Origin of the sequence: Bacillus cereus (assembly GCF_002567495.1) — a bacterium.
GTDB lineage: Bacteria > Bacillota > Bacilli > Bacillales > Bacillaceae_G > Bacillus_A > Bacillus_A cereus_AQ.
On record NZ_NVAP01000041.1, the window covers coordinates 1 to 57259 of the forward strand.

Consider the following 57259-nt stretch of genomic DNA (forward strand, 5'->3'; position numbering starts at 1 on the left):
GTTTTCAAAGAACTACTTGGCCGCTCATTTGCGACTTCCTTATGTTAACATCTTCGTTTTTCGATGTCAACTAAGTTTTTCAATTTCTTTTTTGTCGTTTTCTGCGTTTCTGCATCAGCGACGTTTATTAATTTACCATATACAAACTATTAACGTCAACACTTTTTAATAAAAAGTTCTTTTTCTTACATAACGAATACATTCTTCTGCATTAGCGACTCTCCGAAATAAACAAAAAATGATTTTATATCTTTCTTCCATCGCTTTTTTTACAACTTCATGAATACGCTCATCTTCAAAATCAAATAAAAGTTCCTCTAACTCTCTCTTTAATATGTATTCCATCTCTTTTCTCTCTTCTTTCGTCAACATCAGCCCAAGCAAATGATCACCTCAATAATTCCTTACGTAACAATAAACGTTCCGCTCATTTTCACTTATCACAATCCTACCATTCATTATATCCACTGCTTACGATGTTAATCCTTTGTTCTCTTTTTTATATTTACAGCATATATGTAACTGAAAAGGATTGGACAAAGGGGCGTAATATTATGTTTTTCTTTTTTATTACGAGTAAGAGAAATTTTAAACAGATTAGCTTAATAGTGATACTTTCCTTATTTACAGCATGGCTACTCTTTTTAAAAACATATTCACATGAATCTGCTTTTTCAACTGCTACAGGTCCTAAAGTAATTTACAAAGGAGATACCGCTAAAAAGCAAGTTGCATTTACGTTTGATATTAGTTGGGGAGACAAAAAAGCAATTCCAATCCTTGATACTCTTAAAGAAAGAGAAATTAAGAATGCAACCTTCTTCCTTTCCGCTGCATGGGCCGAAAGACACCCTGATATTGTCGAGCGCATCCTGAAAGATGGACATGAAATCGGTAGTATGGGCTACAACTACACATCCTATACTTCTTTAGAGACGAATGAAATAAGACGAGACCTTTTACGAGCGCAAGATGTTTTTACAAAACTTGGTGTAAAACAAGTCAAGCTGTTACGTCCACCTAGTGGTGAATTTAACAAAGCAACCCTTAAAATCGCAGAATCACTTGGATACACCGTCGTGCATTGGAGTAATAATTCAAACGATTGGAAAAATCCAGGTGTAAATAACATCGTTTCTAACGTCTCTAATAATTTAAAAGGTGGAGATATCGTCTTATTACACGCATCTGATTCTGCCCTTCAAACAAATAGAGCTTTACCGCTGCTCCTACAAAAATTAAAAAGTGATGGATATGAACAAATATCCGTATCACAACTTATTTCCAACACAAGTACGAAAAGTGAAGATGTAAAGTAGTTCCTTCCCTACTATTCTTCACGCATAAAAAGCTCTACTACCTTTCAATAAGGTGGTGGAGCTTTTTTAATTACACCATTTCCAGCAGTATAGCTGCTGTTTTATAAAACCTCTCTATTAAGCAGATTTACTCGTTTTTCCGATTAAACGATGTAATACAAGTAATTGATATGCATTACATAATAAGAGCGGTATAACCATTAAATATAACCAATCTGTATCATTAATCCGAAGCGCTGGTACCCATTCAAGAATCGTTACAACAACCATAAAGAACAGAGCTGGCACAAATGCTTTTTTATTTGTTTCTTTACTTTTCACATAAGCAACAATTGCTCCAAACACAAATAATATTCCAGCAACAAGTATGTTATTCCCTAATGAGACTTCCCCATTTGCAATAAGTACAGATCTTAAATACACGAAATCAAATAATACGAATGCAATAAAGAAGAGCTGGACTGCATTCCATAAAGAAGATGAGCGAAACATCCCTAATCCAAAACGGTGGATTGTTAAATATGCAAAGAACCCCATTTGACTTATAACGCTAAAAATAAAGCCTACACCCATCAACCAGAAAGATACCGCTAAAATCTCCTTGCCGTCGAAATTTTGAAAAAATTTATTATACTTGTCCCACTCCAAAACAAAGCCAATAATAACTGTGCTAATCCCACCAAGAAACAACGTCGTTAAAAATAGTCGTACCCACTTGCGGCTATTCACAACACATCCCCCATTATCCTTATATTTCTAATTAAATTGTATCAATGACAATTTCAAAAAGCTAGCCATGTTCATGTATAAATTCCTTAAAGATATTTATATTAAAAAGAGAGAACTGTGCTGAAAGGAGTTCCAACTTATGAAACGGATGCTATTCATTTTCGTTTCTTCTTTTCTGCTTATTGCACTTGCAGCATGCGCACAAGGAAAAGAAACGAAATCCGAACTAGATTACGATCAAACAAAGAAAATGATTGTTGATATTTTAAAAACAGATCAAGGTAAGAAAGCTATTCAAGATGTATTAACTGATGAAAAAATGAAACAAGCACTCATACTAGATGAAACGGTAGTAAAGAAAACGATTGAAGATGCAATGGTATCCGATAAAGGGCAACAATTCTGGGAAAAGCTCTTTAAAGATCCTGAGTTCTCATCGAAGTTTGCTAAAAGTATGGGAAAAGAACAAACTCAATTAATGAAAACCTTATTAAAAGACCCTGAATACCAAGCAGGCGTTATAGAAATCATGAAAAATCCTGAAGTAGAAAAAATGATGTTACAAACAATGAAGAGTAAAGAATACCGTCAATATCTACAACAAGTACTAACAGAAACTGCTGAAAGTCCACTCTTCCAAGCCAAGATGATTGATATCATTAGTAAAGGTGTACAAAAAGCTGAAAAAGGCGGATCTGATAAGAAAGAAGCAGGCGGTGAAGGTGGCTCTCAAGGCAAGAAGAAGGAAGAACAGTAAAAATAATAACTATAATAACGAGTGGACAATTTATACATTGTTCACTCGTTATTACTTTATCTTGCTATTAACAGACAAAATGACTCCCTCTAGTTAAACGAAAGGTTCACTTTATTTTTGTGTAACAGCTGTTTTATCGATTACCGTTTCAGCTATTTTACTATAAATAATGCCCGTTGTATGTGTATCTTCATATACTGAAGGAGCAAAGTCTTCTTTATTCCAATCAGGTTGTTGCAGCGGAATGCGTCCAAGAACGTTTGTTTGTAGTTCGGTAGCTAACTTATCTCCCCCACCTTTTCCAAATACATATTCTTTCTCACCAGTTACCTTACTTTCAAAATATGCCATATTCTCAACAACACCAAGAATACTATGTTCAGTGCGCAATGCCATCGCTCCAGCACGTGCTGCTACAAACGCAGCCGTTGGATGAGGCGTCGTTACAATAATCTCTTTGCAAGATGGCAACATTGAGTGCACATCTAACGCAACATCACCTGTGCCTGGTGGCAAATCTAGTACTAAATAATCTAAATCGCCCCATTCTACTTCTGTGAAGAAGTGGTTTAACATTTTCCCAAGCATAGGTCCTCTCCAAATAACTGGTGCATTATCCTCTACAAAGAAGCCCATTGAGATTACCTTTACCCCAAGTCGTTCCACCGGAATTATCTTGTCACCTCTTACGATAGGACGTTTTTCTATCCCCATCATGTCTGGCACACTAAAACCGTAAATGTCCGCATCAATAATACCAACTTTTTTTCCTAAACGAGCTAAAGCAACTGCAAGGTTAACGGAAACTGTTGATTTTCCCACGCCACCTTTTCCACTCGCTACTGCTAAAAATGTTGTTTTTGAATTAGGTGATAATAAAGATTCAGTTTGCTCTTCTTCTTGCTCCGGTGCAAACTGAGCTAATTCCTCTTCTGTAAATTCTGCAAAACGAAGTCCAACTGTTGCTGCCCCAAGTTCTTTTACTAACTTTACAATTCCGGACTGCAACTGCATTTGCTCCGCTGTACCGGTTTTTACGATTGCAATTTTGACACTCACATGTTCCTTCTCAGGCTTGACTGTTACCTCTTTAATTGCGCTTGTTTCTTTTAATGTTTTATGTAAAAACGGATCTACAATCCCTTCTAACGCTTCAACCACTTGCTCTTTCGTTACCATAATTAGCCCAGCCCCCTGTATAAAAAATAACGTAATGTTAATTGAATTTATCTCTGCTTATTCTTGAAATAAATGCGTTTACATTTCCAGTATAACATATTTTCCGAAAACTTCGTTAACGAGAGAAACTCAAAAAAACCCTCCTTATTCTGGAGGATTTCCTTTTTCCGTAAAATAACGTAATATACCACGGTATATTGCAGCTGCTACCTTTTGCTGATATTTCTCCGAATTTAACATATACCTTTCGTTCACATTCGATAAAAATCCGGCTTCAATTAAAGCACCTGGTGTTTTCGCATACTTCAATAAGTATACGTGAGAGATCGTTTTAGCAGAACGATTCGTATTTTCTAAACTTGTTCTCAATTCAGCCTGTATAAATTTCGCAGCACGTTCATTTTCAATTGAAGAGCGGTAGTAGAACGTTTGTGCGCCTTTCGATCCACTACTAGTTAAAGCATTTAAATGAATACTTGCAAAAAAGTCTATATCAGGTTTATTGATAATTTCTACACGTTTTTTTAAATCCTCAGCTTTACGTCTACTATATGACTTTGTATCTTTGTTAGCTAAATCATAATCTCCCTCACGCGTTAAAATAACTAGTGCACCTTGTTCTTGTAAATAGTCTTGTACCTTTTTTGTAATTTCAAGCGTAATATCCTTTTCTATAATATCCTTTCCACCAACAGCCCCTCCATCTGGTCCACCATGCCCAGCATCTAATACGATTACTTTCCCTGATAAGGGTAAATTCCAAGCTCGCCACGATTTTGTAATTTGAAATTCTTGTTTGACTAAAAAAAACAATACAACCGCAGCGAGTGCAAAAGAGATAATTCGAATTCTCTTCATACCTTTCCTCCTCCAGCTAGTCCCTCTAATTACTTATATGGGACAAGAGGAAAGTTTATGCTTGTCTTAATGAAGCTTTAATCGATATCTTCTTTCACCTTTTTCATATCCTTCTTGCCACCACAATCCTATAAACTGCTGACAAGATTCAAAAAGTAATTCCTCATCTTTCAACTTTATCTCTCGCATAGTCATACTCGTTAAAAATTGAAATAGCGTTTCCGTTAATTGTTGTTCTTCTTCTAAAGCTCTATATTTCACATCAAAGAAAGATTCACCATAATAACCAAATTTACTATATCTCGCTCCTAATAAATATGATTCTATCCCTAATTCAATACAGTAATCTTCATACTGACGATGAAGCTCTTGCATTTGAAAGGCATCACGAATATTTGAACGCAATGTTTTTAATGATAATTCCCGCAACATCTTCCGCTCGTATTTTAACTGCTTTTCTTTTTGTTTTTCTTGTAAGCTGACAATGACATTCATAGTACTTATAAACCTCCCTAATACGTATTAGTCTAAACTTCTAAAGAAGAAGCATACGCGCGGCGGTAGTACTAAAATATTCCAAGCTATAAAAATCACAAAAGAGGAATGAAACATAAAAAAACCCCAACCAAAATGGTTGGGGTTTGTAGTTCGCAAAAATTAACGTTTTGAGAACTGAGGTGCACGACGTGCGCCTTTAAGACCGTATTTTTTACGCTCTTTCATACGTGCGTCACGAGTTAATAGACCTGCACGTTTTAGTGTTAGACGGTATTCTGGATCAGCTTTTAATAAAGCGCGAGAAATACCGTGACGAATAGCACCAGCTTGACCAGTGTATCCACCACCATTTACGTTTACAAGTACATCGTAGTTACCTAAAGTTTCTGTTGCAACTAGAGGTTGTTTCACTACTTCACGTAATGCAGCAAATGGGATATAGTTTTCAAAATCACGACCGTTAATGATAACGCGTCCTTCGCCTGGAACTAGGCGTACGCGCGCTACTGAACTCTTACGACGTCCAGTGCCATAGTATTGAACCTGTGCCAAAGTAAGCCCTCCTTTAATTAATTATCCGCGAAGTTCGTAAACTTCTGGTTTTTGTGCTTGGTGTGGATGCTCTGCTCCAGCATACACGTTTAGTTTCTTAGAAACTTGGCGGCCTAAGCGTCCTTTTGGAAGCATGCCTTTAATTGCAAGCTCTAACATTTGTACAGGGTAGTTTGTACGCATTTCTAGAGCTGTTCTTTGTTTAAGTCCACCTGGGTGGTTAGTGTGACGGTAGTAAATTTTATCGTTTAATTTATTACCTGTTAAATGAATTTTCTCAGCGTTAATAATAATTACATGATCACCCGTGTCAACGTGTGGTGTAAATGTAGGTTTGTTTTTACCGCGTAAAATAGATGCTACTTCCGTAGATAGGCGACCTAAAGTTTGACCTTCAGCATCAACCACATACCATTTACGCTCAACTTCGTTAGCTTTTGCCATAAAAGTCGTACGCATGTGTTTCCCTCCTCGTTATCTTTTCCATAGAAAAAATCTATTGTTTATCTTAAACACGATTTCCTTCCGGGGCTAATCGTGGTTTTAGAAACAATACCATATGTTATGATATACTTTTGAGTTTCTAATGTCAAGCAAATGTTACACCAGGATTAGTTGTTATAGTTTACCTGCCATAAGTAAAGCCCATGACCTGGAGCCATCTTTCCAGCAAACTGGCGATTTTGTTTCGCTAGAATCTCTGGAATGCTATCAGGATCAAGCTTTCCTTGCCCTACGTTAAGTAACGTACCAACAATAATTCTGACCATATTATATAAAAATCCATTACCTACAAAACGAAAAATTAATTCATCGTCTTGCTCAATTAGCTCAATTTCATAAATTGTTCTCACTTTATCTTTTTTGTCAGTTTTTGCCGAACAAAAAGAAGTAAAATCATGCGTTCCAATAAAATACGGGATCGCTTTTCTTATAGAGTTGATTTCGAGCGGATATGGATATTGATATACGTAATTTCTACGGAATACATCCGCAGTCTTTGATAATAATACACGATAACGATATTCTTTTCTCTCAACACCGTAACGCGCATGAAATTCTTCTGTTTTTTTCTCTACCTGTCTGATAACAATATCATCTGGCAACATTGTGTTTAATGCATTACTCCATTGCCACTCTTCAAGAGACAACGGTGTATCAAAGTGTATCACTTGTCCTTTAGCATGAACGGTAGAATCCGTCCTGCCTGATGCCTGAACGCGAACAAGTTCTCCTTTATGCAATTTCTGTAAAGCTTTCTCGATTTCTTGTTGAACAGTACGATGCTGCGGCTGAATTTGATAACCACAAAAATGCATGCCATCATATGCAACCGTACATTTTATTCTATCCATTTCTCTATTCTCCATTACGATCGCACCCATGCTAAAATACAAGCTAAGCAAAATAAGCTTACAATCGTTACTGTATCGCTTGTTTTCCAGCGTAGTTGCCTAAATTTAGTACGTCCTTCACCACTTTGATATCCACGAGCTTCCATCGCAATCGCTAAGTCCTCTGCACGCTTAAAAGCACTGATAAACAGAGGAACGAGCAGCGAGATAATAGCTTTCATTCTATCTTTTATCGGTCCCCCAGCGAAATCAATACCACGTGATGCTTGTGCTTTCATTATTTTACTCGTTTCATCCATTAATGTCGGGATAAAACGAAGAGAAATTGACATCATTAATGCGATTTCATGAACAGGAACCTTTATACGCTTCAAAGGCTTTAATAACGTCTCCAAACCATCTGTAATTTCAATAGGTGTCGTCGTTAACGTTAATAATGTCGTCATTAAAATAATAACGAAGAATCGTACAGAAATGTATATCCCTTGCTCTAATCCTTTTTCATGTATCGAAAACCAACCAAGCTGGAATAGTACATCCCCCTCTTTATTTGTAAAAATATGCAGGAAAAATGTAAAAAGAAAAATCCATAAAATTGGTTTTAAGCCCGAAAGTACATAACGAATCGGCACTTTTGCAAAAAATAAAGCAATGAGTGCATATAAAAACAAAAATCCATATGAAATCGCATTATTTGCTAAGAAAACAACAAATACATATAAAAAGACAATCAGCAGCTTCGTACGTGGATCAAGTTGATGAATAAGTGAATTCCCTGGGATATATCTCCCAATAATCAACTGCTGCATGATTCATGACCACCTTTTCGTAACACCTGCACAACTTCATGAGTAAGATCCTCTAAAGATAAGGTAGCCTTTGGAATTGAAATACCAAACTTCTCTTCAATTGCACGTTTATACTTTAAAGACATAGGAAGATCCACACCAATTTTCTCTAGTTCATCAACATGTGAAAATACTTCCTCTGCACTTCCTTGCAAAAAGACCGTTCCTTTATGCATAACTACAATCTGCTCCGCATACTGAGCAGCATCTTCCATATTATGCGTTACAAGGATAACTGTAAGACCCTTCTCCTTATGCAACTTATAAAACATCTCCATAAGTTCGTTCTGCCCTTTTGGATCTAGTCCTGCTGTAGGTTCATCTAATACAAGCACTTCAGGTTCCATCGCCAGTACACCCGCTATAGCAACACGTCTCATTTGTCCACCACTTAATTCGAACGGAGAACGTGTTAACAGTTCCGGTTCTAGCCCTACAAGTTCTATTGCCTCTCTAGCCTTTTGCTTCGCTTCGTCTACAGATACCCCAAAATTAGTAGGTCCAAAACAAATATCTTTCTCCACAGTCTCTTCAAACAACTGATGTTCTGGGAATTGAAAGACGACCCCTACTTTTTTACGTAGTGGCTTTAACTTTTTTTCTTTCTTTCCTGCCGAAATCAAATGTTCACCAATTTGAACTGTACCATTTGTCGGCTGCAATAAACCATTTAAATGTTGAATCATCGTCGACTTTCCTGAACCAGTATGACCGATAATGGCATAATAGCCCCCACTTGGAAACGACACGTCTACATCATAAAGTGCGCGTCTTTCAAATGGAGTTTTATATTGATAACGATGTTCTACTTTTTGGAATGTAATCTCCAAAGTTCGTTCACCAAGCTTTCCATTGTAAGATGCGTATTTTGCAAGAGAATTTCATTTCTTTTTAATAATTCTGCTATTTTAACCGAAAACGGTACATCTAAGCCAATTTCTTGGAGCATATGAGAGGACTTAAAAATTTTCTCTGGAGTCCCTTCCTCTAATATTTCTCCCTTATTTAAAATAATGACACGATCTGACTGTGCCGCTTCTTCTAAATCGTGCGTAATTGATAACACGGTAATACCTTTTTCATTAACAAGTTGTCTAACCGTTTCTACTACCTCACGTCTTCCTTGAGGATCTAACATTGAAGTTGCTTCATCTAATATTAAAATAGATGGCTGAAGTGCTAAAACGCCCGCTATTGCGACTCGCTGTTTTTGTCCACCAGATAACGAATGGGGTTCATCATTAAGAAACTCTTCCATACGGACCAGTTGAAGGGCTTGTTCTAGTCTTTCTATCATCTGCTCTCTTGGCATTCCGATATTTTCTAGACCAAATACAACGTCATCTTGTACTGTCGTTCCAACAAATTGATTATCTGGATTTTGAAATACCATCCCAATTTGTTTTCGAACGTCCCACACCGTTTCCTCTGATAAAACCACTGTATCATTTATAGTAATGGTCCCTGATTCTGGTAAAAACAAACCATTCAATAATTTTGCAAGTGTAGATTTACCTGAACCATTTTGTCCAATAACAGATACCCACTCTCCTTCATATAAGGAAAATGAAACATCTTTTAATGCATAAGAGGCTGCCCCAGGATATTGAAATGATATATTTTCTGTCCGAAGTTTCTCTTTTTTCAATAGAAGGCACCCTTTCCTTCGCCAAGTTAGCCTATTTTTTTATATTTAAAAAAAAAGGGCCATGACCAGTTACTTGAAAAGAACTGTCCTGCCCTTTTAATCAGCATTATACTAACTCGATAATTACCATTGGTGCTGCGTCTCCGCGACGTGGACCAATTTTTGCAATACGAGTGTATCCGCCTTGGCGCTCAGCATAGCGTGGAGCTACATCAGCGAATAATTTTTGAAGTGCATCTTGACCAGTCTCAGCGTTAGCAACTTCATTGCGAATGAAAGCTGCTGCTTGACGACGAGCATGAAGATCTCCGCGTTTACCTAAAGTGATCATTTTTTCCACTACAGAACGAAGTTCTTTTGCACGAGTTTCTGTCGTTTGGATGCGCTCGTTGATAATTAAATCAGTAGCTAAATCACGTAACATAGCTTTACGTTGCGCACTTGTACGGCCTAATTTTCTGTATGCCATTCGTAGTTCCCTCCTTTGTTGATGGGTTTAAATCCTCAGTCGTCTTTACGTAAACCTAAACCTAATTCCTCAAGTTTATGTTTAACTTCTTCTAAGGATTTACGTCCTAAGTTACGAACTTTCATCATATCTTCTTCTGTTTTGTTCGCAAGCTCTTGTACAGTATTAATTCCTGCACGTTTTAGGCAATTATAAGAACGAACAGAAAGATCTAGTTCTTCGATAGTCATCTCAAGAACTTTCTCTTTTTGATCTTCTTCCTTCTCGACCATAATCTCAGCATTTTGTGCTTCATCAGTTAAACCAACAAAGATATTTAAATGCTCAGTTAAGATTTTGGCACCTAAAGAGATAGCTTCTTTTGGCCCGATGCTTCCATCCGTCCATACATCAAGCGTAAGCTTATCATAATTAGCCACTTGTCCGACACGTGTCTTTTCCACTTGGTAAGTTACACGTGATACTGGAGTATAAATAGAATCAATAGGAATTACTCCTATTGGTTGATCTTCGCTTTTATTTGCATCAGCTGGCGTATACCCACGGCCACGCTTTGCAGTTAAACGCATGCGGAAATGCGCATTTTTTGCTAACGTTGCAATGTGTAAATCTGGATTTAAGATTTCTACATCACTATCGTGAGTAATATCAGCAGCTGTGACAATACCTTCGCCCTGTACATCAATTTCCAACGTCTTCTCTTCTTCAGAGTAGATTTTAAGAGCTAACTTTTTCAAGTTTAAGATGATCGTCGTAACGTCTTCTACTACGCCCTCAACTGTTGAAAATTCATGCAATACGCCATCGATTTGGATAGCAGTAACAGCGGCACCAGGGAGTGAGGATAAAAGAATACGACGTAAGGAGTTACCCAAAGTAGTACCATATCCACGCTCAAGCGGTTCAATTACGAATTTACCATATTTAGCATCTTCGTTAAGTTCAACCGTTTCGATTTTCGGCTTTTCGATTTCAATCATTAACTAAACCCTCCTTCAAAACGTCGAAACCCCGGTTAAACAAAGGTATAACCCCTGTCTAACCGAAAGTCCCCCTTAGGCAGTTCCCGATTGTGCACAACAAGCGATGTTTCTGTACGAAATTTCTCGATAATGCATCATATCCATTATAGACAAAAGGGAAAATTCTATACAGAAAAATTACACACGACGACGTTTTGGCGGACGACATCCATTATGAGGAACTGGAGTAACATCTCTAATTGCTGTTACTTCTAGACCTGCAGCTTGAAGAGCACGAATTGCAGCTTCACGACCAGCACCAGGACCTTTAACAGTAACCTCTAAAGTTTTTAAACCGTGCTCCATTGCAACTTTAGCAGCAGCTTCAGCAGCCATTTGCGCAGCGAATGGAGTAGATTTACGAGATCCACGGAAACCAAGTGCACCAGCACTAGACCAAGAAAGTGCGTTACCGTGAGTATCTGTAAGTGTTACGATTGTGTTGTTGAAAGTAGAACGAATATGAGCTATACCAGCTTCGATATTCTTTTTCACACGTTTTTTACGAGTGTTTGTTTTACGTGCCATTGTTAGTTCAACCTCCTTTACTTATTATTTCTTTTTATTTGCTACTGTACGACGTGGACCTTTACGTGTACGAGCATTGTTTTTAGAGTTTTGACCACGAACTGGTAAACCACGACGGTGACGAAGACCACGGTAAGAACCGATCTCCATTAGACGTTTAATGTTAAGAGATACTTCACGACGAAGGTCTCCCTCAACTTTAATACGATCGATAACATCACGGATACGTCCTAATTCGTCTTCCGTTAAATCACGAACTCGTGTTTCTGAAGAAATACCAGCTTCAGTAAGAATTTTTTCAGCAGTTGTGCGACCAATGCCGAATACGTAAGTTAAAGAAATAACAACGCGTTTGTCTCGAGGAATATCTACACCTGCGATACGTGCCATTCTGAATGCACCTCCTTCTGATTAACCTTGTTTTTGTTTATGTTTAGGGTTTTCACAAATAACCATTACTTTTCCACGTCTACGAATAACTTTACATTTTTCGCAGATTGGTTTAACTGACGGTCTTACTTTCATGTCTCGAACCTCCTTAAAGATTACGGAGTGCTATATTATTTAAAACGGTACGTAATACGACCACGATTTAAATCGTACGGAGATAATTCTACCGTAACTTTGTCTCCTGGTAAAATACGAATGAAGTTCATACGGATTTTACCAGAAACGTGAGCCAATACGACATGCCCATTCTCTAATTCTACTTTGAACATAGCATTTGGCAACGTTTCAAGAACGGTACCTTCGACTTCAATTACATCATCTTTAGCCATTCAATAGTTCTCCCTTCTTCAAATCAGTAACATTTTACACTGCTCTGAAATCCCGGAGAGCCAGCTACTTATAAAGTGGTAAGGATTTCGTATCCTGCTTCTGTAAGAGCAATCGTGTGCTCAAAATGGGCACACCATTTACCATCTACCGTTACCACTGTCCAGTCATCAGATAGTGTTTTTACATATCGTCTTCCTTGATTCACCATCGGCTCAACACAGATGACCATTCCCGGCTTTAATCTAGGGCCTCTATTTGGTGGACCATAGTGCGGGATTTGAGGGTCCTCATGTAAGTCTTGCCCGATTCCGTGACCAACATACTCCCTAACGATCGATAACCCATTCTCTTCAGCATGGGTTTGAACCGCATGTGAGATATTTGATAATCTTTCGCCTGGTTTTACTTGTTCTAGACCAAGATACAACGATTTTTCTGTGACATCAAGTAGCTTTTGAACAGATTCAGAAATGTTTCCAACTGGATACGTCCATGCAGAATCTCCATGGTACCCATTGTATTTCGCACCAATATCGATACTGATGATATCGCCCTCTTTGAGCTTACGCTTCCCTGGAATTCCGTGTACAAGCTCTTCATTTACAGAAGCACATATGCTCCCCGGAAATCCGTTGTATCCTTTAAAAGATGGCGTAGCACCATATTTTTGAATCGTCTTTTCCGCTATTTGATCGAGCTCTTTCGTTGTAATTCCTGGAATAATGTGCTGTTTCAACTCTTGATGAGTTAAAGCAACGATTCTGCCAGCTTCTCGCATGATTTCTATCTCGCGAGGAGTTTTGCAGATGATCATTACGCTAAGTCTCCGATGAGAACATCGATATCAGCAAATACTTTATTGATATCTTGCTCACCATTAATGCTTTGTAAGTAACCAAGCTCATCGTAGAAATCAAGCAAAGGTTTTGTTTGCTTAATATTTACATCTAAACGATTTGCTACAGTTTCTTCATTGTCATCAGAGCGTTGGTATAATTCGCCACCACATTTATCGCACACATCAGCTTTTGCTGGTGGATTGAATTCTAAGTGGTAAGTCGCACCGCACTCTTTACAAATGCGACGGCCTGTAAGGCGTTTTAATAACAACCCTGAATCCACATTAATGTTTAAAACATAGTCGATTTTTTTGCCAAGATCTTTCATAATCTCTTCAAGAGCTGATGCTTGTGCAACAGTTCGTGGGAAACCGTCTAGCAAGAAACCTCTTACGCAGTCTTCTTGACTTAAACGTTCACGAACAATTCCGATTGTAACTTCATCTGGAACAAGTGCACCTTTATCAATAAAAGATTTTGCTTGTAGACCCATTTCAGTTTCAGCCTTCATAGCTGCACGGAACATATCTCCTGTTGAAATGTGAGGGATGTTATACTTGGCTACAATCTGTTCGGCTTGTGTACCTTTACCAGCACCAGGAAGCCCCATTAAAATTAAGTTCATCCTTGTTCCCCCTCAGTACATGAGCATGTAGGGAAGATGGTTCTTCCCACTTACTCACTGCTTGATAAACCCTTTGTAATGGCGTTTTACCAGTTGGCTTTCTAGCTGCTTCATTGTTTCTAAAGCAACGCCGACAACGATTAACATACTCGTTCCACCAATCTGTGCAGATGGAGGAAGATTTCCCAATTTCGTAAAGATAACTGGTAAGATTGCAATCGCTGCTAGGAAAATTGATCCTACAAAGGTCAAACGATACAAGATTTTTGTTAGATATTGTTCCGTATTCTTACCCGGACGAATACCTGGAACATATCCACCTTGCTTGTTTAGATTCTCTGACATTTGCTCTGGATTAACCTGAACAAATGCATAGAAATATGTGAAGGCTACAATGAGCGCAACATATATGATCATTCCCACTGGGTGAGAATAGTTAAAGTTTGCAATAATCCACTGCGATACATCATGTTTCGGGAAGAACTGTGCAATAGTTGGAGGCGTAATTAAGAATGAAACAGCAAAAATGACTGGAATAACACCCGCACTATTTACCTTAAGCGGTAAATGTGTGTTTTGTGCTCCAGCATGATTCCCATTCCCTCCTGTTACACGCTTCGCGTATTGAATTGGGATCTTTCTAACAGCTTGTTGAATGAAAATAACACCAACAATAACTGCTAGCACAGCTAGTAAGATCAATGCAACTTTAACGATACTCATGAACAATTGATCTCCGATATTTTGAAACTGTTGTTGATACACTTGAGATATAACACTTGGGATCGCTGCGGCAATACCGCCAAAGATAAGGATGGAAATACCATTACCTACACCTTTAGCTGTAATCTGTTCACCTAACCACATTAAAAATGCAGTACCAGCAGTCAGTACCGTAGCAATGTATAAATAAGTGCTCCAACCAGGATTCAAAATTAATTGCCCACCTACCATACCGTTAAAACCGATTGACATACCAAACCCCTGAATAAACGCAAGAACAATTGTAAAGTAACGCGTGAATTGCGTTAGTTTACGACGGCCCATTTCACCTTGCTTCGACCATTCCGAAAATTTAGGAACAACATCCATCTGCAATAATTGCACGATGATGGATGCTGTAATATACGGCATGATTCCCATCGCAAAGATGGAGAAGTTTTTCAAGGCGCCACCGCCAAATGTATTTAGAATACCTAAAGCATTTAATTGGTCTTGTGCTTTCAGTACGTCTCCATTTGTAAATGGCACTGGGATAAACGTGCCAATCCTGAATACGATTAACATCGCTAAAGTGAATAATATTTTACGTCTTATCTCAGCAACGCGCATAAAGTTGGAGATTGTACGAAACATTAGATCACCTCAACTGATCCGCCAGCTGCTTCAATTGCTTCTTTAGCACTTGAAGAGAACTTGTGCGCTTTAACAGTTAGTTTTTTCTCTACTGCTCCGCTTGCAAGAATTTTAACACCGTCGTTTAACTTGCTGATAACGCCAGTTTCCAGCAATAATTCAGGTGTTACTTCTGTACCATCTTCAAAACGATTTAACGTTGATAAGTTTACAATAGTAAACTCTTTACGGTTAATGTTTGTGAAGCCGCGTTTTGGTAAACGACGGAATAATGGAGTTTGACCACCTTCGAAGCCAAGACGAACACCGCCACCAGAACGTGCGTTTTGTCCTTTATGACCTTTACCAGCAGTTTTACCGTTACCAGAACCGATACCACGACCGACACGGTTACGTACTTTACGAGAACCTTCTGCAGGTTTTAATTCATGAAGTTTCATTCCCAGGCACCTCCTTATATTAATGAGTTATCCTTAAGCTTCTTTTACAGTTAAAAGGTGAGAAACTTTGTTGATCATACCAAGAATAGCAGGAGTTTCTTCCTTAACTACAGTTGAATTCAACTTTTTAAGACCTAAAGCTTCTACCGTCGCACGTTGATCTTGTGGACGACCAATTACACTACGAGTGAGGGTAATTTCTAACTTTTTCGCCATTTGTTTTCCCTCCTTAACCTAGTAGCTCTTCTACAGATTTACCGCGTAATTTTGCAACATCTTCAGCGCGCTTAAGTTCGCTTAATCCGTTCACAGTAGCGCGAATCATGTTGATTGGTGTGTTAGAACCAAGAGATTTTGAAAGAATATCTTGTACACCAGCTAATTCAAGAACCGCACGAACAGGTCCACCAGCAATAACACCAGTACCCTCAGCAGCAGGTTTTAAGAATACTTCACCAGCTCCAAAATGACCGTTGATTGTGTGTGGAATTGTTGTACCAACTAATGGTACAGCGATTAAATTTTTCTTAGCGTCTTCGATAGCTTTGCGAATTGCGTCTGGTACCTCTTGTGCTTTACCAGTACCGAATCCAACATGACCGTTTTTATCGCCAACTACAACTAGTGCAGCAAAGCGGAAACGACGACCACCCTTAACAACTTTCGCGACACGATTTATCGTAACTACACGTTCTTCAAGTTCTAATTTACTTGGGTCAATGCGATGCATCAATTTTCCCTCCTTTGACCATTAAAATTGTAATCCAGCCTCACGAGCAGCTTCAGCTAGAGCTTTAACACGGCCATGGTATAAGTAACCACCGCGATCAAATACTACTTCTTTAACGCCTTTCTCTACAGCACGCTTAGCAACTGATTCTCCAACTTTCGTAGCAGCTTCAGTATTGCTAGTACCGTTAAGAGCAAGGTCTTTATCAAGAGTAGATGCACTTACTAACGTTACACCATTTACATCATCAATAACTTGAGCGTAAATATGTTGGTTAGAACGGAACACGTTTAAACGTGGACGTTCTGCAGTACCAGTAAGTTTAGCACGTACACGTGCATGTCTTTTCTTACGAGTCGCATTTTTATCAGCTTTAGTGATCATTCTTGTCACTCCTTTCTCTCACCTAACGGGTTTACTTAGCAGTTTTACCTTCTTTACGACGAACAACTTCGCCTTCGTAACGAATACCTTTACCTTTATATGGCTCAGGAGCACGTACAGCACGGATGTTAGCAGCAAATTCGCCAACACGTTGCTTGTCGATACCTTTAATTACGATTTTAGTTGGTGCAGGTACTTCAACTTCAAGACCTGCTTCCGGAGTCATTTCTACTGGATGAGAATAACCTACGCTTAAAACAAGTTTATCTCCTTGTTTTTGAGCACGGTAACCAACACCGACTAATTCAAGTCCGCGTGCGAAACCTGCAGTTACACCTTCAACCATGTTTCCGATTAAAGCACGAGTTGTACCGTGTAATGCACGGTGTTCCTTCTGTTCAGATGGACGCTCAACTGTTAGTGTATTTTCTTCAATTTTGATAGACATATCAGCATTGAATTTACGAGTTAATTCACCTTTAGGGCCTTTTACTGTTACAGTATTGTCTTCTGCAATTGTAATAGTAACACCTGCAGGGATTTCAAGAATCTTTTTACCAATACGAGACATGTGGTCACACCTCCGTTCGTTTTAAATATATATTACCAAACGTATGCTACTACTTCTCCACCAGTTTGTAATTGACGAGCGTCTTTGTCTGTCATTACTCCCTTAGATGTAGAAACAAGAGCGATACCTAATCCGTTAAGTACACGTGGTACTTCGTCAGCTTTAGCGTAAACGCGTAAGCCAGGTTTACTGATACGTTTTAATCCAGTGATTACACGTTCATTGTTTGCACCATATTTCAGGAAAATACGAAGGATACCTTGTTTGTTATCCTCGATGTATTCTACATCACGAATGAAACCTTCACGTTTTAAAAGTTCAGCGATCTCTTTTTTGATTTTAGAAGCAGGAACCTCTAATTTCTCATGACGTACCATGTTCGCATTACGGATGCGAGTAAGCATGTCTGCAATTGGATCTGTCATCACCATGTGTTTTACCTCCTTCCCATTTGTGGGTTTTACCAACTAGCTTTTTTAACACCAGGAATTTGACCTTTATATGCAAGTTCACGGAAACAAATACGGCAAAGCTTAAATTTGCGGTATACAGAATGCGGACGACCGCAGCGTTCGCAACGTGTATACTCTTGTACTTTAAACTTAGGAGTACGCTTTTGTTTCGCTATCATAGATTTTTTAGCCACGTTTTCGCCTCCTCTACTTAGCGTTGGCTTCCATTATTTTTGGAATGGCATACCGAATTGTGTTAAAAGTTCACGAGCTTCTTCATCAGTTTTCGCTGTAGTAACGATTACGATGTCCATACCGCGGACTTTGCTTACTTTATCATAATCAATCTCAGGGAAGATAAGTTGCTCTTTAACACCTAATGTGTAGTTTCCACGACCATCGAATGATTTCTTAGAAACACCACGGAAATCACGTACACGTGGTAAAGAAACCGATACTAATTTGTCGAAGAACTCATACATTTGCTCGCCGCGTAAAGTTACTTTCGCACCGATTGGCATACCTTCACGAAGACGGAAACCAGCGATTGATTTTTTAGCACGAGTTACAACAGGCTTTTGACCTGCGATTTGTGTTAATTCTTCTACTGCATTGTCTAAAGCTTTTGAGTTAGATACCGCGTCACCAACACCAGTGTTGATTACGATCTTTTCGATTTTCGGTACTTCCATCACAGATTTATAGTTAAACTTGCTCACTAGAGCAGGAGTAATTTCCTTTTGGAACTTCTCTTTAAGGCGATTCAATGAAGTGACCTCCTTTCTTAAGAAAATTATTTATCTAATAATTCACCAGATTTTTTTGCAATACGAACTTTGTTACCATCTTCTACTTTGAAGCCTACGCGAGTAGGTTCACCTGTTTTCGGATCTAAAATCATAACGTTAGAAACGTGAATAGGTGCTTCTTTAGTAATAATTCCACCTTGTGGATTTAATTGAGATGGCTTAGAGTGTTTTTTAACGATGTTAACACCCTCAACGATAACACGGTTTTGCTTTGGGAAAGCCACAAGGATAACGCCTTGTTTTCCTTTGTCTTTACCAGTGATTACCTGTACTTTATCACCTTTTTTTACATGCATCTTAATTCTGCACCTCCTTAGCAAGGCAATACCTTAAATTATAGAACTTCTGGAGCTAAAGAAACGATCTTCATGAAGTTGCTATCACGTAATTCACGAGCTACTGGTCCGAAGATACGAGTACCACGTGGGCTCTTATCGTCTTTAATGATAACCGCTGCGTTTTCATCAAATTTGATATAAGAACCGTCCGGACGACGAGCTCCGCTCTTCGTACGTACTACTACTGCTTTAACAACGTCACCTTTTTTAACAACGCCACCTGGTGTTGCTTGTTTTACCGTAGCAACGATAATGTCACCAATGTTAGCATATTTACGACCAGAGCCGCCTAATACTTTAATTGTTAAAAGTTCACGTGCACCAGAGTTGTCAGCAACTTTCAAACGAGATTCTTGTTGGATCATGTTATGAAACCTCCCTTCGGACTAAAAATTCCGATTCGTCTATTTAGATAATAACCGCTTCTTCAACGATTTCAACTAAACGGAAACGCTTAGTAGCAGAAAGCGGGCGAGTTTCCATGATTTTAACGATATCGCCAAGTTTCGCTTGGTTTTGCTCATCATGGGCTTTGTACTTCTTAGAATACTTAACACGTTTTCCGTACAAGGAATGAGTTTTGTAAGTTTCAACTAAAACTGTAATCGTTTTGTCCATTTTGTCAGACACTACACGACCAGTATAAACTTTGCGTTGGTTACGTTCGCTCACTATGCAAACCTCCCCTCAATTTATCGATTAATTCCGATCTCTCTTTCACGAACTACAGTTTTCATACGAGCAATTGCTTTACGCACTTCACGAATGCGAGTTGGATTCTCTAATTGTCCTGTAGCAAGTTGGAAGCGAAGATTAAACAACTCTTCCTTTAAAGCTTTAACTTTTGTTTCGATTTCGGCAGTGGTTAATTCACGAATATCATTAGTTTTCATTAGATTCACCACCATTTTCTTCACGTTTTACGAATTTACATTTCACAGGTAACTTGTGAGCTGCAAGACGTAATGCTTCGCGTGCTACCTCTTCAGATACACCCGCGATTTCGAACATAATTTTCCCAGGTTTTACTACTGCTACCCAGCCTTCTGGTGCCCCTTTACCGGAACCCATACGTACTTCTAGAGGTTTTGCAGTGTAAGGTTTAGAAGGGAAAATTTTAATCCATACTTTACCGCCACGTTTCATGTAACGAGTCATTGCACGACGAGCAGCTTCGATTTGACGGTTTGTAATCCATGAAGCAGCTTGTGCTTGTAAACCGAATTCACCGAAAGCAATTTCAGTTCCACCTTTAGCACGACCACGCATTTTACCACGATGCTCTCTACGATATTTTACGCGTTTTGGCATTAACATATTATTTTCCTCCTTCCTCAGAAGCTTTCTTTTTTGTAGGAAGGACTTCTCCACGGTAGATCCATACTTTTACGCCTAATTTACCGTATGTTGTATCAGCTTCAACTGCTGCATAGTCAATATCAGCGCGAAGTGTATGAAGTGGAACAGTTCCTTCACTGTAAGATTCTGCACGAGCGATATCAGCTCCGCCAAGACGACCAGAAACCTGTGTTTTAATACCTTTAGCACCTGCACGCATAGCACGTTGAATAACTTGCTTTTGTGCACGACGGAATGATACACGGTTTTCTAATTGACGAGCGATGTTTTCGCCTACTAATTTAGCGTTAAGATCAGCTCTCTTAACTTCTAAAATGTTGATGTGTACACGCTTGCCTGTTAATTGGTTAAGAGCTTTACGAAGTGCTTCAACTTCAGTACCACCTTTACCAATTACCATACCAGGTTTTGCAGTGTGAATTGTAACATTTACACGATTTGCTGCACGTTCGATTTCTACTTTAGCAACAGCAGAATCTTTTAAGCGTACATTAATGTACTCACGGATTTTGATGTCTTCATGTAATAATGTAGCGTAATCTTTCTCAGCGAACCAACGAGATTCCCAGTCACGGATAACACCGACACGAAGACCAATTGGATTAACCTTCTGACCCATCGATTATCCCTCCTTCTTTTCTGATACCACAACTGTGATGTGGCTTGTGCGTTTGTTAATTTGGCTTGCACGACCCATTGCACGTGGACGGAAACGTTTCAACGTTGGACCTTCGTCAACGAATACTTTTTCAACAACTAGGTTGTTAATGTCCATCTCATAATTGTGCTCTGCATTTGCGATTGCAGATTTTAAAACTTTTTCTACAACTGGAGAAGCAGTTTTTGGTGTGTGGTTAAGGATAGCAATCGCTTCACCCACTTGCTTACCTCGGATTAAGTCTACTACTAAACGAACTTTACGAGGAGCAATACGAACTGTTCTCGCTACTGCTTTAGCTTGCATTGAAGTGCCTCCTCTCATTATCTTCTAGTTTTCTTATCGTCAGCAAGGTGACCTTTATACGTACGAGTTGGTGCGAATTCACCTAACTTATGGCCAACCATATCCTCAGTGATGTACACAGGTACGTGTTTACGACCATCATATACAGCGATTGTGTGTCCGATGAACTGAGGGAAGATTGTTGAACGGCGAGACCAAGTTTTAACAACTTGTTTTTGCTCAGATGCAACTAATTTTTCCATTTTGCTCATTAAGTGATCATCGACAAATGGTCCTTTTTTTAAGCTACGAGCCATTTTGGTGCCTCCCTTCGTGATTGGCGTACGGTTCTAGAAATGAACCGTACTACAATCCCATTATTTTTTACGACGACGAACGATAAATTTGTCAGACGCTTTGTTTTTCTTACGAGTCTTGAATCCAAGAGTTGGTTTACCCCATGGAGACATTGGAGACTTACGTCCGATTGGAGAACGACCTTCACCACCACCGTGTGGGTGATCAACCGGGTTCATTACAGAACCACGAACTGTTGGGCGTTTACCTAACCAGCGAGAGCGACCTGCTTTACCGATTTTGATAAGTTCGTGTTGTTCGTTACCTACTTGACCGATTGAAGCGCGACAAGCAGATAATACAAGACGTACTTCACCAGAAGTTAAACGTACAAGTACGTATTTACCTTCTTTACCAAGTACTTGAGCAGATGTACCAGCAGAACGAACTAATTGTCCGCCACGACCAGGCTTAAGCTCGATGTTATGAACAACAGTACCTACTGGAATGTTGATTAATGGTAATGCGTTACCGATTTTGATGTCAGCTTCTGGGCCAGACATAACTTCCATACCTACTTCTAAAGATTTAGGAGCAAGAATGTAACGTTTTTCACCGTCAACGTAGTTAATTAATGCGATATTCGCAGAGCGGTTTGGATCGTATTCGATCGTAGCAACGCGTCCTGGAATTCCATCTTTGTTACGCTTAAAGTCGATGATACGGTATTGACGCTTATGTCCGCCACCTTGATGACGTACAGTAATTTTACCTTGGTTATTACGACCAGCCTTCTTGCTTAAAGGAGCAAGTAATGACTTTTCGGGTCTGTCAGTCGTGATTTCAGCGAAATCATTCGTAGTCATATTACGACGACCGTTAGTAGTTGGATTATACTTTTTAATTCCCATCTCAATTTCCCTCCTTCTTTAGTAAGAATTAAACGCCTTGGAAGATTTCGATTTCTTTGCTGTCAGCAGTTAGCTTAACGATTGCTTTACGACGACGGCTAGTAAAACCAGCGTGACGACCAACGCGTTTTGCTTTCGGCTTGTAGTTCATGATGTTCACTTTTTCTACTTTAACACCAAAGATCGCTTCAAGAGCATCTTTAACTTCTGTTTTATTAGATTTAACGTCCACATCGAACGTGTATTTTTTTTCAGCCATCATTTCCATAGAACGTTCAGTGATAACTGGGCGCTTAATGATATCACGAGGATCTCTCATTATGCAAGCACCTCCTCTACTTTTTCCACTGCCGCTTTTGTCATGATTAGCTTATCATGATGAAGCACGTCTAAAACGTTTACGCCATCAGCAGTGATTACTGTTACTCCAGGGATATTGCGAGCAGATAACTCTACAGATTCGTTTGCATCAGCAGTTACGATAAGAGCTTTCTTCTCAACAGTTAATCCTTTAAGTACTGCTAGCATGTCTTTTGTTTTTGGTGCATTTAACACTAGGTCTTCAAGAACTACAATGTTGTTCTCAACTACTTTAGTAGCTAATGCAGATTTGATTGCTAAACGACGAACTTTCTTAGGAAGTTTGTACGCATAGCTTCTTGGTGTAGGTCCGAATACCGTACCACCACCACGCCATTGAGGAGAGCGGATAGACCCTTGACGAGCACGTCCAGTTCCTTTTTGACGCCATGGTTTACGACCACCACCGCGAACTTCAGAACGAGTTTTTACTTTGTGTGTACCTTGACGTAAAGATGCACGTTGCATCATTACAGCTTCGAAAAGTACAGCTTCATTTGGTTCGATACCGAAAATAGCTTCAGCTAATTCGATTTCACCAACCTGTGAACCAGTTTGGTTATATACAGTAACTTTTGGCATTGGAATTCCTCCTTCCTATTGTGAATTATTTGCTAACCTTCACAGCGCCTTGAACAACTACAAGAGATTTCTTAGCACCTGGAACGTTACCTTTTACTAGTAATAAGTTGCGCTCAGTGTCAACTTGAACGATTTCTAAGTTTTGGATAGTAACTTGGTCTCCACCCATACGTCCAGCAAGTTTTTTGCCTTTGAATACACGGTTCGGAGCAACTGGGCCCATTGAACCTGGACGACGGTGATAGCGAGAACCATGAGACATAGGTCCGCGAGATTGTCCGTGGCGTTTGATAACACCTTGGAAACCTTTACCTTTAGAAATTCCTGTTACGTCAACGATTTCACCTGCAGCGAAAACTTCAACTTTTACCTCTTGACCAACCTCTAATCCGTCCACGTCTGCATCGCGGATTTCGCGAATGAAGCGCTTAGGAGTTGTAGATGCTTTAGCAGTGTGGCCTTGTTCAGGTTTGTTAGTTAACTTTTCACGTTTATCTTCAAATCCTAACTGAATTGCATTGTAGCCATCAGTTTCAGTTGTTTTCTTTTGAAGAACAACGTTTGGATTAGCAGCGATAACTGTTACTGGGATTAACTCACCGTTCTCAGCAAATACTTGAGTCATACCGATCTTTCTTCCTAAGATTCCTTTGGTCATGAGTTACACCTCCTACATTTTTAAGTTATATAATTTATAGTTTGATTTCGATATCTACACCAGACGGTAAGTCTAAACGCATTAATGAATCTACTGTTTGTGGAGTAGGACTCACGATATCGATTAAACGTTTGTGTGTGCGCATTTCGAATTGCTCACGAGAATCTTTGTACTTATGAACAGCACGAAGAATTGTGTAAATAGTCTTCTCAGTTGGTAATGGGATCGGACCAGAAACTGTTGCCCCAGAACGCTTAGCTGTTTCTACAATTTTCTCAGCTGATTGATCAAGAATACGGTGATCATAAGCTTTTAAACGGATACGAATTTTTTCTTTTGCCATTATTTTCCCTCCTTCGTTCGCCTATTTCTAAAATAGACCTTCTCCATGGAAATTTCCCCACACCATGCCATGGCAAAGCGGCCGGGTGTGTCAGCAACCTTCCACTTCATCGCAGTCAAAGACCAACATTGTCTATTATACAATGTTATTCGTCTAGATGCAAGCATCTTTTTGTTTGCATCTGCTTTTCTCTACTTTTGCTATTATACATGGCACTTTAAAGAATTTCAAGTTTTCATCTACCAGAATTCATTTTACAGTTTTTGGATTTTGTTTTAATGTTTTTATATACTATAGAAGAAACTCGTCAAAACATAAAGATATCACCTTATTCATTATATCAACACAAACAAAACCCCCAAGGGAAAATCCCTTGGGGGTTTTTATATCAGTTAAGATTACTCAACGATAGTAGCAACTACACCGTAACCTACTGTACGTCCACCTTCACGAATAGAGAATTTAGTTCCCTCTTCGATAGCGATTGGAGCGATAAGTTCGATAGTCATTTCGATGTTGTCACCAGGCATTACCATTTCAGTACCTTCTGGTAATTGGATGATACCAGTTACGTCAGTTGTACGGAAGTAGAACTGAGGACGGTAGTTAGCGAAGAATGGAGTGTGACGTCCACCTTCTTCTTTAGATAATACGAAAACTTCAGCTTTGAATTTAGCGTGTGCTTTTACAGAGCCAGTTTTAGCAAGAACTTGTCCACGTTGGATGTCTTCACGAGCAACCCCACGAAGAAGAGCACCGATGTTGTCTCCAGCTTGAGCTTGGTCAAGAAGTTTACGGAACATTTCTACACCTGTTACAGTTGTAGAAGCATTCTCTTCAGCAAGACCGATGATTTCTACTACGTCACCAACTTTAACGATTCCGCGCTCTACACGACCAGTTGCAACTGTACCACGACCTGTGATAGAGAATACATCCTCGATAGGCATTAAGAATGGTTTGTCAGTTTCACGTTCTGGAGTTGGGATGTAAGCATCAACTTCAGTCATTAATTCAATGATTTTTGCTTCCCAATCAGCTTCTCCTTGAAGAGCTTTAAGAGCAGAACCTTTGATTACAGGAATGTCGTCGCCTGGGAATCCGTATTCAGATAATAGGTCACGAACTTCCATTTCTACTAATTCTAATAATTCTTCGTCGTCTACCATGTCGCATTTGTTTAAGAATACAACGATGTAAGGAACACCTACTTGACGAGAAAGAAGGATGTGCTCACGTGTTTGAGGCATTGGGCCATCAGCAGCAGATACTACTAAGATACCGCCGTCCATTTGAGCAGCACCAGTGATCATGTTTTTAACATAGTCAGCGTGACCTGGGCAGTCAACGTGTGCATAGTGACGAGTTTCAGTTTCGTACTCAACGTGTGCAGTTGAGATTGTGATTCCGCGCTCTCTTTCTTCTGGAGCAGCGTCGATTTGATCGTATCCGCGTGCTTCAGCACCACCAGCTTTTGCAAGAACTGTAGTGATCGCAGCAGTTAATGTAGTTTTACCATGGTCAACGTGGCCGATTGTACCGATGTTAACATGGGGTTTAGAACGTTCGAATTTAGCTTTAGCCATTCTAAATTCCTCCTTAGTTTATATAGGTTATTTTATATTTAGACTAGAAAGCGAAACTTACGTCCCACTTTCTAAGCTTACATAAGTAGTTATACTCGAACAATTGATAAAAATCAATTATTCGCCTTTATTTTTTTTAATAATTTCTTCTGAAACAGACTTCGGTACTTCTTCATAATGATCAAATGTCATTGAGAATGTTCCGCGTCCTTGAGTGTTAGAACGTAATGCTGTCGCATAACCGAACATTTCAGAAAGTGGAACCATAGCGCGAACAACTTGTGCGTTACCGCGAGCTTCCATACCTTCTACACGTCCACGACGAGATGTTACGTCACCCATGATGTCTCCCATGTATTCTTCAGGGATTACAACTTCAACTTTCATCATTGGCTCAAGAATTACTGGGTTACATTTAGAAACCGCAGCTTTAAGTGCCATAGATGCAGCGATTTTGAACGCCATCTCAGATGAATCGACATCATGGTAAGAACCGTCAACTAATGCTGCTTTAATGTCAACTAGTGGGTAACCAGCTAGTACACCATTTTTAAGTGAGTCTTCAAGACCCGCTCCAACAGCTGGGATGTATTCACGTGGAACTACACCGCCGACGATTTTGTTTTCGAATTCAAAACCTTTACCTTCTTCGTTAGGTGCAAACTCAATCCAAACGTGACCGAATTGTCCACGTCCACCAGATTGACGAGCGAACTTACCTTCAACTTTCGCAGCAGCGCGGAAAGTTTCACGGTATGCTACCTGAGGAGCACCAACGTTTGCTTCGACTTTGAATTCACGGCGCATACGGTCAACGATGATATCAAGGTGAAGTTCACCCATACCAGCGATGATAGTTTGGCCAGTTTCTTGGTCAGTGTGAGCACGGAATGTTGGATCTTCTTCAGAAAGCTTAGATAATGCTGTACCCATTTTATCTTGGTCAGCTTTAGATTTTGGTTCGATAGCTACAGAGATAACTGGCTCTGGGAATTCCATAGACTCAAGGATAACAAGGCTCTTCTCGTCACAAAGAGTATCACCAGTAGTAGTATCTTTTAAACCTACAGCAGCAGCGATATCACCAGCGTAAACTGTTGAAATCTCTTCACGGCTGTTAGCGTGCATTTGTAGGATACGTCCTACACGCTCACGCTTACCTTTAGTTGAGTTTTTCACGTATGATCCAGAGTTTAACACACCAGAGTACACACGGAAGAACGTTAACTTACCAACGTAAGGGTCAGTCATGATTTTGAATGCTAAAGCTGCGAATGGTTCTTCATCGCTAGACTTACGTTCGATTTCTTCATCTGTATCCGGAAGAGTACCTTTAATAGCAGGTACATCTAATGGAGATGGTAGGTAGTCGATAACTGCGTCTAACAGAATTTGAACACCTTTGTTTTTGAATGCAGAACCACAGATTACTGGGAAGAATTCTACAGAAGTTGTAGCCTTACGGATACCAGCTTTAAGCTCTTCTACAGTGATTTCTTCACCTTCTAGGTACTTCATCATCATTTCTTCATCAAGCTCAGCTACCGCTTCAATAAGCTTTCCACGGTATTCTTCAGCTAGTTCTTTGTGCTCTTCAGGAATTTCGACACGCTCGATGTCTGTTCCTAAATCGTTACCGTACATGTAAGCACACTCTTCAACAAGGTCAATGATACCATTGAACTCATCTTCAGCACCGATTGGTAACTGAATTGGATGTGCGTTTGCTTGTAAACGATCGTGGATTGTTCCTACAGAGTATAAGAAATCTGCACCGATCTTATCCATTTTGTTAACGAATACGATACGAGGTACACCGTAAGTAGTAGCCTGACGCCAAACAGTTTCTGTTTGTGGTTCTACACCAGATTGTGCATCAAGTACTGCTACCGCACCATCAAGTACGCGTAAAGAACGTTCTACTTCTACTGTAAAGTCTACGTGTCCTGGAGTGTCAATGATGTTTACACGGTGACCCTTCCATTGAGCTGTAGTTGCAGCAGAAGTAATTGTGATACCACGCTCTTGCTCTTGCTCCATCCAGTCCATCTGAGATGCACCTTCATGAGTTTCACCGATTTTATGAATACGTCCTGTGTAATACAGAATACGCTCAGTTGCTGTTGTTTTACCAGCATCGATGTGAGCCATGATACCAATATTACGAGTGTTTTCTAAAGAGAACTCTCTTGTCATTTGGTGTCTTGCTCCTTCCATATATGGATTGGATTTTTTTATTTTAAGTAGCAAAAAAGCCACTTTATATTGTTACATATGCCAGTGTCCAGTACCCTCATTATGTAAAACGAGCGCCCAACGAAAGGGAGAGGCATTCTCCCTCTCCACACTTCCATAAGCGACAAATAAAGCGGTTTATGCTTACATTTATTTTACGTTGAATCCTACCAACGGTAATGAGCAAATGCTTTGTTAGCTTCTGCCATTTTATGAGTGTCTTCACGTTTCTTAACAGATGCACCAGCGTTGTTAGCTGCATCTAAGATTTCGTAAGCTAGACGCTCTTCCATAGTTTTTTCACCACGAAGACGAGCATAGTTTACTAACCAGCGAAGACCTAAAGTTGTACGGCGTTCTGGACGAACCTCAACTGGAACTTGGTAGTTAGCACCACCAACACGACGAGCGCGTACTTCAAGAACAGGCATGATGTTCTTAAGAGCTTGCTCGAATACTTCCATTGGTTCTTTATCTGAACGTTCACGAACGATATCGAAAGCGTTATAAAGAATTGTTTGAGATTTACCTTTTTTACCGTCAACCATCATTTTGTTGATTAGGCGTGTTACAAGTTTAGAATTGTACATTGGATCTGGTAACACGTCACGTTTCGCAACAGGTCCTTTACGAGGCATATTGAGTTCCTCCTTTCATTATAAGTTTATTATTTTTTAGCAGGTTTTGGTCGCTTAGTACCATATTTAGAACGTCCTTGCATACGTTTGTCAACACCAGCTGTATCAAGCGCTCCACGAACGATGTGGTAACGTACCCCTGGTAAATCCTTTACTCGACCACCGCGAATTAATACTACGCTATGCTCTTGTAAGTTATGACCGATACCTGGGATGTAAGCTGTAACTTCAATACCGTTTGTTAAACGTACACGAGCGTATTTACGTAACGCTGAGTTAGGTTTCTTTGGAGTCATTGTACCAACACGAGTACATACACCACGTTTTTGAGGTGCAGAGATATCAGTTGATTTTTTCTTTAAAGAGTTAAAACCTTTGTTTAACGCAGGTGATTTAGATTTCCATACTTTATCAGTACGACCATTTCTCACTAATTGGTTAATAGTAGGCATTTGATTATCCTCCCTTCGCATGTTTGTATGACCACATATCCAGGTGGTTCATTATTAGTTGAAAACAAAGTTTTTGCAAGGAAGAGCAAATGCTCTCTCCTCACAAAAACAGTTTTAACTTATTATTCCTATTGCTGAAGCTCCCACTTGAATCCCCGAAACTTTTCCAAGCTTACGAACTGATTCAACTTTGATTATGGGTATGTTATGTTGCAAAGCAGTACGAATGATAACATGGGTTAACCGCACATCAGCATCTTCTGCAATAACAACTTCTTTAACTATACCATTTTGGATTGCTTCCAATGTTCGTTTATGACCAACGACTACATTTTCAGCATTTGACACTTTTTGATAAGACATATAAATATCCTCCAAAGTATCGTTCAGGAGCAACCTTGATTATAGTAACATTTTGACTCATACAATGTCAACTAGGATTAGATGTTTTTATACAAAATTTACAACGGAAAATTTTACTGTTCCACATAAATCTCATCGTTTTCTACATTCATGTCATCTTGTGTTGTTTTTACAAGATCCACTTTGCGATAACGATTCATACCTGTTCCAGCAGGAACAAGTTTACCGATAATAACGTTCTCTTTCAATCCTAGAAGCTCATCACGTTTACCTTTAATTGCTGCATCAGTTAAGACACGAGTTGTTTCTTGGAATGATGCTGCAGATAAGAATGAATCAGTTTCAAGTGAAGCTTTTGTAATACCAAGTAGAACAGGTCTAGCCGTTGCTGGTTGTTTACCTTGCAGTAACACCTTCGCATTCGCATCAGTAAACTGATGGATATCTAGTAATGTTCCTGGTAATACATCTGTTTCACCTGCATCACTTACACGAACTTTACGTAGCATTTGGCGTACCATTACCTCTACGTGTTTGTCACCAATTTCTACCCCTTGCATACGGTATACTTTTTGAACTTCACGTAATAAGTATTCTTGAACTGCTGTAATGTCCGTTACTTTTAGTAGTTCTTTCGGATCAATAGAACCTTCTGTTAACTCTTTACCGTGGCTAATTGGCTGTCCTGGAGTTACTTTCAGACGAGCACCGTAAGGAATAGCATACGTACGAGCTTCAACTTCACCCTGTACAACTACTTCTTGGCGATCTTTAACATCGTTGATCGCTGCGATAACACCATCGATTTCACTGATAACTGCCTGACCTTTCGGATTACGAGCTTCGAAGATCTCTTGGATACGAGGTAAACCTTGAGTGATATCATCTCCGGCAACCCCACCTGTATGGAACGTACGCATCGTTAACTGTGTACCTGGCTCACCAATAGATTGAGCTGCGATAATACCTACCGCTTCCCCTACTTCTACGTCTGTACCAGTTGCTAAGTTACGACCGTAACACTTCTTACATACACCATGGCGAGTGTTACACGTAAACGCTGAACGAATATTTACAGTTTCAACACCCGAATTTTCAACGATATGAGCGATATCTTCAGTAATTAATTGGTTTTCACTAACTAATACTTCACCTGTTTCAGGATGTTTTACAGTTTTTCTTGCAAAACGTCCAACAAGACGATCATATAATGACTCAATTACTTCATTACCCTCTTTAATCGCACCAATTAATAGACCACGATCTGTTCCACAATCATCTTCACGGACAATTACATCTTGTGCAACGTCTACAAGACGACGTGTTAAGTAACCAGAATCGGCAGTTTTAAGTGCTGTATCGGCAAGACCTTTACGCGCACCATGCGTAGAGATGAAGTACTCAAGTACTGTTAAACCTTCACGGAAACTTGATTTAATTGGAAGTTCAATAATACGACCAGATGGATTGGCCATTAGACCACGCATACCAGCAAGCTGAGTAAAGTTCGATGCGTTACCACGGGCACCGGAATCACTCATCATGAAGATTGGGTTGCGTTTATTCAAGGATTTCATCAGTTTTCCTTGGATAACATCTTTTGCATTACTCCAAATAGAGATAACACGATCGTAACGTTCTTCTTCCGTGATTAAACCGCGACGGAATTGTTTAATTACATTATCTACTTTTGCTTGTGCTTCATGGAGAATTTCATCTTTTTCACCTAATACAAGAATGTCAGATACCCCAACTGTAATACCAGCTTTTGTAGAGTACTTAAATCCTAAGTTTTTCATACGGTCAAGCATGCGAGATGTTTCCGTAATTTGGAAACGTTTGAATACTTCCGCAATGATGTTACCAAGGATCTTCTTGCTAAATGGCGCCACTTCTTCGCGACTAGCAATAATTTCTTTAATGTTCGCACCTTTTTCAACGAAATATTCCGCTGGTGTTTCTTTTTCAAGGTTTGAGTTAGTCGGTTCATTAATATAAGGGAACGACTCTGGTAAGATTTCGTTAAATATTAATTTACCAACTGTTGTTAATAGAAGCTTACCTTTTTGCTCTTCAGTAAACGTTACGTTATTTACTGAACTTGCAGCAACTGCAACACGTGTGTGCAGATGTACATATCCATTTTGGTATGCAAGTATTGCTTCGTTTGCATCTTTGAAGACCATACCTTCACCGATTGCGCCTTCACGCTCAAGTGTTAAGTAGTAGTTACCTAATACCATATCCTGAGATGGAGTAACAACTGGTTTTCCGTCTTTTGGATTCAAGATGTTTTGTGCCGCTAACATAAGAATACGAGCTTCTGCTTGTGCCTCTGATGATAACGGAACGTGAACCGCCATTTGGTCACCGTCAAAGTCCGCGTTGTATGCAGTACATACAAGTGGGTGAAGACGAATTGCGCGACCTTCTACTAATGTAGGTTCAAACGCCTGGATACCAAGACGGTGAAGTGTTGGTGCGCGGTTTAGAAGTACTGGATGCTCTTTAATCACAGATTCTAAAACGTCCCAAACTTCAGGGTGTACACGCTCAATTTTACGTTTCGCACTCTTAATGTTGTGTGCTAACCCTTTTCCAACTAACTCTTTCATAACGAAAGGTTTGAACAGTTCAAGCGCCATTTCTTTCGGTAATCCACATTGGTACATCTTTAAGTTCGGTCCTACAACGATTACAGAACGGCCAGAGTAGTCAACACGTTTACCTAATAAGTTTTGACGGAAACGTCCTTGTTTACCTTTAAGCATGTGAGATAGTGATTTTAATGGACGGTTACCTGGTCCAGTAACTGGACGGCCACGACGACCATTATCAATTAATGCGTCTACAGCTTCTTGTAACATACGTTTTTCGTTTTGAACGATGATGCTTGGAGCACCTAGGTCCAATAGACGTTTTAAACGGTTGTTACGGTTAATTACACGACGATATAAGTCGTTTAAGTCAGAAGTAGCAAAACGTCCACCATCTAACTGTACCATTGGGCGTAGTTCTGGTGGGATAACTGGTAGAACATCTAAGATCATCCAAGATGGTTCATTTCCAGAGTTACGGAATGCTTCTAATACTTCTAGACGTTTAATAGCACGAGTACGGCGTTGTCCTTGTGCTGTTTTTAATTCTTCTTTTAAGAAGTCTACTTCTTTATCTAAATCAATGTCTTGTAGTAGCTTTTTAATCGCTTCTGCACCCATAGCAGCTTGGAATGTGCTACCATATCGATCACGATATGCACGGTATTCTTTTTCAGAAAGTAATTGCTTCTTATCAAGTGGTGTATCTCCACTTTCTGTTACAACATAAGAAGCGAAATAAATTACTTCTTCAAGCGCGCGAGGGGACATGTCTAAGACAAGTCCCATGCGGCTCGGGATACCTTTGAAATACCAAATATGAGATACAGGAGCAGCTAATTCGATATGACCCATACGTTCACGACGTACTTTTGCACGCGTTACTTCAACGCCACATCGATCACAAACTACACCTTTATAACGTACACGTTTGTATTTTCCGCAATGACATTCCCAGTCCTTTTGTGGTCCGAAAATACGCTCACAGAACAAGCCATCTTTTTCAGGCTTTAACGTACGATAGTTAATTGTTTCTGGTTTCTTAACTTCACCGTATGACCAAGAACGAATCTTGTCAGGTGAAGCAAGTCCAATCTTCATATATTCAAAGTTATTTACATCTATCAAGGGGCCTACCTCCCTTTTAGTCTACAGGTTATCCCAATTATTCCTTAGTTGTCTCAACTTCAACATTCAATTTATCTGCTGATTGATGATCATCGTCATCTTCCGTATCACGCATTTCAATTTCTGTGTCGTTGATTGACATCATTTTAACGTCCATACCTAAACTTTGCAGTTCTTTAATCAATACTTTGAATGATTCAGGAACTCCTGGTTCTGGAACATTTTCACCTTTAACAATTGCTTCATACGTCTTAACACGTCCAACAACGTCATCAGACTTCACTGTTAAGATTTCTTGAAGAGTATAAGCAGCACCGTAAGCTTCAAGTGCCCAAACCTCCATCTCACCGAAACGCTGTCCACCGAACTGAGCTTTACCTCCAAGAGGTTGCTGCGTTACAAGTGAGTATGGTCCAGTAGAACGAGCATGAAGTTTATCGTCAACCATGTGCGCAAGTTTGATCATATACATGACACCAACAGATACGCGGTTATCGAATGGTTCACCAGTACGTCCGTCATACAGGATTGTTTTCGCGTCATTTGCCATACCAGCTTCTTCAATTGTGCCCCAAACATCTTCCTCACGAGCACCATCGAATACTGGCGTTGCAATGTGAATGCCAAGGTATCTTGCTGCCATACCAAGATGAAGCTCTAATACCTGACCGATATTCATACGAGATGGTACCCCTAATGGGTTTAACATGATATCGATTGGCGTACCGTCTGGTAAGTAAGGCATATCTTCTTCTGGTAAAATACGAGAGATAACACCTTTGTTACCGTGACGTCCGGCCATCTTGTCACCTTCAGAAATTTTACGTTTTTGAACGATATATGCACGTACAAGTTGATTCACGCCCGGTGGCAATTCATCGCCATCTTCACGGTTGAATACTTTTACGTCTAAGATAATACCGCCACCACCGTGTGGTACACGTAGTGATGTATCACGTACTTCACGCGCTTTTTCTCCAAAGATAGCATGTAATAGACGTTCTTCAGCTGTTAATTCCGTTACACCTTTAGGTGTTACTTTACCAACAAGTAAATCTCCATCTTTTACTTCAGCACCAACGCGAATGATACCGCGCTCGTCAAGGTTACGTAATGCGTCTTCCCCAACGTTTGGAATGTCACGTGTAATTTCTTCTGGTCCAAGCTTCGTATCACGAGCTTCTGATTCATATTCTTCAATATGAATAGAAGTGTACACATCATCTTTTACAAGGCGCTCACTCATGATGATCGCATCCTCGTAGTTATAACCGTCCCAAGTCATGAAGCCAACAAGCACGTTACGTCCAAGTGCTAGTTCACCTAATTCCATAGAAGGACCATCCGCAAGGATTTCACCTTTTACAACTTCATTTCCAACACTTACGATTGGACGTTGGTTGTAACAAGTTCCTTGGTTAGAACGAATGAATTTTTGCATTTTGTAGCGATCTAAGTCGCCTTTTACTGTTTGACCGTCAACTTCTACATAGCGACGTACCCAAACTTCACGTGCTTCTACGCGCTCAACAACACCAGGATATTTACAGATTACTGCAGCACCTGAGTCTTTTGCTGATACGTACTCCATACCTGTACCTACAATCGGAGATTCCGGATTCATTAACGGAACCGCCTGACGTTGCATGTTCGCTCCCATAAGTGCGCGGTTAGAGTCATCGTTTTCTAAGAACGGAATACAAGCTGTCGCTGCCGACACTACTTGTTTTGGAGATACATCCATGTAGTCGATGCGTTCTCTATTTGTGACAATGTTTTCACCACGGAAACGAGCTACGATATCTTCACTTAGGAATTCACCTTCATCAGATAATTTCATATTCGCTTGGGCTACAACATAGTTATCTTCTTCATCTGCTGTTAAGTAATCAACCTGCCCTGTTACAAGACCAGTTTCTGGGTCAACACGACGGTATGGTGTTTCAATGAAACCAAACTCATTTACTTTCGCGAACGAAGATAATGAGTTAATCAAACCGATGTTTGGTCCCTCTGGTGTTTCAATCGGACACATACGACCGTAGTGAGAGTAATGAACGTCACGTACTTCAAAGCCTGCGCGCTCACGCGTTAAACCACCGGGTCCTAATGCAGATAGTCTTCGTTTGTGAGTTAACTCTGCTAATGGGTTTGTTTGGTCCATGAACTGAGATAACTGAGAACTTCCGAAGAACTCTTTAATAGATGCAATAACAGGACGAATATTAATTAACGCCTGTGGTGTAATTGCATTTGTATCTTGGATCGACATTCTCTCACGAACAACACGTTCCATACGAGAAAGACCGATACGGAATTGATTTTGTAATAGTTCTCCAACAGAACGCAGACGACGATTTCCTAAATGGTCAATATCATCTGTATCCCCTACTTTGTATAGTAGGTTGAAGAAGTAACTGATAGAAGCAAGGATATCACCTGGTGTGATGTGTTTCACATCACGAGTAATGTTTGCATTACCAATTACATTAATTACGCGTTCGCCTTCTGACTCAGGAGCATAAATCTTAATAGATTGCAGCTCAACATCGCCTTCTACCACTCCACCCATTGGTTTCGCTGTTTTGAATCCAATGTTTTTCTCTAAGTAAGGTAAAATGCGATCAAGTGTACGACGATCTAAGATTGTTCCTTCTGCCGCTAAAATTTCACCAGTTTCTGGATCCACTAATGTTTCAGCTAAACGTTGATTAAACAATCTGTTTTTAATGTGTAACTTCTTGTTGATCTTATAGCGACCTACATTTGCTAAATCGTAGCGCTTTGGATCGAAGAAACGAGACACAAGTAAGCTCTTCGCATTTTCTACTGTTGGTGGTTCACCAGGACGTAGACGCTCATAAATTTCAAGCAATGCTTTTTCTGTGCTATCTGTGTTGTCTTTTTCTAATGTGTTGCTTAAGTATTCGTTATCACCTAAAAGCTCGGTGATTTCTTGATCAGAGCCAAACCCTAATGCGCGTAACAAAACAGTTACAGGAAGTTTACGCGTACGGTCAATACGCACATATACAACATCCTTAGCATCTGTCTCATACTCTAACCAAGCTCCGCGGTTTGGAATTACAGTAGCAGTAAAACCACGTTTTCCGTTTTTATCCACTTTGCCACTATAGTATACGCTTGGAGAGCGAACTAACTGGGAAACGATAACACGTTCTGCACCGTTAATTACGAATGTTCCAGTCTCTGTCATGAGTGGGAAATCTCCCATGAACACATCTTGTTCTTTTACTTCACCAGTTTCCTTGTTGATTAGACGCACTTTTACACGAAGTGGTGCTGCATACGTCACATCACGCTCTTTGCATTCGTCTACAGAGTATTTAGGTTCACCTAAGCTGTAGTCGATAAATTCAAGCGATAGATTTCCCGTAAAGTCTTCGATCGGAGAAATGTCTTGGAACATTTCTCGCAAACCCTCATCAAGAAACCACTGATAAGAAGAGGTTTGAATTTCGATAAGATTTGGTAACTCTAATACTTCACTAATACGGGCATAACTTCTTCGTTGGCGGTGGCGTCCGTATTGAACTAGTTGACCTGTCAACTGCTTCACCCCTCAAATCATGAGTATTATAAATGCACAAAAAAATTTGTGCAAAATCACAAATAAATACAACTACTGCTATTAGCGTAGTCTTTTTCTCTTAAAGATAAATACGTTGAGTCTTTCTACCTGCTCAAAAAAGAAAAATGGCTTCTATAAGAAAACCATCATTCTGTTTCATAATCTACTGATTTTACTATCTTTTCCAAGAGAAACAAAAATATACATCTTTCTCAACGCAGAAAATCATATATTGGCATTGTATAATGTTAACATAGCCAAAAATAACCGTCAACGTTTTTTTGATTTTATGATATAATATCCTTTTTTCTTTTCTACAACCTCAACTTCAGAAAATACTTCTTCTAGTTTTTTCAGCGCAGATGGTGCACCTTGCTTCTTTTGAATAACAATCCAAAGTTCTCCACCTGGAACTAAATACTCCACAGCTTTTTCTAAAATCTCATGTACGATATCTTTACCCGCACGAATTGGAGGGTTAGATAGAATAGCAGCATACTTGCCATCTACATTTTCATAGACGCTACTTTGAAAAATACGTATATTCTCGATTCTGTTATTAGCGGCATTTTCTTTTGCAAGCCCAAGCGCCCTTTCATTCACATCCACCATGTGAACTTCACAACCTTGAAACTCTTTCGCTAACGACAAACCAATAGGGCCGTATCCACAACCTACGTCTAATATATCACCTTTAATATCTGGCATTTGAAACGCTTCAATTAAAAGACGGGAACCAAAGTCCACCTCGTTTTTCGAAAACACCCCACGGTCAGATAAAAAAGTAAATCGAGATCCACGAAGTGGAAATTCCCATCGTTTACGATCACTTTTACTAGAAGGGTCGTTAGAAAAATAATGGTCTGCCATATGGCCACCTCTTTTCTTTACAGTTAAAAAAAAAGCTCGCATGAGAGCGAGCTTTTTTTAAAGCATCAAAAGTTAATTACTTAACTTCTACAGCAGCGCCAACTTCTTCAAGTTTAGCTTTCATTTCTTCAGCTTCCTCTTTAGAAACGCCTTCTTTGATTGCTTTTGGAGTGTTGTCAACTAATTCTTTAGCTTCTTTTAAGCCAAGACCAGTGATTTCACGTACAGCTTTGATAACTTTGATTTTTTGAGCGCCAGCACTTGCAAGTACTACGTCAAACTCAGTTTTTTCAGCAGCAGCTTCACCAGCGCCACCAGCTACAGCTACAGGAGCAGCAGCAGTTACGCCGAATTCTTCCTCGATAGCTTTTACTAAGTCGTTAAGTTCTAATACAGTCATAGATTTAACTGCTTCAATGATTTGTTCTTTAGTCATTGTAAATATCCTCCCTTAAATAGGTTTGTATTGTTTTATAGATAACAAGTAATTATCTTTTAAAAAATTAAGCGCCTTGCTCTTCCTTTTGGTCTGCAACTGCTTTAGTAGCAAGTGCAAGGTTACGGATTGGAGCTTGAAGAACGCTAAGAAGCATAGAAAGTAAGCCTTCACGTGATGGAAGAGTAGCGATTGCTTTAACCTCATCAAGTGTTACAAGTTTACCTTCGATTACGCCCGCTTTAATTTCTAAAGCTTCATGTTTTGTAGCGAAGTCGTTTAATACTTTCGCAGGAGCAACTACATCCTCGTTACTGAACGCGATTGCGTTTGGTCCTGTTAAGAATTCATTTAACTCAGCCATTTCAGCAGATTCTGCAGCACGACGAGTTAGAGAGTTTTTGTAAACTTTGAACTCAACGCCAGCTTCACGTAAGTTTTTACGTAATTCTGTTGCTTCAGAAACCGTTAAACCACGGTAGTCAACAACGATTGTAGATTTACTAGCACGAAGTTTGTCCGCGATTTCAGTTACAACTTGTTGTTTAGTTTCGATTACTTTGCTCATGTTATTACACCTCCTGTAGATTATATAGAAGATGTACCGAAAGTGCACTAAAAACCTCCATGCCCAACTTGTAGACATGGAGGCATATAGTCACAGAAAAAAATTCCGTTTCGTATATTAACACCTAGGTAGGAAATTAAGTCTATTGACACCTACTGTCTACGGTACACTATTTAAATTCACAACATAAATGATTATATTAAATCTTCTTCATGAAGTCAACTTCCAATTTTTACGCTAATGTAGAAACGTCTACACGTACGCCAGGTCCCATTGTAGAAGCAACTGTTACGTTCTTCATGTAAGTACCTTTTGCAGCAGATGGCTTAACTTTTAATAAAGTGTCAGCGATTGTTTTGAAGTTTTCTACTAATTTAGCATCTTCGAAAGATACTTTACCGATTGGAACGTGGATGTTACCAGCTTTATCAACGCGGTATTCAACTTTACCAGCTTTGATTTCGTTAACAGCTTTAGTTACATCGAAAGTAACTGTTCCAGTTTTAGGGTTTGGCATTAAACCTTTAGGTCCTAATACGCGACCAAGTTTACCAACTTCACCCATCATGTCAGGAGTTGCTACTACTACATCGAAATCAAACCAACCTTGTTGGATTTTACCGATGTAATCAGTATCGCCTACGAAGTCAGCTCCAGCAGCTTCAGCTTCTTTAGCTTTTTCACCTTTAGCGAATACCAATACACGTTGTACTTTACCAGTACCGTGTGGAAGAACAACTGCACCACGGATTTGTTGGTCAGCTTTCTTAGGGTCAACACCTAAACGGAATGCAGCTTCTACAGTTGCATCAAATTTAGCTGTGTTTGTTTTCTTTACTAATTCTACTGCTTCTGTTGCAGAGTAAGCAGATGCACGATCAACAAGCTTTGCAGCTTCTACGTACTTTTTACCTCTTTTAGCCATTTTTATTTCCTCCTCGAATGTGGTTTTAGCGGAATAACCTCCCACGTTTACGCCTGTTTTCAGGTATAACCTGAGGATGAGCGCCATCCATTTATTTAAAAACAATAATCATTTACGATAATAAAGGTTGCGAATTGGAATTCCAGACCCGCAACCTTTTTTAAAAACAAATCGAATTAGTCTTCGATAACGATGCCCATACTGCGTGCAGTACCTTCAACCATACGCATTGCAGCTTCTACGCTAGCAGCGTTTAGGTCAGGCATTTTAGTTTCAGCGATTTCGCGTACTTTATCACGCTTAACAGTTGCCACTTTATTACGGTTTGGTTCACCAGAACCAGACTCAATACCAGCTACTTTCTTAAGAAGAACAGCAGCAGGAGGAGTTTTAGTAATGAAAGTGAATGAACGGTCCTCAAATACCGTAATTTCAACAGGGATGATAAGACCAGCTTGATCTGCTGTACGAGCGTTAAACTCTTTACAGAAGCCCATGATGTTAACACCTGCTTGTCCTAATGCTGGACCAACTGGTGGAGCTGGGTTAGCTTTACCTGCAGGAATTTGAAGCTTTACCATTTTAATTACCTTTTTAGCCACGAGACACACCTCCTTAAGTCCGTGATGTGGTCAATTGGACAGTGATTTGCCCTCCCACGTCATATTTTATCTGTAAGGATAAAATCTTTCAAAAAACGTCTCCGATAACGAAGACGTACTGACTTAAAAGATATTATCACTTTTTACAATTCATTTCAAGTTTCATTTTATAATTTTTCAATTTGATGGAAGTCAAGTTCAACTGGAGTCTCGCGACCAAACATGTCCACAAGCACGCTAACCTTTTTCTTCTCCACATCAATTTCTTCAATAGCACCTGTATAATCTGCGAATGGACCCTCATTTACACGTACTGTCTCATGAAGTTCGAAGTCGAAATCAACCACTTCGTTATCCATTCCCATATGCTTCATAATGGTAACAACTTCCTCTTCTAATAGAGGTGATGGTTTAGATCCAGAACCAGAAGAACCAACGAACCCAGTTACACCCGGCGTGTTACGTACAACATACCAAGAATCATCAGTCATGATTAATTCTACTAATACATAACCTGGGAACACTTTTCTTTTCATTAATTTTTCTTTTCCGTTTTTCATTTCTACTTCTACTTCTTCCGGGACAACAACACGGAAAATTTTATCTTGCATACCCATTGATTCTACACGCTTCTCTAGGTTTGCTTTTACTTTATTTTCATATCCAGAATAAGTATGGACAACATACCAACTTTTTTCCATTCATTTAGGACGAGCGTCCTTCCCTCCCTGACGTGCATTTTTTTGCGCAAATGAAAAAACCCGTTCACCGGGCTTTTACACAGTTCTTATAAATAACATTATATCATGGATAAGTGCTTCTTATTCAAGAATTAACCAAGAATTAACCGAATTAAAGAAGAAATACCCATATCAACTACTGCGAAGAAAATCGCAAAGAACACAACTGTAGCAACAACAGTCGCTGTTGAGCGGAGTAATTCATCTTTTTTAGGCCAACTTACTTTTTTCATTTCGCGACCTACATCGCCGAAAAAGTTCGTTAAACGCATCTGCGGGACCTCCAGTGTATTATTTCAATTATTTATTTTGTTTCCTTGTGAACTGTATGCTGATTGCATGTTTTACAAAACTTTTTTATTTCAAGTCGCTCTATCGAGCTCGTATCTTTCATAGTAGAGTAGTTTCGATTTTTACACTCTTCACATGAGAGTACAACTTTTTTCCTCATTAGTTACACCAACCTTGTAACATTATGTCCCTAAAAATGTATCATACAATAAAAGACAATGTCAATGACATGCATTTTGTACTCTCTACAAAAGAAAACAGGTGATTTATTTCACACCTGTCGCACTTGTTATTTGTTATGAATTTAAAGTTGTACTTTCTCGCATTTCCATATATCGTTCCAATTTCCTCTTCACACGCTGTAAAGCGTTATCGATAGATTTCACATGCCTGTTTAACTGTTCTGAAATCTCTTGATAAGAACGCCCATCTAGATATAAAGAAAGTACTTTTCTTTCTAAATCGCTTAATAATTCAGATATTTTTGATTCTATGTCTGTATATTCTTCCTGGCTAATAATCATCTCTTCAGGATCAGTTACCTTCGCTTCAGAAATAACATCCAATAGCGTTCGATCAGATTCCTCATCGTAAATCGGCTTATCTAAAGACACATACGAATTTAAGGGAATATGCTTTTGTCTTGTTGCCGTTTTAATAGCGGTAATAATTTGTCGAGTGATACACAGTTCAGCAAATGCTTTGAATGAAGACAGCTTGTCCTCTTTATAATCACGAATTGCTTTAAACAACCCTATCATGCCTTCTTGAACAATGTCTTCTCGATCGGCACCTACTAAAAAGTAAGATCTTGATTTCGCGCGAACAAAGTTCTTATATTTGTGAATTAAATATTCTAGAGCGTCAGTATTACCTTTTCGAACTAACTCAACGATTGCCTCATCCTCTAAATCACGAAATGTAACGTCGCCTACACTTACGAAGCCTGCTTCCACCTTGATCCCTCCGACCGCTATTTATTTAGCAATATTATACAGTAAAAAGGCAAAGAGCGTCAATGCTTCAACGCTCTCCTCTTCTTAATTTTTCTAATTTTTCTGTAATATCTTTACTAAATATCTTTCGCATGGCGGGTTGTTGTTCTTTCGTGTCTTTTGTACGCCTTCTTACTTGTTGCTCCATCGCTTGTACTTCTAGCTCTAATTCACGCGCGGATTTCCGAAGGGCACCTTGCGCAAATATAACCCATTGTTCCGTATAATCAGAAGTCGCAACATATATTTGTGTATTAATATTTCTAAGCTCTATCGCAAGTTGCTCTATCTTTTCGTCTGCAGTTTGATTCTTTCGTGTGAATATTACTTCCACACGAGATTGTTTCATCTTTTTTTCAATACCATGGACTGTATAGGCATCAAAGACTATCATCACTTTTGTGCCTGTATAACCTTGATAATCCGCCATCTTATCAATAAGCGCATCTCTTGATGATTGCAAATCTACATCCCGTAGTTTCTTCAAATCTCCCCAAGCTCCGATAATGTTGTAACCGTCAACGATTAAAATATCGTTCATCTTTTATTTACCAATTTCGTGACGTTTACGATATACCTCATACATTAACAAACTTGCGGCTACTGAAGCATTTAAGGATGTAACTTTACCAACCATCGGTAGAGTGATTAGGAAATCACACTTTTCACCAATAATACGACTCATACCTTTTCCTTCACTACCAATTACTAACCCAATCGGCATTTTACCATCTAAATTACGGTAATCCGTTTTCCCTTTGGCATCTGTACCAGCAATCCAAAGTCCACGTTCTTTTAATTCATCAATTGTGCGAGATAAGTTTGTTACGCGCGCAACAGGAATGTATTCAATTGCTCCTGTTGATGCTTTCGCAACTGACGCTGTAAGTCCCACAGCTCTTCTCTTTGGAATAATAATCCCATGAGCTCCTGTTGCATCAGCAGTACGCATAATAGAACCTAGGTTATGTGGATCTTCAATCTCATCTAAAATTAAGAAGAATGGATCTTCATTACGTTTTTCTGCCACTTTAAATAAATCTTCTAACTCCGCATACTGATATGCAGCTACTTGAGCAATTACACCTTGGTGATTACCCTCAACTAATTGATCTAACTTTTTCTTTGGTGCGTGTTGTAGAATAACCTTATTTTCTTTCGCTAACGCTAGTACAATCTGTACTTGTCCTTTGGCAGCACCTTCTGCGATCCAAATTTTATTAATATCTCTCCCTGATCGTAACGCTTCAATTACAGGGTTACGTCCGATAATATATTCACTACTCATGATGATGTGCCCCCTTCCTTTTCTTCTAAAACTGCAATTGCCTTATATACAATTTCGTCTAATCTTTCACGGTTATTTAATAAATGATGATAACCAATTAGCGCTTCAAAGGCTGTACTATGTCGATATGTTTGTACATCCGTATTTTTCGGAACTGTACCTGAATTTGCATTACGCCCTCTTCTTAATACCGCCTCTTCTTCCTCTGTCAAAAATGCCGTCTCTAATAAATGATAAACAACTTTCGCCTGTGCTTTTGCTGAAACAAAGCTCGTCCCTAAGCGATGTAATTGATTAGGGCGAACCTTTCCTTTTTGAAGGAGGTGATAGCGGATATATTGTTCATATACCGCATCACCCATATACGCTAACGCTAAGCTGTTTAATTGCTTTGCATCAATCATCCTTATCCTCTTTTCCATCTTGTACCTTGAGCGGTATCTTCTAAAATAATATTACGTCCTTTTAAATCGTCGCGAATTTGATCAGACAATGCGAAATCACGATTTTTACGAGCCTCAATGCGCTTTTGGATAAGCTCTTCAATTTCTTCATCCAGCAATTCTTCTTGTGTTAATTCTAATCCTAAAATATCAAATAACGTTTCCAGTTGTTTTACGTACGCTTCGATCACAACTTTAGATGTATGCTCTTCAAGTAAATATTGATTTGCATGATTGGCTACATTGTATAATTCGGTAATTGCATTCGCAGTGTTAAAGTCATCATTCATTGCCTCTTCAAATGCAGTCTGGAATTTCTCTATTTCAGCTAACCATTTCTCATTATGGTCTGTTAAATCCGTACTGCTTTCCATACGATGCTTTAAGTTTCCATAAGCTGTTTTAATTCTTTCCAGTCCATTATTCGTACTTTGTAATAAATCTTCACTAAAGTTAATCGGATGACGATAGTGTACTGATAACATAAAGAATCTAATTAACTGCGGGTCGTATTGCTTAATGATATCGTGAACTAAAATAAAGTTACCAAGCGATTTAGACATCTTCTCATTGTTAATATTAATATATCCATTATGCATCCAGTAACGTGCAAACGTTTTTCCAGTCAATGCCTCCGACTGCGCAATTTCATTTTCATGATGCGGGAACGCCAAGTCTTGACCACCAGCATGAATGTCAATTGTATCCCCTAAGTACTTACGCGCCATCGCTGAGCATTCAATATGCCACCCTGGACGTCCTTTCCCCCAAGGGCTTTCCCAGAAGATTTCTCCTTCTTTCGCAGCTTTCCATAAAGCAAAATCAAGAGGATCTTGTTTCTTTTCCCCTACCTCAATACGAGCACCGTGACGTAAATCTGCGATTGGTTGATGTGATAATTTACCGTAACCTTCGAATTCCTTCGTTTTAAAGTACACATCACCCTCTGATTCATATGCATACCCTTTATTTACAAGTTCTTGAATAAATTCAATAATGATATCCATATTTTCTGTTACACGAGGATGAACTGTTGCGTGTTTGCAACCTAGCGCTGTTACATCTTCAAAGTACGCTTCAACAAAACGATCAGCAATTGTCGGTACATCTTCACCTAATTCATTTGCCGCTTTAATTAATTTATCATCTACGTCCGTAAAGTTAGATACGTATTGCACATCGTATCCTTTATATTCTAAATAACGACGTACTGTATCGAATACCATAGGAGGTCTTGCATTCCCAATATGAATGTAGTTATAAACTGTAGGTCCGCATACATACATCTTTACCTTATTTTCTTCTAATGGAACAAACTCTTCTTTTTGACGTGTTAACGTATTATAAATGTGAATAGTCATTTTTATCCTTCCTTTCTACCTTTACTTCCAGTTGTTTCTTCAATTTATCAAGTTCTACTTCCATAGCCTTTAATTTATCAAAAATTGGATCCGGAAGGTCAGAGTGATTTAATTCTTGACCAATCTTTACTCCATTTTGAATAACGACTCGGCCAGGTATACCTACAACTGTAGAATGTGCAGGGACTTCTTTTAATACGACAGACCCTGCCCCGATTTTAGAATTCTCTCCCACAGTAATAGAACCAAGGACTTTAGCACCCGTCGCAATTAATACATTATCCTGAATTGTTGGATGCCTCTTTCCTTTTTCTTTCCCTGTACCACCTAATGTAACCCCTTGATAAATTGTTACATTATCACCAATTTCACAAGTTTCTCCAATTACAACTCCCATTCCATGGTCTATGAAAAAGCGTCGACCAATAGTTGCTCCTGGATGAATCTCAATGCCAGTAAAAAAGCGACTCACTTGTGAAACAAAACGTGCAAGAAAGAAAAAATCCCTTTTATAAAAAGCATGTGCAATTCGATGAGCCCAAACTGCATGTAATCCAGAGTAAGTTAAAATGACTTCAAAATAACCTCTTGCCGCTGGATCCTGTTCAAAAACGACTTCAATATCTTCCCGAAGCCTCTTAAACATCGGTGTTCCCTCCCCTTTATGGGCTGCTTTTTGTCGAGCGAACTAACTCCCCTAACTCATCACTTATCCCCTAATTCTTTATATAAGGAGATAAATTCTATATTCATACCTATTTACACGGTATAAAAAAAAAGGCGTCTCTGTCATATTGACAGAGACGCCTTTTAAGCGCGGTTCCACTCTGTTTAGGCTTAAAAAAAGCCTCAAACTCATCCATGATAACGGTGTGCACCGCTTCTGCTTACTTTGCGTCCTAAGACGTCCCACGAAACAATTCGCTGTTCAGCAGAAGACTCGAAGGGGCATTTCAAAAATCCGCTTATAAACCACTCCCAGCCTAAAGGTGGTTCTCTCTGTAAAAAGCCTGATTTTCTACTTCTCCTTCTCGTCGCTTTTCCTTATTAGGTTTTAGGTATACTTATTATATTTCTAAACCTAGAAAATGTTAACCAATTACTTTTTGAAGACGATTTAAAACTTTTTCTTTTCCAAGAAGTGCAATAGCATTCGGAAGCTCTGGACCATGCGTTTGTCCTGTAGTTGCAACACGGATTGGCATAAATAAATTTTTACCTTTATGTCCTGTTTCCTTTTGAACTGCTTTAATTGCCGCCTTAATTGCCGCTGGCTCCATTGCTTCTAGAGCTTCTATTTGACCAGCAAATGCACGAAGTACTTCAGGTACTTGTTCACCATTTAATACTTCTTGTCCTTCTTCTTCATAATCAACATGATCTTTAAAGAACATTTCAGAAAGCTCTACAATTTCAGCTCCAAAACTCATTTGTTCATGGTATAAAGCAATCACATCACGAATCCAAGCTTGGTCTTGTTCACTTAAAGTTTCTCCTACACGTCCAGCTTTCACTAAATGCGGTAAACTTAACTCTACAACCGTATCTAAATCTTGCTTTTTCATATACTGGTTGTTCATCCATTTTAGTTTTTGAGAATCAAATAATGCAGGTGATTTTGATAAACGAGCTGCATCAAACATTTTGATAAACTCATCTTGAGAGAAGATTTCTTCTTCACCTACTGGTGACCAGCCTAATAGCGCAATAAAGTTAAAGATTGCTTCTGGAAGATATCCAAGTTCTTTATATTGCTCAATAAATTGAATAATATATTCATCACGCTTGCTTAATTTTTTACGACTTTCATTTACAATTAAAGTCATATGACCGAATTGTGGGATATCCCAACCGAAAGCTTCATAAATCATCATTTGTTTTGGCGTGTTTGAAATATGATCATCACCACGAAGTACATGTGTAATCTCCATTAAGTGATCATCTACTGCTACCGCAAAGTTATAAGTTGGGATTCCATCCTTTTTCACGATAACAAAATCACCAAAATCATTTGAATGGAATGCAACTTCGTCTTTTACGATATCTTTGAATGTGTAATCACGATCAGCTGGTACACGGAAACGAATACTCGGAATACGTCCCTCAGCTTCAAATTCTTTCATTTGTTCTTCAGTTAAATCACGGTGGTTACCTGCATAACGAGGTGTTTCACCACGAGAAATTTGTCCTTCACGCTCTGCTTCTAGCTCTTCTTCTGTCATATAACATTTGTAAGCTAAACCACGCTCTAATAAGTCTAGATATAATTTTTTATAAATATCTAAACGCTCTGTTTGACGATATGGTCCAAATTCACCACCAACATCAACACCTTCATCCCAGTCCATACCGAGCCATTTCAAGTATTTTAATTGGCTTTCTTCTCCACCAGCCACGTTACGTTTTACATCAGTATCTTCAATACGAATAATAAACTTGCCATCTAAATGACGAGCAAATAAATAATTAAATAATGCCGTACGCGCATTTCCGATATGTAAGTGTCCTGTTGGACTTGGCGCATAGCGCACTCTCACTTGCTTTTCCATAATTGGTACACCTTCCATTCTTAATGTCTACACATTCTATAATTGTACAACAAAAAAATGTGATTATCCATCTTACGAATTAAAAACCATTATTTTTTCTGTAATAATACCACTGCTTGAGAAGCAATTCCTTCTTCCCTACCTGTAAATCCTAATTTCTCTGTTGTTGTTGCCTTTACATTAATGTTATCTATAGACGTTTCTAACAGTTCACTAATACGTTTACGCATACTTTCAATATGCGGTGCCATTTTTGGCTTTTGAGCAATAATTGTACAATCTAAATTCCCTAACTCGTAACCTTGTTCACGCACAAATTCCCAAACTTTTTGTAACAATACAGCTGAATCTGCATCTTTAAAAGCTGGGTCTGTATCAGGAAAATGCTTTCCGATATCTCCTGCTGCAATGGCACCTAAACATGCATCAGCAATCGTATGTAACAATACATCTGCATCTGAATGACCGATTAATCCTTTCTCGTGTGGAATTGTAATTCCGCCAATAATTAACGGTCTACCTTCCGCAAATTCATGCACATCAAAACCTTGTCCAATTCGAAACATTCTTTACATCCTCCTTGAGCTAAACCACTGAGCTTTATAACTCTATATTATATTGATATCCCTACAAAGAAAAGCCCGGCCATTGCCGAGCTTTCCTTTGTTATACACCATCACGGCTATTTTTTCTGAACATGAAGGAAACTTTCAGCAATTAGTAAATCCTCTGGAGTCGTCACTTTAATATTATAGTAACTCCCCTCTACTACACCTACTTGCTTACCAATGCGTTCCACGAGACTTGCATCATCTGTACCAAGAAAACAGCTCTGTTTTGCACTTCTATGAGCTTCTAACAAAAGAGAAACAGAGAACCCTTGCGGTGTTTGTACAGCCTTAAGCTGAGATCGTTCTACCGTTTCTACAACAACACCTTGCTCTACTTTCTTAACTGTATCCTTTACTGGTACTGCACAAATGGAAGCTCCATATTTTTCTGCTGCTGTTAATACATCTTGAATCACTTTATTCGTTACGAATGGGCGCGCTCCGTCATGCACAAGAACATATTCAACATCACTCGCATGCTGAATCGCGTTATATACACTATCTTGTCTTTCAGCTCCGCCCTGAATAAATTGTACCTGTTTTTCAATCGGATACTTCTGCATTAATTCTTCAAAATACGGGCGTTCCTCTTCGTTAATTGCCATAACAATACTTTGGCACGCTTTATCTCTTTCAAAAGCACGTAATGTATGCACGATAATCGGTACTTCATTTATAAGTAAGAACAACTTATTTTTGCCAGCGCCCATCCGCTTTCCTTGACCGGCTGCCGGAATAATTAATGTATACATATTAATAATCCTCTACTTATAATGCTTTTTCTAATAATTTACGTTTTGCGAAAATCATACGACCAGCCGATGTTTGTAATACGCTAGTAACCAGTACATTAAGTTGCGAACCTACATACTCTCTACCATCTTCTACTACAATCATCGTACCATCATCTAAGTACGCAACGCCTTGGTTTTGCTCTTTACCATCTTTCACAACATAAACATTTAATTCTTCGCCAGGGAGTACAACTGGTTTAATTGCATTAGCTAAATCATTAATGTTTAACACCGTTACTCCTTGTAATTCAGAAACTTTATTTAAGTTGAAATCATTCGTTACTACAGTTCCACCGGTGATTTTTGCTAACTTTACAAGTTTGCTATCCACCTCTTGGATATCCTCGAAATCGCCTTCATAAATTTCTACCGGAATCGGCATCTCTTTTTGAATACGATTTAAAATGTCTAGTCCTCTGCGACCACGATTACGCTTTAAAGCATCGGAAGAATCGGCAATATGCTGAAGCTCTTCTAATACGAATTGTGGAATCACAATTGTTCCTTCTAAAAACTTCGTTTGGCAAATATCAGCAATACGTCCATCAATAATTACACTCGTATCGAGAATTTTCCAATGAGCCGTAGATTTTTCTACCTCTGTCTCTTCGTTCTCACTATTGTTTTTCTTCTTACCTCCGCGTTGGGGTAATGTAAATAATCCTAGCAATTCATTCCTCTTTTTAAATCCTACTTGGAATCCTAGATATCCAAGTAAAAGAGTAAAGAACACTTGCAACACCGTGCTAATAACTGGAATTGTAAATTCACGAATTGGTATTAAAATTAAATATGCAACAATGAGACCAGAGATCAACCCTAATGTACCAAATAAAACATCTGCTACAGGCGCCTTTACAAGAGCCTCTTCAATATGCTTAATAAGTTGAACAATATAATCTACAAGCCAAAATGTTGTTAAAAATAAAATAATTGCACCAATAATTGCACGAACATACGATCCTTCCAATAAAGGAACAGTACCGATGTCTAATACATTAATAACTTTTGGGATTAAGTAAATCCCTAACGCTCCCCCAATTACTAGAAAGAAGAGCTGTACAATCCGTTTTAACATCCAACCACCTCCTACTCATTATTAACCATTGTTTCGCTAATCAAAACGCCGAATGCAAAAGCGGACGTGTTTTTTTATAAATAGTTTTATTTACCAATATATCATATCATATACCAAAAATGTTCTAGTGTCGTTATATTATAGAATCAATGTAATATTCTTAATTGTGTCTACTCATATAGAGATGCTCTTGAATTCTTTTTAGGCCTTCTCGTATTTTCTTCGCCCTTACTTCTCCAATTCCTTCCACATCATCCAATTCATGAATAGTCGCGCGACAAACACCTTGCAACGTTTTGAATCGATTAATTAAATTTTCAATGATAAGTGGCGGAACACGAGAGATTTTGCTTGTGATTCGATATCCTCTTGGTGTCACACTTTCTTCTAAACTGGTTTGCCCTGGGTAGCCAAGTAATTTAACTAAATCACTATCCTCTAAAAGTTGTGTATTTGCAAGATCCTGTAACTTTTTCAAAATTTGATGATGGTCTTGTGTTTTCTCCTGGTGATAATCTTTAATTAATAATGCTGCCTCTGCCTCTAAATCAGCTAGTAGTTCTGTAAGTTGTAAACGGATTAACCTACCTTCTGTTCCTAGCTCATGAATATAGCTCAATATTTCATTTTTAATACGCAGTACCATTTCAACACTATGTAAAACGTGAACTACCTCGGACATTGTAACGACTTCTTCAAATTCTAGAATGCCCAAATTCGTAATACCATCATTCCATACAGCCTTATATTTTTCTAACGTTTGAATAGCTTGATTTGCCTTTGTTAAAATAACCCCTATATCTTTTAGTGTATAACGTAAGTTCCCTTGATATAGCGTAATTACGTTACGTCTTTGTGAAATGGCCACAACAAGACTGCCAGTCTGCTTCGCTACACGTTCTGCTGTTCGGTGACGCATACCTGTTTCAATAGAATCAATAGATGCCTCTGGAACTAACTGTGCATTCGCTATTAAAATTTTACTTCCCGTTTCATTTAAAATAAGTGCCCCGTCCATTTTTGCTAATTCATATAAACTAGCAGGAGAGAATGCACAATTTATGTGAAAACCACCATCAACAATACTTTTAATCTGCTCATTATATCCAAGAACAATTAGTCCCCCTGTTTGCGCGCGAAGTACATTATCTATCCCTTCGCGCAATGGTGTTCCTGGGGCCACGAGCTGTAAAATATTAATCATACTTTTGACACGTTGCTTATTTTCTTCCATAGCCTAGCCTCCTAATGTCAAACGAAGCGCTTCTCCTAAATTAGAAACACCCACAACCTCAATCCCATCCGGAATTGTCCATCCTCCTAAGTTTTTTCTAGGAATAATAACACGTTGAAATCCTAATTTAGCCGCTTCTTGTACACGTTGTTCGATTCTTGATACTCTTCTTATTTCTCCAGTTAAGCCTACTTCTCCTATTACTGCATCAGTTGGTGCCGTAGATTTATCCCTAAAACTTGAGGCTATACTTAAAGCCACCGCTAAATCAATTGCCGGTTCGTCTAATTTCAAACCACCAGCTACTTTTAAATATGCATCTTGATTTTGCAATAGTAAACCTGTTCTTTTTTCTAATACTGCCATAATAAGTGAAACACGGTTATGATCAATTCCCGTCGCCATTCTTCGAGGGTTTCCAAAACTAGTAGGGGAGATTAATGCTTGTATTTCTACTAAAACCGGTCTTGTTCCTTCCATTGAAGCAACTACTGTTGATCCTGCAACACCAACCGGCCTTTCCTCAAGGAAGATTTCAGAAGGATTTAAAACTTCCGCAAGACCAAGCTCTTTCATTTCAAAGATACCCATTTCATTCGTGGAACCAAAACGGTTCTTCACAGCTCGTAAAATACGATATGTATGGTGTCGGTCTCCTTCAAAGTAAAGAACTGCATCGACCATATGTTCTAGCATACGCGGTCCCGCAATTGCCCCTTCTTTTGTCACATGTCCTACGATAAAAATTGGGATTCCCTTTGTTTTTGCAAGTTTCATTAATTCTGCTGTACATTCACGTACTTGTGCCACACTTCCTGGGGCTGACGTCACTTCAGGTAAATGTATCGTTTGAATAGAATCAATAACAACAAAAGCTGGATTCATCTCTTCAATATGTGCTGCAATACGCTGCAGGTCTGTCTCTGCTACAACAAATAGATTGCTACCCTTTACATGCAAACGATCTGCACGAAGTTTAATCTGCTTTGCCGACTCCTCACCCGATATGTATAATACATCATATGAAGAATCTGCTAATTGCGATGAAATCTGTAATAGTAATGTTGATTTTCCAATCCCAGGGTCTCCACCAATAAGTACTAAGGACCCATCTACAATTCCGCCACCAAGCACACGGTTAAACTCTTGAAATTCCGTTTCAATACGTGCTTCAGACTTTGTTTCTACTTCAGTAAGACGTCTTGGTTTTGTTACTTCCGTTTGAATTGCATTCGCGTAATTAAGGCGCCTTGATGATACAACTGGTTCCATCTCTTCAACAAGTGTATTCCATTGACCACATCCAGGACATTTACCCATATATTTCGGTGACTGATAACCACATTCTTGACATATAAATTTCGTTTTCTTTTTAGCCATATCTTTTTATAGTTCACTTCACTTTCGTCTATAAACGTTTATCCTTCTCGTACAACAAAGAGGACTATCGCGTAGCCCTCTTTGTTTGTCTATACTTATTTTACCTTTTCCGCACTATGAATGACAAATGATTCTCCTTCTACATCAAAGATAACTTTTTGTCCTTTCTCAATAGCACCTTTTAAAAGTTCTTCTGATAGTCTATCTTCTACATGTTTCTGGATTGCTCTACGAAGCGGACGAGCACCGTACTCACGATCAAATCCTTTATCAGCAATAGCTGAAATTGCCCCTTCTGTTAAGTGCAATTCGATTTCTTGTTCTTTTAAGCGCTTCACTAACTGATTTACCATAAGAGTTACAATTTCTTGAATATGTTTTTTCTCAAGCATATGGAATACGATAATTTCATCAATACGGTTTAAGAATTCTGGACGAAATGCCTTTTTCAGCTCATCCATTACTTTACCTTTCATATCCGAATAATCGCGGCTCTCATCTTGTACGTTAAATCCAAGATACTTATTACGTTTTAATGCATCTGCCCCAACGTTAGACGTCATAATAACAATCGTATTACGGAAATCAACTGTACGTCCTTTAGAATCTGTTAAACGACCATCTTCTAACACTTGTAGTAAAATATTAAACACATCCGGATGAGCTTTCTCTACCTCATCTAATAAGACAACCGAATATGGCTTGCGACGAACTTTCTCTGTTAATTGTCCACCTTCTTCATATCCAACATATCCTGGAGGAGAACCAACTAAACGGGAAGTAGAATGCTTCTCCATGTACTCTGACATATCGATGCGAATCATTGCATCTTCATCACCGAACATAGATTCTGCCAGTGCTCTTGCAAGTTCTGTTTTACCTACGCCTGTTGGCCCTAAGAAAATAAATGAACCAATTGGGCGTTTCGGATCTTTCAATCCTGCTCTTGCACGACGAACAGCTTTTGCTACAGCTACTACCGCTTCATCTTGGCCAATCAAACGATCATGAAGAATGGATTCTAAGTTTAATAATTTATCAGTCTCTGTTTGTGCAAGTTTAGAAACTGGGATACGCGTCCATGTAGAAACGACATTTGCAATATCTTCTACCGTAACCTCTGAATTTTCTTTTCCTTGTTGCTCTTTCCATTGACGCTTTGTATCTTCTAACTTCTCACGTAAGCGTTGTTCCATATCACGTAAGGATGCAGCCTTTTCAAATTCTTGGCTTTGTACAGCCGCATCTTTTTCTTTCCGAATCTCCTCAAGCTTCACTTCAAGCTCTTTTAAGTTTGGTGGTGTTGTATACGAACGTAAGCGAACTTTTGAAGCAGCTTCATCAATTAAATCAATTGCTTTATCCGGTAAAAATCGATCTGTAATATAACGATCTGAAAGTTTTACAGCTGCATCAATAGCATCATCTGTAATAGATACACGGTGATGCGCCTCATAACGATCACGTAAACCTTTCAAGATTTGAATCGATTCTTCTAAACTTGGCTCATCAACATGAATTGGTTGAAAACGTCTTTCTAAAGCCGCGTCTTTTTCAATATATTTACGATACTCATCTAAAGTTGTTGCCCCAATACATTGTAACTCTCCACGTGCTAAAGATGGTTTTAAAATATTCGATGCATCGATTGCACCTTCTGCTCCACCTGCACCAATTAATGTATGAAGCTCATCAATAAATAGAATAATATTGCCTGCTTGGCGGATTTCATCCATCACTTTCTTTAAACGATCTTCAAATTCACCGCGATATTTCGTTCCAGCTACCACTGTACCCATGTCTAGTGTCATAACACGCTTATCTCTTAACGTTTCAGGAACTTCATTATTTACAATTTGCTGTGCTAATCCTTCTGCAATTGCCGTTTTACCTACACCAGGCTCACCAATTAATACTGGGTTGTTTTTCGTTCTACGGCTTAATACCTCAATTACACGTTGAATTTCTTTACCACGTCCAATAACAGGGTCTAAGCGATTTTCACGGGCAACAACTGTCAAGTCCCTTGCTAAACTGTCAAGTGTCGGTGTATTTGCGTTTGTTGCAGAACCACCTTGATGACCTGAACTAGCTTCATTACTCCCAAGAAGTTGTAACACTTGTTGTCTTGCTTTATTTAGACTTACACCTAAATTATTTAAAACACGTGCCGCTACACCTTCACCTTCACGGATTAAACCGAGTAAAATGTGTTCTGTTCCAACGTAAGAATGGCCTAGCTTACGCGCTTCATCCATAGATAATTCAATAACTTTTTTAGCACGAGGTGTATAATGTACAGTTTGAGAAGCTTCTGTTCCACGCCCAATTAACGCTTCTACTTCTTTTTGAACTTTCTCTGGACTTAATCCAAGAGCAATTAACGCTTTTGCTGCAATTCCTTCACCTTCGCGTACAAGCCCAAGTAAAATATGTTCTGTTCCAATATTATTATGCCCAATGCGAATTGCTTCCTCTTGAGATAAAGCTAATACTTTCTGTGCTCTTTCTGTAAATCTTCCAAACATCATAGAAATCGCCTCCTACTTGCGCTTAGTTTTTTTCAATACGTAATCGCTCACGGATTAAGGTTGCTCTTCGATAATCTCTTTCTTCTGGTCCTAAAGGTCCGCCTGCGTATTGTTGTAAAATACCTGGTTGCGTAAGAACCATTAGCTCAGTCAAAATATTTCTCGATATACCTTTTATATATCCTAGATCAATACCAAGTCGTACATCTGATAAGCAATTGGCTGCTTCTGCAGATTGAATTAAACGACTGTTTGCTAGTATGCCGTAAGAACGATACACCTTATCTTCAAGTTCAATACTTGAATTTTGTACAATTAATTCTCTAGCCATTTTTTCTTGCTGTATAATTTGTTGAACGACACTCCTTAAATCTGCAATAATATCTTCTTCAGACTTTCCTAGCGTCATTTGATTTGACACTTGAAATATATTACCTAACGCTTCGCTACCTTCACCGTATATTCCTCTTACTACTAACCCTAATTTTTGAATTACTTGTATAATACGGCTAATTCTTTTTGTTAAAACCAGTCCTGGTAAATGAATCATCACAGAAGCTCTTAACCCTGTGCCAACGTTAGTAGGACAACTCGTAATATATCCAAGTGATTCATCAAAAGCGTATTCAACTTCTTTCTCAATCCAATTATCTATTTGATTGGCACTTTGAAGCGCCTCTGATAACTGTAATCCTGAAAATAAGCACTGGATCCGAATATGGTCTTCTTCATTAAGCATAACACTAATATGTTCACTTTCTGATAGTAGACATGCTCCATATTCTGTCCCTGCAAGATTTGGACTAATTAAATGCTTTTCGACTAAAACTCTCCTTTGAAGAGGGGTTAATTCATTCATCTTTAATAGTCCAAACTCCCCAAAGGAGCCTACTGCTTTATTTATAAATTTCTTTTTAAATAATTCATGAATCTGTCTAGCTTCTTCTTCGCTTTGCATAGTGGAAAATTGATATTGTTTAAAATTACGAGCCAAACGAATTCGACTACTTAAAACAATATCAGAATCAGGGCCATCCCCCTTCATCCATGGACTAATCGCTTCATTCATAATTTTGTCCAGTGACATAGAACTATTCCCCCTCTCTATGCTCACTAAGCTGCATTTCAAGACCTCGAATCTTATCTCTTACCTCTGCAGCTTTCTCAAATTCCTCTTTCTGCACGTATTGTTTCAGAATGAGTTTTAGTTCATCTAATTCTTTCTTTAAGTGGATATTTCCTTCTATACGTTCCGGAATTTTTCCACAATGATCTGTATGCCCACCGTGAAGACGTTTTAATAATGGCTTTAAATGCTCCTTAAATGTATCGTAACAAGAAGAACAGCCAAAGCGTCCCACTTTTGTAAATTGTTCATATGTCATCTTACAATCTGGACACCTTACTATATCTGCATTTGAAAATCCATTTTT

At 39.0% G+C, this 57259-nt stretch carries 73 protein-coding genes and 2 other annotated features (1 of these 75 cut by a window edge); of the genes, 2 read left to right on the plus strand and 71 right to left on the minus strand.

Annotation, left to right across the window (positions count from 1 at the left end):
• Window positions 1-165 precede the first annotated feature (165 nt).
• Complete coding sequence (locus tag COK05_RS19670) at window positions 166-384, minus strand: hypothetical protein (RefSeq protein ID WP_000901145.1); 219 nt, start codon at window positions 382-384, stop codon at window positions 166-168.
• A 170-nt stretch (window positions 385-554) separates the two neighbouring features.
• On the opposite strand from COK05_RS19670, the gene pdaB reads away from it, so the two are divergent.
• Window positions 555-1319, plus strand: coding sequence for a polysaccharide deacetylase family sporulation protein PdaB (gene pdaB, locus COK05_RS19675; protein ID WP_098613931.1), 765 nt, complete (start codon window positions 555-557; stop codon window positions 1317-1319).
• A 117-nt stretch (window positions 1320-1436) separates the two neighbouring features.
• Here pdaB and kbaA read toward each other — a convergent pair whose 3' ends face one another.
• Window positions 1437-2048 carry a KinB signaling pathway activation protein KbaA gene (kbaA, locus tag COK05_RS19680; RefSeq protein ID WP_001088526.1) on the minus strand — a complete coding sequence of 204 codons (612 nt, stop codon included), beginning with the start codon at window positions 2046-2048 and terminating at the stop codon, window positions 1437-1439.
• Window positions 2049-2187: 139 nt separating this feature from the next.
• On the opposite strand from kbaA, the gene gerD reads away from it, so the two are divergent.
• A complete protein-coding gene (gerD, locus tag COK05_RS19685) occupies window positions 2188-2805 on the plus strand; it encodes a spore germination lipoprotein GerD (protein WP_098613932.1) in 618 nt (205 codons plus the stop codon).
• A gap of 111 nt (window positions 2806-2916) precedes the next feature.
• Here gerD and COK05_RS19690 read toward each other — a convergent pair whose 3' ends face one another.
• The 69 genes from COK05_RS19690 to COK05_RS20030 all read right to left on the minus strand — a co-directional run.
• Entirely contained in the window at window positions 2917-3984 is a 1068-nt protein-coding gene (locus COK05_RS19690; protein ID WP_023520822.1) for an Mrp/NBP35 family ATP-binding protein, read from the minus strand.
• A 144-nt stretch (window positions 3985-4128) separates the two neighbouring features.
• A complete protein-coding gene (cwlD, locus tag COK05_RS19695; RefSeq protein WP_000822437.1) occupies window positions 4129-4842 on the minus strand; it encodes an N-acetylmuramoyl-L-alanine amidase CwlD in 714 nt (237 codons plus the stop codon).
• 66 nt (window positions 4843-4908) lie between these two features.
• The gene (locus COK05_RS19700; RefSeq protein WP_001101005.1) at window positions 4909-5337 is read right to left on the minus strand and encodes a DUF2521 family protein; all 429 of its coding nucleotides are present in this window, start codon (window positions 5335-5337) and stop codon (window positions 4909-4911) included.
• Window positions 5338-5499: 162 nt separating this feature from the next.
• Window positions 5500-5892 (minus strand): 30S ribosomal protein S9, encoded by a 393-nt coding sequence (gene rpsI / locus COK05_RS19705; RefSeq protein WP_000079986.1) that lies wholly within the window; start codon window positions 5890-5892, stop codon window positions 5500-5502.
• Window positions 5893-5913: 21 nt separating this feature from the next.
• Window positions 5914-6351 carry a 50S ribosomal protein L13 gene (gene rplM / locus COK05_RS19710; RefSeq protein ID WP_001260795.1) on the minus strand — a complete coding sequence of 146 codons (438 nt, stop codon included), beginning with the start codon at window positions 6349-6351 and terminating at the stop codon, window positions 5914-5916.
• A 152-nt stretch (window positions 6352-6503) separates the two neighbouring features.
• Window positions 6504-7247, minus strand: a complete 744-nt coding sequence (truA, locus tag COK05_RS19715) for a tRNA pseudouridine(38-40) synthase TruA (RefSeq protein WP_033656275.1) — start codon at window positions 7245-7247, stop codon at window positions 6504-6506.
• Window positions 7248-7261: 14 nt separating this feature from the next.
• A complete protein-coding gene (locus COK05_RS19720) occupies window positions 7262-8056 on the minus strand; it encodes an energy-coupling factor transporter transmembrane component T family protein (RefSeq protein ID WP_098447698.1) in 795 nt (264 codons plus the stop codon).
• Entirely contained in the window at window positions 8044-8925 is an 882-nt protein-coding gene (locus tag COK05_RS19725) for an energy-coupling factor ABC transporter ATP-binding protein (RefSeq protein WP_098613933.1), read from the minus strand. Before COK05_RS19725 ends, COK05_RS19720 begins: the two co-directional genes overlap by 13 nt.
• A complete protein-coding gene (locus tag COK05_RS19730; RefSeq protein WP_098613934.1) occupies window positions 8901-9743 on the minus strand; it encodes an energy-coupling factor ABC transporter ATP-binding protein in 843 nt (280 codons plus the stop codon). The genes COK05_RS19725 and COK05_RS19730 overlap by 25 nt, the downstream gene beginning before the upstream one ends.
• Window positions 9744-9849: 106 nt before the next feature.
• Window positions 9850-10212, minus strand: a complete 363-nt coding sequence (rplQ, locus tag COK05_RS19735) for a 50S ribosomal protein L17 (RefSeq protein ID WP_000331490.1) — start codon at window positions 10210-10212, stop codon at window positions 9850-9852.
• Window positions 10213-10247: 35 nt separating this feature from the next.
• Window positions 10248-11192: a DNA-directed RNA polymerase subunit alpha gene (locus COK05_RS19740; RefSeq protein WP_000569644.1), complete on the minus strand. Its 945-nt coding sequence runs from the start codon at window positions 11190-11192 to the stop codon at window positions 10248-10250.
• Between the two features lie 180 nt (window positions 11193-11372).
• Window positions 11373-11762: a 30S ribosomal protein S11 gene (rpsK, locus tag COK05_RS19745; RefSeq protein ID WP_000101797.1), complete on the minus strand. Its 390-nt coding sequence runs from the start codon at window positions 11760-11762 to the stop codon at window positions 11373-11375.
• Window positions 11763-11786: 24 nt separating this feature from the next.
• Window positions 11787-12152: a 30S ribosomal protein S13 gene (rpsM, locus tag COK05_RS19750; protein ID WP_000090792.1), complete on the minus strand. Its 366-nt coding sequence runs from the start codon at window positions 12150-12152 to the stop codon at window positions 11787-11789.
• Between the two features lie 21 nt (window positions 12153-12173).
• Window positions 12174-12287: a 50S ribosomal protein L36 gene (gene rpmJ, locus COK05_RS19755; protein ID WP_000868344.1), complete on the minus strand. Its 114-nt coding sequence runs from the start codon at window positions 12285-12287 to the stop codon at window positions 12174-12176.
• Between the two features lie 35 nt (window positions 12288-12322).
• Entirely contained in the window at window positions 12323-12541 is a 219-nt protein-coding gene (gene infA, locus COK05_RS19760; RefSeq protein ID WP_001029884.1) for a translation initiation factor IF-1, read from the minus strand.
• Window positions 12542-12609: 68 nt separating this feature from the next.
• A complete protein-coding gene (gene map, locus COK05_RS19765) occupies window positions 12610-13356 on the minus strand; it encodes a type I methionyl aminopeptidase (protein ID WP_098613935.1) in 747 nt (248 codons plus the stop codon).
• Entirely contained in the window at window positions 13356-14006 is a 651-nt protein-coding gene (locus tag COK05_RS19770) for an adenylate kinase (protein ID WP_016084022.1), read from the minus strand. Before COK05_RS19770 ends, map begins: the two co-directional genes overlap by 1 nt.
• A gap of 54 nt (window positions 14007-14060) precedes the next feature.
• Entirely contained in the window at window positions 14061-15362 is a 1302-nt protein-coding gene (gene secY, locus COK05_RS19775; RefSeq protein WP_000490118.1) for a preprotein translocase subunit SecY, read from the minus strand.
• Window positions 15362-15802, minus strand: coding sequence for a 50S ribosomal protein L15 (rplO, locus tag COK05_RS19780; RefSeq protein ID WP_000766083.1), 441 nt, complete (start codon window positions 15800-15802; stop codon window positions 15362-15364). The genes secY and rplO overlap by 1 nt, the downstream gene beginning before the upstream one ends.
• A gap of 33 nt (window positions 15803-15835) precedes the next feature.
• On the minus strand, window positions 15836-16018 hold the full coding sequence (gene rpmD / locus COK05_RS19785; RefSeq protein ID WP_001085233.1) for a 50S ribosomal protein L30: 183 nt from the start codon (window positions 16016-16018) through the stop codon (window positions 15836-15838).
• A gap of 13 nt (window positions 16019-16031) precedes the next feature.
• Window positions 16032-16532, minus strand: a complete 501-nt coding sequence (rpsE, locus tag COK05_RS19790) for a 30S ribosomal protein S5 (protein WP_000554646.1) — start codon at window positions 16530-16532, stop codon at window positions 16032-16034.
• A 21-nt stretch (window positions 16533-16553) separates the two neighbouring features.
• Entirely contained in the window at window positions 16554-16916 is a 363-nt protein-coding gene (rplR, locus tag COK05_RS19795; RefSeq protein WP_000628818.1) for a 50S ribosomal protein L18, read from the minus strand.
• Window positions 16917-16947: 31 nt separating this feature from the next.
• A complete protein-coding gene (gene rplF, locus COK05_RS19800) occupies window positions 16948-17487 on the minus strand; it encodes a 50S ribosomal protein L6 (protein ID WP_000086551.1) in 540 nt (179 codons plus the stop codon).
• 32 nt (window positions 17488-17519) lie between these two features.
• Window positions 17520-17918: a 30S ribosomal protein S8 gene (gene rpsH / locus COK05_RS19805; RefSeq protein WP_000245511.1), complete on the minus strand. Its 399-nt coding sequence runs from the start codon at window positions 17916-17918 to the stop codon at window positions 17520-17522.
• A gap of 29 nt (window positions 17919-17947) precedes the next feature.
• Window positions 17948-18133: a 30S ribosomal protein S14 gene (gene rpsN / locus COK05_RS19810; RefSeq protein ID WP_001085700.1), complete on the minus strand. Its 186-nt coding sequence runs from the start codon at window positions 18131-18133 to the stop codon at window positions 17948-17950.
• 33 nt (window positions 18134-18166) lie between these two features.
• A complete protein-coding gene (gene rplE, locus COK05_RS19815; protein WP_001080829.1) occupies window positions 18167-18706 on the minus strand; it encodes a 50S ribosomal protein L5 in 540 nt (179 codons plus the stop codon).
• A gap of 26 nt (window positions 18707-18732) precedes the next feature.
• Window positions 18733-19044 (minus strand): 50S ribosomal protein L24, encoded by a 312-nt coding sequence (rplX, locus tag COK05_RS19820; RefSeq protein ID WP_098613936.1) that lies wholly within the window; start codon window positions 19042-19044, stop codon window positions 18733-18735.
• 38 nt (window positions 19045-19082) lie between these two features.
• Window positions 19083-19451, minus strand: a complete 369-nt coding sequence (gene rplN / locus COK05_RS19825; protein ID WP_000615912.1) for a 50S ribosomal protein L14 — start codon at window positions 19449-19451, stop codon at window positions 19083-19085.
• 43 nt (window positions 19452-19494) lie between these two features.
• Entirely contained in the window at window positions 19495-19758 is a 264-nt protein-coding gene (rpsQ, locus tag COK05_RS19830; protein WP_000004106.1) for a 30S ribosomal protein S17, read from the minus strand.
• A gap of 20 nt (window positions 19759-19778) precedes the next feature.
• Entirely contained in the window at window positions 19779-19979 is a 201-nt protein-coding gene (rpmC, locus tag COK05_RS19835) for a 50S ribosomal protein L29 (protein ID WP_000855718.1), read from the minus strand.
• A complete protein-coding gene (gene rplP / locus COK05_RS19840) occupies window positions 19969-20403 on the minus strand; it encodes a 50S ribosomal protein L16 (RefSeq protein ID WP_000928969.1) in 435 nt (144 codons plus the stop codon). Before rplP ends, rpmC begins: the two co-directional genes overlap by 11 nt.
• 1 nt (window position 20404) lies before the next feature.
• Window positions 20405-21064, minus strand: a complete 660-nt coding sequence (rpsC, locus tag COK05_RS19845; protein WP_000529956.1) for a 30S ribosomal protein S3 — start codon at window positions 21062-21064, stop codon at window positions 20405-20407.
• 3 nt (window positions 21065-21067) lie between these two features.
• Window positions 21068-21409 (minus strand): 50S ribosomal protein L22, encoded by a 342-nt coding sequence (gene rplV / locus COK05_RS19850; RefSeq protein ID WP_001148024.1) that lies wholly within the window; start codon window positions 21407-21409, stop codon window positions 21068-21070.
• Window positions 21410-21426: 17 nt separating this feature from the next.
• Window positions 21427-21705: a 30S ribosomal protein S19 gene (gene rpsS, locus COK05_RS19855; protein ID WP_000124454.1), complete on the minus strand. Its 279-nt coding sequence runs from the start codon at window positions 21703-21705 to the stop codon at window positions 21427-21429.
• Between the two features lie 60 nt (window positions 21706-21765).
• Window positions 21766-22596, minus strand: coding sequence for a 50S ribosomal protein L2 (rplB, locus tag COK05_RS19860; protein WP_000511583.1), 831 nt, complete (start codon window positions 22594-22596; stop codon window positions 21766-21768).
• A 28-nt stretch (window positions 22597-22624) separates the two neighbouring features.
• Window positions 22625-22915: a 50S ribosomal protein L23 gene (gene rplW, locus COK05_RS19865; RefSeq protein WP_001205558.1), complete on the minus strand. Its 291-nt coding sequence runs from the start codon at window positions 22913-22915 to the stop codon at window positions 22625-22627.
• Window positions 22915-23538 (minus strand): 50S ribosomal protein L4, encoded by a 624-nt coding sequence (gene rplD / locus COK05_RS19870; RefSeq protein WP_001127258.1) that lies wholly within the window; start codon window positions 23536-23538, stop codon window positions 22915-22917. Before rplD ends, rplW begins: the two co-directional genes overlap by 1 nt.
• Before the next feature lie 25 nt (window positions 23539-23563).
• Window positions 23564-24196, minus strand: coding sequence for a 50S ribosomal protein L3 (gene rplC / locus COK05_RS19875; protein WP_000160209.1), 633 nt, complete (start codon window positions 24194-24196; stop codon window positions 23564-23566).
• Window positions 24197-24230: 34 nt separating this feature from the next.
• Window positions 24231-24539, minus strand: a complete 309-nt coding sequence (gene rpsJ, locus COK05_RS19880) for a 30S ribosomal protein S10 (protein ID WP_001040595.1) — start codon at window positions 24537-24539, stop codon at window positions 24231-24233.
• Window positions 24540-24937: 398 nt separating this feature from the next.
• Entirely contained in the window at window positions 24938-26125 is a 1188-nt protein-coding gene (gene tuf, locus COK05_RS19885; RefSeq protein WP_001029617.1) for an elongation factor Tu, read from the minus strand.
• 117 nt (window positions 26126-26242) lie between these two features.
• Window positions 26243-28321 carry an elongation factor G gene (fusA, locus tag COK05_RS19890; protein WP_000196383.1) on the minus strand — a complete coding sequence of 693 codons (2079 nt, stop codon included), beginning with the start codon at window positions 28319-28321 and terminating at the stop codon, window positions 26243-26245.
• A 206-nt stretch (window positions 28322-28527) separates the two neighbouring features.
• Window positions 28528-28998 (minus strand): 30S ribosomal protein S7, encoded by a 471-nt coding sequence (gene rpsG, locus COK05_RS19895; RefSeq protein WP_001137492.1) that lies wholly within the window; start codon window positions 28996-28998, stop codon window positions 28528-28530.
• A gap of 29 nt (window positions 28999-29027) precedes the next feature.
• Complete coding sequence (rpsL, locus tag COK05_RS19900) at window positions 29028-29450, minus strand: 30S ribosomal protein S12 (protein ID WP_001142341.1); 423 nt, start codon at window positions 29448-29450, stop codon at window positions 29028-29030.
• A 114-nt stretch (window positions 29451-29564) separates the two neighbouring features.
• The gene (locus COK05_RS19905; RefSeq protein WP_098613937.1) at window positions 29565-29813 is read right to left on the minus strand and encodes a ribosomal L7Ae/L30e/S12e/Gadd45 family protein; all 249 of its coding nucleotides are present in this window, start codon (window positions 29811-29813) and stop codon (window positions 29565-29567) included.
• Between the two features lie 113 nt (window positions 29814-29926).
• Window positions 29927-33538 (minus strand): DNA-directed RNA polymerase subunit beta', encoded by a 3612-nt coding sequence (gene rpoC / locus COK05_RS19910; RefSeq protein WP_098613938.1) that lies wholly within the window; start codon window positions 33536-33538, stop codon window positions 29927-29929.
• A 37-nt stretch (window positions 33539-33575) separates the two neighbouring features.
• Complete coding sequence (rpoB, locus tag COK05_RS19915; RefSeq protein WP_098613939.1) at window positions 33576-37109, minus strand: DNA-directed RNA polymerase subunit beta; 3534 nt, start codon at window positions 37107-37109, stop codon at window positions 33576-33578.
• 291 nt (window positions 37110-37400) lie between these two features.
• Window positions 37401-38000 carry a class I SAM-dependent methyltransferase gene (locus COK05_RS19920; RefSeq protein ID WP_098613940.1) on the minus strand — a complete coding sequence of 200 codons (600 nt, stop codon included), beginning with the start codon at window positions 37998-38000 and terminating at the stop codon, window positions 37401-37403.
• A gap of 76 nt (window positions 38001-38076) precedes the next feature.
• Window positions 38077-38436: a 50S ribosomal protein L7/L12 gene (rplL, locus tag COK05_RS19925; RefSeq protein ID WP_000159737.1), complete on the minus strand. Its 360-nt coding sequence runs from the start codon at window positions 38434-38436 to the stop codon at window positions 38077-38079.
• Between the two features lie 67 nt (window positions 38437-38503).
• A complete protein-coding gene (gene rplJ, locus COK05_RS19930; RefSeq protein WP_098613941.1) occupies window positions 38504-39004 on the minus strand; it encodes a 50S ribosomal protein L10 in 501 nt (166 codons plus the stop codon).
• Between the two features lie 39 nt (window positions 39005-39043).
• Window positions 39044-39187: a sequence feature (ribosomal protein L10 leader region), on the minus strand.
• A 49-nt stretch (window positions 39188-39236) separates the two neighbouring features.
• Window positions 39237-39929: a 50S ribosomal protein L1 gene (rplA, locus tag COK05_RS19935; RefSeq protein ID WP_002094239.1), complete on the minus strand. Its 693-nt coding sequence runs from the start codon at window positions 39927-39929 to the stop codon at window positions 39237-39239.
• Between the two features lie 176 nt (window positions 39930-40105).
• Window positions 40106-40531, minus strand: coding sequence for a 50S ribosomal protein L11 (gene rplK, locus COK05_RS19940; RefSeq protein ID WP_001085872.1), 426 nt, complete (start codon window positions 40529-40531; stop codon window positions 40106-40108).
• A gap of 167 nt (window positions 40532-40698) precedes the next feature.
• Window positions 40699-41232, minus strand: a complete 534-nt coding sequence (gene nusG / locus COK05_RS19945; protein ID WP_000415794.1) for a transcription termination/antitermination protein NusG — start codon at window positions 41230-41232, stop codon at window positions 40699-40701.
• A 131-nt stretch (window positions 41233-41363) separates the two neighbouring features.
• The gene (gene secE / locus COK05_RS19950; RefSeq protein WP_001241323.1) at window positions 41364-41543 is read right to left on the minus strand and encodes a preprotein translocase subunit SecE; all 180 of its coding nucleotides are present in this window, start codon (window positions 41541-41543) and stop codon (window positions 41364-41366) included.
• A 32-nt stretch (window positions 41544-41575) separates the two neighbouring features.
• Window positions 41576-41722: a 50S ribosomal protein L33 gene (gene rpmG, locus COK05_RS19955; RefSeq protein WP_014481927.1), complete on the minus strand. Its 147-nt coding sequence runs from the start codon at window positions 41720-41722 to the stop codon at window positions 41576-41578.
• A gap of 136 nt (window positions 41723-41858) precedes the next feature.
• Entirely contained in the window at window positions 41859-42518 is a 660-nt protein-coding gene (locus COK05_RS19960; RefSeq protein ID WP_000387198.1) for an RNA polymerase sporulation sigma factor SigH, read from the minus strand.
• A 67-nt stretch (window positions 42519-42585) separates the two neighbouring features.
• Window positions 42586-43098: an NYN domain-containing protein gene (locus COK05_RS19965; RefSeq protein ID WP_098613942.1), complete on the minus strand. Its 513-nt coding sequence runs from the start codon at window positions 43096-43098 to the stop codon at window positions 42586-42588.
• Window positions 43099-43101: 3 nt separating this feature from the next.
• Window positions 43102-43845 carry a 23S rRNA (guanosine(2251)-2'-O)-methyltransferase RlmB gene (gene rlmB, locus COK05_RS19970; protein ID WP_000093762.1) on the minus strand — a complete coding sequence of 248 codons (744 nt, stop codon included), beginning with the start codon at window positions 43843-43845 and terminating at the stop codon, window positions 43102-43104.
• Complete coding sequence (locus COK05_RS19975) at window positions 43842-44249, minus strand: Mini-ribonuclease 3 (protein WP_000564261.1); 408 nt, start codon at window positions 44247-44249, stop codon at window positions 43842-43844. The genes rlmB and COK05_RS19975 overlap by 4 nt, the downstream gene beginning before the upstream one ends.
• A gap of 2 nt (window positions 44250-44251) precedes the next feature.
• Window positions 44252-45649, minus strand: coding sequence for a cysteine--tRNA ligase (cysS, locus tag COK05_RS19980; RefSeq protein WP_098613943.1), 1398 nt, complete (start codon window positions 45647-45649; stop codon window positions 44252-44254).
• Entirely contained in the window at window positions 45630-46295 is a 666-nt protein-coding gene (gene cysE, locus COK05_RS19985; protein WP_000476495.1) for a serine O-acetyltransferase, read from the minus strand. Before cysE ends, cysS begins: the two co-directional genes overlap by 20 nt.
• Window positions 46296-46445: 150 nt before the next feature.
• Window positions 46446-46693, minus strand: a binding site (T-box leader).
• A 47-nt stretch (window positions 46694-46740) separates the two neighbouring features.
• Window positions 46741-48198 (minus strand): glutamate--tRNA ligase, encoded by a 1458-nt coding sequence (gene gltX / locus COK05_RS19990; RefSeq protein ID WP_098613944.1) that lies wholly within the window; start codon window positions 48196-48198, stop codon window positions 46741-46743.
• 89 nt (window positions 48199-48287) lie between these two features.
• The gene (gene ispF, locus COK05_RS19995) at window positions 48288-48764 is read right to left on the minus strand and encodes a 2-C-methyl-D-erythritol 2,4-cyclodiphosphate synthase (protein ID WP_000488386.1); all 477 of its coding nucleotides are present in this window, start codon (window positions 48762-48764) and stop codon (window positions 48288-48290) included.
• 116 nt (window positions 48765-48880) lie between these two features.
• Window positions 48881-49561 (minus strand): 2-C-methyl-D-erythritol 4-phosphate cytidylyltransferase, encoded by a 681-nt coding sequence (ispD, locus tag COK05_RS20000; RefSeq protein WP_098613945.1) that lies wholly within the window; start codon window positions 49559-49561, stop codon window positions 48881-48883.
• 16 nt (window positions 49562-49577) lie between these two features.
• The gene (locus tag COK05_RS20005) at window positions 49578-50681 is read right to left on the minus strand and encodes a PIN/TRAM domain-containing protein (protein ID WP_098613946.1); all 1104 of its coding nucleotides are present in this window, start codon (window positions 50679-50681) and stop codon (window positions 49578-49580) included.
• Between the two features lie 160 nt (window positions 50682-50841).
• Window positions 50842-51915: a DNA integrity scanning diadenylate cyclase DisA gene (disA, locus tag COK05_RS20010; RefSeq protein WP_000392164.1), complete on the minus strand. Its 1074-nt coding sequence runs from the start codon at window positions 51913-51915 to the stop codon at window positions 50842-50844.
• A 3-nt stretch (window positions 51916-51918) separates the two neighbouring features.
• Window positions 51919-53295: a DNA repair protein RadA gene (gene radA / locus COK05_RS20015; RefSeq protein WP_001085199.1), complete on the minus strand. Its 1377-nt coding sequence runs from the start codon at window positions 53293-53295 to the stop codon at window positions 51919-51921.
• 95 nt (window positions 53296-53390) lie between these two features.
• Entirely contained in the window at window positions 53391-55826 is a 2436-nt protein-coding gene (clpC, locus tag COK05_RS20020; RefSeq protein WP_098613947.1) for an ATP-dependent protease ATP-binding subunit ClpC, read from the minus strand.
• Window positions 55827-55848: 22 nt separating this feature from the next.
• Complete coding sequence (locus COK05_RS20025; RefSeq protein WP_098613948.1) at window positions 55849-56913, minus strand: protein arginine kinase; 1065 nt, start codon at window positions 56911-56913, stop codon at window positions 55849-55851.
• A 4-nt stretch (window positions 56914-56917) separates the two neighbouring features.
• Window positions 56918-57259: the 3' portion of a UvrB/UvrC motif-containing protein gene (locus COK05_RS20030; RefSeq protein WP_098613949.1), read on the minus strand. It continues 207 nt past the right edge of the window; the window shows 342 of its 549 coding nt (coding positions 208-549); its start codon lies beyond the right edge, outside the window; the stop codon is at window positions 56918-56920.

Excerpts from the sequence above, each read along its gene's own strand:
- cysE (WP_000476495.1), bottom strand. The coding sequence starts at position 46,295 with ATGTTTAAGAGGCTTCGGGAAGATATTGAAGTCGTTTTTGAACAGGAT.
- COK05_RS19920 (WP_098613940.1), bottom strand. The coding sequence starts at position 38,000 with ATGGCAGACCATTATTTTTCTAACGACCCTTCTAGTAAAAGTGATCGT.
- rplL (WP_000159737.1), bottom strand. The coding sequence starts at position 38,436 with ATGACTAAAGAACAAATCATTGAAGCAGTTAAATCTATGACTGTATTA.
- COK05_RS20005 (WP_098613946.1), bottom strand. The coding sequence starts at position 50,681 with ATGTTAAAACGGATTGTACAGCTCTTCTTTCTAGTAATTGGGGGAGCG.
- tuf (WP_001029617.1), bottom strand. The coding sequence starts at position 26,125 with ATGGCTAAAGCTAAATTCGAACGTTCTAAACCCCATGTTAACATCGGT.
- rpsL (WP_001142341.1), bottom strand. The coding sequence starts at position 29,450 with ATGCCTACTATTAACCAATTAGTGAGAAATGGTCGTACTGATAAAGTA.
- infA (WP_001029884.1), bottom strand. The coding sequence starts at position 12,541 with ATGGCTAAAGATGATGTAATTGAAGTCGAAGGTACCGTTCTTGAAACG.
- rplF (WP_000086551.1), bottom strand. The coding sequence starts at position 17,487 with ATGTCTCGTATTGGTAAAAAGATTCTTGAAATCCCTGCAGGTGTTACT.
- rplO (WP_000766083.1), bottom strand. The coding sequence starts at position 15,802 with ATGAAACTTCATGAATTAAAACCTGCAGAAGGTTCTCGTAAAGTACGT.
- rpsK (WP_000101797.1), bottom strand. The coding sequence starts at position 11,762 with ATGGCACGTAAAACAAACACTCGTAAAAAACGTGTGAAAAAGAATATC.
- COK05_RS19700 (WP_001101005.1), bottom strand. The coding sequence starts at position 5,337 with ATGAATGTCATTGTCAGCTTACAAGAAAAACAAAAAGAAAAGCAGTTA.
- rplM (WP_001260795.1), bottom strand. The coding sequence starts at position 6,351 with ATGCGTACGACTTTTATGGCAAAAGCTAACGAAGTTGAGCGTAAATGG.
- rplX (WP_098613936.1), bottom strand. The coding sequence starts at position 19,044 with ATGCATGTAAAAAAAGGTGATAAAGTACAGGTAATCACTGGTAAAGAC.
- pdaB (WP_098613931.1), top strand. The coding sequence starts at position 555 with ATGTTTTTCTTTTTTATTACGAGTAAGAGAAATTTTAAACAGATTAGC.
- cysS (WP_098613943.1), bottom strand. The coding sequence starts at position 45,649 with ATGACTATTCACATTTATAATACGTTAACACGTCAAAAAGAAGAGTTT.
- rplQ (WP_000331490.1), bottom strand. The coding sequence starts at position 10,212 with ATGGCATACAGAAAATTAGGCCGTACAAGTGCGCAACGTAAAGCTATG.
- rpmJ (WP_000868344.1), bottom strand. The coding sequence starts at position 12,287 with ATGAAAGTAAGACCGTCAGTTAAACCAATCTGCGAAAAATGTAAAGTT.
- rpsE (WP_000554646.1), bottom strand. The coding sequence starts at position 16,532 with ATGCATCGCATTGACCCAAGTAAATTAGAACTTGAAGAACGTGTAGTT.
- COK05_RS19905 (WP_098613937.1), bottom strand. The coding sequence starts at position 29,813 with ATGTCTTATCAAAAAGTGTCAAATGCTGAAAATGTAGTCGTTGGTCAT.
- COK05_RS19965 (WP_098613942.1), bottom strand. The coding sequence starts at position 43,098 with ATGAACGATATTTTAATCGTTGACGGTTACAACATTATCGGAGCTTGG.
- COK05_RS19690 (WP_023520822.1), bottom strand. The coding sequence starts at position 3,984 with ATGGTAACGAAAGAGCAAGTGGTTGAAGCGTTAGAAGGGATTGTAGAT.
- rpsS (WP_000124454.1), bottom strand. The coding sequence starts at position 21,705 with ATGGCTCGTAGCTTAAAAAAAGGACCATTTGTCGATGATCACTTAATG.
- rplP (WP_000928969.1), bottom strand. The coding sequence starts at position 20,403 with ATGTTAATGCCAAAACGCGTAAAATATCGTAGAGAGCATCGTGGTAAA.
- rplJ (WP_098613941.1), bottom strand. The coding sequence starts at position 39,004 with ATGAGCAAAGTAATCGAAACTAAACAACAAGTTGTAACTGAAATCGCG.
- rplW (WP_001205558.1), bottom strand. The coding sequence starts at position 22,915 with ATGAGAGATCCTCGTGATATCATTAAGCGCCCAGTTATCACTGAACGT.
- rpmG (WP_014481927.1), bottom strand. The coding sequence starts at position 41,722 with ATGAGGAAAAAAGTTGTACTCTCATGTGAAGAGTGTAAAAATCGAAAC.
- radA (WP_001085199.1), bottom strand. The coding sequence starts at position 53,295 with ATGGCTAAAAAGAAAACGAAATTTATATGTCAAGAATGTGGTTATCAG.
- fusA (WP_000196383.1), bottom strand. The coding sequence starts at position 28,321 with ATGACAAGAGAGTTCTCTTTAGAAAACACTCGTAATATTGGTATCATG.
- ispD (WP_098613945.1), bottom strand. The coding sequence starts at position 49,561 with ATGTATACATTAATTATTCCGGCAGCCGGTCAAGGAAAGCGGATGGGC.
- COK05_RS19740 (WP_000569644.1), bottom strand. The coding sequence starts at position 11,192 with ATGATTGAAATCGAAAAGCCGAAAATCGAAACGGTTGAACTTAACGAA.
- rplC (WP_000160209.1), bottom strand. The coding sequence starts at position 24,196 with ATGACCAAAGGAATCTTAGGAAGAAAGATCGGTATGACTCAAGTATTT.
- truA (WP_033656275.1), bottom strand. The coding sequence starts at position 7,247 with ATGGATAGAATAAAATGTACGGTTGCATATGATGGCATGCATTTTTGT.
- disA (WP_000392164.1), bottom strand. The coding sequence starts at position 51,915 with ATGGAAGAAAATAAGCAACGTGTCAAAAGTATGATTAATATTTTACAG.
- COK05_RS19975 (WP_000564261.1), bottom strand. The coding sequence starts at position 44,249 with ATGATTGATGCAAAGCAATTAAACAGCTTAGCGTTAGCGTATATGGGT.
- ispF (WP_000488386.1), bottom strand. The coding sequence starts at position 48,764 with ATGTTTCGAATTGGACAAGGTTTTGATGTGCATGAATTTGCGGAAGGT.
- gerD (WP_098613932.1), top strand. The coding sequence starts at position 2,188 with ATGAAACGGATGCTATTCATTTTCGTTTCTTCTTTTCTGCTTATTGCA.
- rpsM (WP_000090792.1), bottom strand. The coding sequence starts at position 12,152 with ATGGCACGTATCGCAGGTGTAGATATTCCTCGAGACAAACGCGTTGTT.
- clpC (WP_098613947.1), bottom strand. The coding sequence starts at position 55,826 with ATGATGTTTGGAAGATTTACAGAAAGAGCACAGAAAGTATTAGCTTTA.
- rplA (WP_002094239.1), bottom strand. The coding sequence starts at position 39,929 with ATGGCTAAAAGAGGTAAAAAGTACGTAGAAGCTGCAAAGCTTGTTGAT.
- secY (WP_000490118.1), bottom strand. The coding sequence starts at position 15,362 with ATGTTTCGTACAATCTCCAACTTTATGCGCGTTGCTGAGATAAGACGT.
- rplD (WP_001127258.1), bottom strand. The coding sequence starts at position 23,538 with ATGCCAAAAGTTACTGTATATAACCAAACTGGTTCACAGGTTGGTGAA.
- gltX (WP_098613944.1), bottom strand. The coding sequence starts at position 48,198 with ATGGAAAAGCAAGTGAGAGTGCGCTATGCGCCAAGTCCAACAGGACAC.
- rplR (WP_000628818.1), bottom strand. The coding sequence starts at position 16,916 with ATGATCACTAAAGCTGATAAAAATGCGACTCGTAAGAAAAGACATGCA.
- rpsG (WP_001137492.1), bottom strand. The coding sequence starts at position 28,998 with ATGCCTCGTAAAGGACCTGTTGCGAAACGTGACGTGTTACCAGATCCA.
- rpmC (WP_000855718.1), bottom strand. The coding sequence starts at position 19,979 with ATGAAAACTAATGATATTCGTGAATTAACCACTGCCGAAATCGAAACA.
- map (WP_098613935.1), bottom strand. The coding sequence starts at position 13,356 with ATGATCATCTGCAAAACTCCTCGCGAGATAGAAATCATGCGAGAAGCT.
- rlmB (WP_000093762.1), bottom strand. The coding sequence starts at position 43,845 with ATGAGTAGTGAATATATTATCGGACGTAACCCTGTAATTGAAGCGTTA.
- rpsC (WP_000529956.1), bottom strand. The coding sequence starts at position 21,064 with ATGGGTCAGAAGGTTAATCCAATTGGTCTTCGTGTCGGTGTTATCCGT.
- rpmD (WP_001085233.1), bottom strand. The coding sequence starts at position 16,018 with ATGGCGAAAAAGTTAGAAATTACCCTCACTCGTAGTGTAATTGGTCGT.
- cwlD (WP_000822437.1), bottom strand. The coding sequence starts at position 4,842 with ATGAAGAGAATTCGAATTATCTCTTTTGCACTCGCTGCGGTTGTATTG.
- rpsH (WP_000245511.1), bottom strand. The coding sequence starts at position 17,918 with ATGGTGATGACAGATCCAATTGCAGACATGCTTACTCGCATCCGTAAT.
- COK05_RS19720 (WP_098447698.1), bottom strand. The coding sequence starts at position 8,056 with ATGCAGCAGTTGATTATTGGGAGATATATCCCAGGGAATTCACTTATT.
- rplN (WP_000615912.1), bottom strand. The coding sequence starts at position 19,451 with ATGATCCAACAAGAATCTCGTTTGAAAGTTGCTGACAACTCTGGTGCA.
- rplV (WP_001148024.1), bottom strand. The coding sequence starts at position 21,409 with ATGCAAGCTAAAGCAGTAGCGAGAACAGTTCGTATTGCTCCTCGTAAA.
- rpsJ (WP_001040595.1), bottom strand. The coding sequence starts at position 24,539 with ATGGCAAAAGAAAAAATTCGTATCCGTTTAAAAGCTTATGATCACCGT.
- rplB (WP_000511583.1), bottom strand. The coding sequence starts at position 22,596 with ATGGGAATTAAAAAGTATAATCCAACTACTAACGGTCGTCGTAATATG.
- COK05_RS20025 (WP_098613948.1), bottom strand. The coding sequence starts at position 56,913 with ATGTCACTGGACAAAATTATGAATGAAGCGATTAGTCCATGGATGAAG.
- secE (WP_001241323.1), bottom strand. The coding sequence starts at position 41,543 with ATGCGTTTAACGAACTTTTTCGGCGATGTAGGTCGCGAAATGAAAAAA.
- COK05_RS19770 (WP_016084022.1), bottom strand. The coding sequence starts at position 14,006 with ATGAACTTAATTTTAATGGGGCTTCCTGGTGCTGGTAAAGGTACACAA.
- nusG (WP_000415794.1), bottom strand. The coding sequence starts at position 41,232 with ATGGAAAAAAGTTGGTATGTTGTCCATACTTATTCTGGATATGAAAAT.